The organism is Bartonella sp. AP9QHHD, from assembly GCF_042195625.1.
In the GTDB taxonomy this organism is placed as follows: domain Bacteria; phylum Pseudomonadota; class Alphaproteobacteria; order Rhizobiales; family Rhizobiaceae; genus Bartonella.
In genome coordinates, this window is sequence record NZ_JBHIOP010000025.1 from 57672 (window position 1) to 99844 (window position 42173).

Here is a 42173-nt window from a genome sequence, read left to right on the forward strand (position 1 = left end):
ATTCACTGCTTTTTAGAAGTTTTTTATCCATGCTCCTCCTCAACTTGTATCATAAGTAAGCGGATGGTTTTGATTGATTCAACATCAAAAAAATTCGAATAAATTATATTTGAACTTTCATTAAAATTATAAACAATCATTATAAATCAATATATTATAAGAAAGCGCCCCGCATAAAAAATCAGCTAAATATTAGGGATACTCTAATTGTTTTATTCACTTTTGATGGTGGTGGTGGTGGAAAAGAACCAACGCGTCGAAGGGCTGCCATCGCTAATCGATCAAGTTCCGGGTCACCAGCAGAGACTACTACACGACTAGAAAAAATACTCCCCTGCTCATGCACCATAAATTCTAACTTCACCGTTCCTTTTGTACGATTGGTGCGCTGTCCCACAATATAATTTTTTTGCCTTTCTAATTGTGACTGTACCTTTGCTAACCACTCCATTAACAACATATCTTCAAGCCCTGCTGTACCGCCGCCCTTGTTGATGGAAGAAGAACGTACCGCCTTTGCATTGGAGCGCTTTACTACAGCCTTTGGCATCGGTATTGTTTTTTTGATAAACGCTTTATGCTCCACTTTTTGAGGTAGGGGTTCTTCCAAAGGCTTTAAGTCATCTTGTTCTACTATATGCTGAGGTTCTTCCGATTGAACTTCATCCACGGATTCCAATCCTTCTGACTCCTGCTCTAGGAGATCAGACTGTAATACTTCTTGCTCTGTATTAATATCCAACTCTCTATGAATATCTGGCAAGTCTGTATCAACATCCGGATATACAGTTTCTTGCATAAAAGTCAGCATAATCTCCGACGAGAGCAAACCATTACTTATACCAGTACTTTGAAAATAAAACTGTGCTGCCAATAATACATGCAAAAAGAAAGCCCCAATAAATGCACCAATCCAAAGAGTTAATAATTGTTTCGTATTTGCAAAAATCATCGTTTCTTCTGCCACTATTTTAAGCTTAATATTGGTGTTCAATCTCATTAAAACAGGCTATTTTGAAATTGCAACTTTTTTCTTGACTGATTTTGTCATGTTTAATATGGTCTTCTAATGATTTTGTGACGTTGTCAAAATCATTCCTACTTGGCTGGCAAGTTTTAATCAGTGAGTCCAGCCTTTTTGTATTAAAAAATTTCAAAACAGAGAGGGGATGTTTAAAAGGGTTATGATGTGTTATGCAAATAAGACGAAAAAATATCTATAAAAGCTGTGTAATTTTAAGTGCATTATCGGTCTGTATACCTTCATTTGTTTTTGCACAAAATAAAGATGGAAGTGCTGTCACTGAACTCAAACCAATCCTTATTAAAGGAAAAAAAATAGAAGATGCTTCAAATTCAATAACCATTCTGACTGATCGTAAGACCAACAAGAATATTGATGAAAGACAAATAACTGATGTTTATGATGTGAGTCGTCTTAATCCTTCCGTATCCTATAACTCAGAAAATAACAGTTTCGTTATTCGGGGTTTAGATGCAAACCGTGTTCTTATGACAATGGATGGTATTTCTCTTCCATGGTTTAATGATATATTCCGTGGTGGAGGTGGAAACACAACTTTTGATTTCAATGCTCTTTCTACGTTTGATACTATTCAAGGATCAGATTCTAGTCTTTATGGTTCTGGCGCCTTAGGGGGAATCATTGCGTTGCGTACCCTTGATCCTGAAGACCTGATCGTGGAAGAAAAGAATTGGGGAAGCCTTATAAAAGGTGGTTATAATTCTGTTGATAACAGCTGGCGCATCGATCAAGCTTTTGCTGTGCGTAATTACCAGACATTTTTACTTTTTCAAGGATCTTATGTAGAAGGTCATGAGCGCAAAAATATGGGAACAGTAGAAGGGTATGAGGAACGCACGCGCAAAAACCCTTCTCACTTTGATAAAAATAACTTGCTTTTTAAAATTCATCAATATTTGAGTGATAATCACCGCCTTGGTTTTACCGCAGAGCGTTTTGGTCATAATAGTAACACACATGAATTAAATTCGTCTAAAAGATACGCTCCAGGTTCCGTTTATGAGCAGGATAATAAACTTCGTGAGCGCTTTTCTCTTTCTTATAATTATAATGGTAATGGTGATGCAGTTCTTGATGCGTTTAATGGGCAGCTTTATTGGCAAAGGCAATCAAGTCGTTACGTTATGACAGGCGTTCGTGTTTCAGCTCCCAAAGGGGATTATTTGAGAGATAATTTCTTGCGTAATATCAATTATGGTTTCAATGCTGATGCCCTTAAAAAAGTGGATTTTGGCACTATAAACCATACGTTAAAGTTTGTAATGAATGTTTCGTCATCTAAATTTCATCACTATTTGTTAGGTAAAGACAATTGTCATATAAAAGAATACGCTCGGGGATGTCTTTTTGTTCCTGCTAATCGATCAGATTCACCAGACACAAATGGTTACAATTTAGGTTTTGTTTTTGAAGATGAAATTGGGTTGGTTGATGATCGTTTTCGTATAACACCGGGAATCCGGTATGATTGGTACAAATATGTTCCTCAGAAAACACCTTCTTATGAGAAAGCACTGATTTCTGATAAATTCCCTCCAGAAAGAAATGGTTCACGCTTTTCTCCTAAATTACGCGTGGAGTGGGATGTTCGTAATCAAGTAACGCTCTATGCTCAGTGGGCACAGGCTTTTCGTGCACCACGTATTTCAGAACTTTACGTCTCTTATATCAAACCTTCTGCTTATTACGTGAAAGGGAATCCTGATCTTCAACCAGAAACAAGCAATGGGTATGATGTTGGTCTACGGTATGGAAATGTAAATTTCGGTGGTTCCTTCAATGCCTTTTTCAATAAATATAAGAATTTCATAGATACTGAGGATAGAGGGCCATCAGAGGAATTTAGATTTGCGCGTCGGCATTACATGAATCGTTTTCACGTGCAAATTTTTGGTGTTGAGACAAAAGCCCATTTAGTTCTTAAAAATGGTTTTCATAGCAATGTTGCTCTTGCTTATTCACAAGGAAAAGATCTTGATAAAAAGGAGTATCTTAACTCAATTCCTCCTTTGAAAGCAGTTATCGGATTAGGATATGCAAAAGAGGTTTGGGGAAGCGATATTATCCTTACTTTGGCAGCTAAACGTGACAAAGTAGCCGGAGAATCTGATTACCAAAAAATTCCAGGATATCATGTCGTTGATATGACAGGGTGGTGGAAACCATTCGGTGAAACGGGACCTATTCTAAGAGCCGGTGTTTATAATCTTTTCAATACAAAATATTGGAATGTATCTGAACTTCCTTCAGGTAAAAGTTCAACACCAAAAGATTATTATAGCCAGCCTGGTCGTAACTTTAAGGTGTCGTTTGTACAAAAGTTTTAGTCACTTCTGTTAATTATTCGGTCAATAAAATCGTATTGATAAAAGGATTAATTATTGTGTTTCTATTTTCAACATCTTTAAAATTACAAAGATTTGGTAGAAAAGTTTTAATTCTTTCTGTTTTATCGTTTTTTGATTGCTCAGCTGTTGGCGATAGAGTGTTATTTTGTGATAGATTGAACTCTTAAAAGAATTTAATTTATTGCCTTGGAATTGTAAAATTTGAAAGTTAGTTTTTGAGTTAAGTAACATAAGGTAAATTCATGGCACATACAGCTGAAATGATTCTTCGTTTGCGTGAAGAAAAAAAAGAAATGCGAAACCGCGATTTTGCGGTTTCGATTGGTATATCTGAAGCGGAGCTTATTGCGGCTTATTGTACCATTGGAAAAGCAAAAAGGCTACAAACTGATGTTGCTACTCTCTTGGAAAATGCACCTCGACTTGGAACCGTCATGGTCTTAACTCGCAATGAATATGCTGTTCACGAAATAACGGGACGCTTTGAAAAAATTGTTCAAAACGAACATATTCCTATCACACTTGGTGAAATTGATTTGCGTATTTTTACAAAACAATGGAAGTTCGGTTTTGAATATGATGTCGTTATTCTTGGAAAACCTACAAAAAGTCTGCAATTCTTTGATCAACATGGCGTTGCTATTTTAAAGGTCTATTCTAAAGATATGACAAATATGGAAGAGTGGAATGAACTTGTTGAAAAGCTCCTTCTTGAAGATCAGTCTCCTGTTCTTAACATTCTTCCCGTTTCTCTCCCAGCCCAATGTGACATAACAGAATTGGATATTGAGAGTTTTCGGGATCGTTGGCGGAAAATGACAGATGTACACCAACTTCACAAAATTATTTCCGAATTTAAAATTAATCGACATCATGCTGTAAAATATGTTGGTAATGAATTTGCCGATGAATTACAGGTAAATGCTGTTGAAATAATGCTTAACCAAGTCGCACAACAAGAACTGCCAATCATGTGTTTTGTTGGGAATAAAGGGTGTATTCAAATTTTTAGTGGGACTGTAAAAAATATTAAGCAAATGGGACCTTGGCTTAATGTTCTTGATCCAAGATTTGACCTTCATTTACTCACGTCTGGGATTGCTAGAGTATGGCATGTTCGCAAACCTACCCGTGATGGTTATGTCAGTTCACTTGAAGTTTTCGATAAAGATGATGAGATGGTTATTCAATTTTTTGGCGTACGCAAGGAGGGTCAAAAAGAACGTGAAGATTGGCGTTCTTTATTGAATAGTTTGCCATCATGCCAAGAAAACAGCAGTAACTAAGATAAGATAAGGTTAGACATGTTCATATCTCTTTTACATAGGTTATCAAACCTTTTTCTTACGTGTTTACTGCTCTCTCTTACTTGTTTTTCTAAACAAGTAATTGCTGAACCTGCAACGCGTTTTCCTGAAAATGCTCGAATTGTTTCTATCGGCGGAGCACTTACAGAAATTGTCTATGCATTGGGAGCCCAAGATCAACTTGTCGCCCGTGATAGTACAAGCGTCTACCCACAAGAAGCGCTCAAGCTTCCTGTGCTTGGATATATGCGTGCTCTTTCACCTGAGGGGGTTTTATCACTTGCTCCAGAGGGTATATTGCTTGTTGAAGGAAGTGGTCCCGCTTCAACAATTGATATTCTCAAAAAAACATCAATACCTCTGGTGATCATACCAGAAGACTACTCCCGTGAAAATGTGATAGAAAAGATTCGCCTCGTTGGTCAAGCCATTCATCGGGAAGTGCAAGCCGCGGCGTTAATTGAGAAATTGAAGCGTAATTTTTTAGACAACGATGCGCGTTTGGCGAAAGTAACAACACCAAAGCGTGTTCTTTTTGTTTTCTCTGTGCAAAATGGACGCGTCATGGCATCTGGAACAGGTACTGCAGCTGATAGTATGATCAAACTTTCAGGCGCTATCAATGCTATCACCGATTATAAAGGATATAAACTTCTCAACGGCGAAGCATTATTGAAATCAGATCCTGATGTTATTTTGCTTGTAAAACATGGTGCAAGATCAACCAGCATTGATAAGATTTTAGCCATACCGGCAGTTCAAGCAACAACTGCAGCGAAAAATCATGCCATAAAACAGATGGATGCTATGTATTTTTTGGGATTTGGTCCACGTACTGCAGACGCATCAAGAGAGCTTATTGAGATACTTTATGGTGCACATCAAAACGGTAAGAGCTGATAAAAATGGTAGACGGTACATCCAAGATGCATTTACCTAAAGAAAAAGAAGGTAAAAAAATAAACCGTTCAAAGCAGGGAAAAATTTTATTATTAAGCTTAATAATATTCCTTATTTTCAGTATTTTTGGTGGGCTCTTGAATGGTGCAGCAAAGGTTTCTTTCGTTGATCTCCTCCATGTGATACTTACACAAGATTTTTCGCTAAGTAGTAAAACGCGTGATTACCTCGTGCTCATCGACATAAGGCTTCCCCGTGTTATCTTGGGATTATTAATTGGAGCAGCCTTAGCTGTCTCCGGTGTTCTTATGCAAGGGCTTTTTCGTAATCCTCTTGCAGATCCCGGAATTGTAGGTGTATCAGCAGGTGCTGGACTTGGAGCAGTCTTAGCAATTGTTGTCGGCATTGCTTTTCCTGTTTCTTTTGCACCTTTTCTAGAGCCTTATAAAGTTATCATAGGTGCTTTTTTTGGTGGACTTTTATCAACGATTATTCTCTACATAATAGCAACGCATAACAGCTTTACCTCTATTGCAACCATGCTGCTTGCTGGTATTGCTCTTGGTGCATTAAGCAGTGCAGTTGTCGGAACATTGATTTTTGTCGCAAATGACCAACAACTGCGTGATATCACTTTTTGGAGTCTGGGCTCTCTTGCGGGCGCTACGTGGTTGAAAGTATGGCTCGTTCTCCCTTTTATCGTTATTGGTCTTCTTTTCTCTCCCTTTTTATCACGAGCACTTAATGCCCTTGCTCTTGGAGAAGCTGTTGCTGGCCATATTGGTTTCCATATTCAACGCGTCAAAAATATTGCTATTCCCCTTGTTGCTCTTATGTGCGGTAGTGCTGTTGCTGTCAGTGGTGGTATTGGTTTTATTGGTATTATTGTTCCTCATATTTTACGTCAACTCATAGGTCCTGATCATCGCTATCTCATTCCTTGCTCTGCTCTCTTGGGAGCAGCATTACTTATTTTTGCTGATATGTTTGCACGCTTAATTGTTGCCCCCGCAGAATTGCCGATTGGGATTGTAACAGCACTTTTTGGTGCACCTTTCTTTCTATGGATCCTTATATGCAAACGAGGAACAGACTTTTCATGATTGAAGCGACAAATATTTGTGTTCAGCGCGGAAAGAAGCAGATTCTTAAACACATTAATCTTCAAGCTAAAAGTGGTGCTTTTACCATTATTATTGGTCCTAATGGATCAGGAAAAAGTACTTTTATCAAAGCTCTGAGTGGTGAAATTCCTTACAGTGGAAAAATAACCTTAAATGGTTATAATGTATGCCAAACAAAAACTCATGTAATGGCAAAAATGCGCGCTGTACTACCACAATCAACAACGCTCGTATTTCCATTCTTAGTCCATGAAGTTGTAGGGCTTGGCCTTTCTGTAAACCAATTTAGCATTGCCAAAGCCGAATTGCAAAATCTTATCCAGAAAGCTTTAGAGTGCGTTGACCTTTCTGATTATGGCAACCTGTATTATCACCAATTATCAGGTGGAGAACAAGCTAGAGTACAACTTGCCCGTGTACTTTGCCAAGTCTGGAAACCTGTTCATAATGGGATTCCTCGCTGGATGATATTAGATGAACCTATTGCTAGCCTCGATATTCAACATCAAATCATCGTTATGGATATTGCTAAACAATTTGCTCATTCTGGTGGCGGCGTTCTTGCTGTTCTTCATGACCTCAATCTCGCGGCACATTATGCAGATAACATGATCTTGCTCAAGGAAGGTGAGATTTATTGCGAAGGAAATGCAACTAATGTGTTGACAACACAAAATCTCCGCAATGTTTATCATTGTTCTTTAAACGTTTCTGAATTACCTAAAGAAGATATCCCTTTTATACTCCCTCAAACGACATCCTCCTATGAAATTAGATCTCTAGGCTATCGGCTTCAATCTAAAAACTAAAGTCCATAGCAAAATAAAACACGCAAATATTCAAGAATCTTTTTTATTTTCATATGAACTCCTTTTTGTCATCTGTCATTAAAAAAGAAGACCAATTACCCTAAAGATATTTTTGGAAAAAAATACCAGTTTAAAATCTTTTAAGATTTTACGTAACTAAAAACATGTGAAATTTTATTTGCTATCAAACTGTTATATCATACAAATTTATACAACATAAACATGCGTTTTCCCACTCTTTCTATCACTTTTATCTTTATAAAAATGATTCAAGAAATGCGTATAAATGCCTTTGTTATAATAACGGGTGTATTATTATATCTTCTAAGGACCATATAGAAATCAAGTACCTTTCTCCCCTGCATAAAAGATTTATTTGTAACTTTAATGGTAATGTTTTCTTTATAATACATATATTTTAGCTTTTTGTATAAATAAATATTGATTTACAATGATATTTTTACTTTTCTCTCTCTATTAAAAAATTGTTTATTGGCATATCATAAAGAATTAACCTATTGAATAAAAACTTTAAAATAAACTCAATAACGCTTCTTGTAAGCCCCCTAATGCAAAAACAATGCGGAATATAGGGATGAGGAGAGAGTATAGAAATAGCGTTTGTCTTCTGCTTCATAAGCATAATGATGATTCCACTCAAAGGGGAACTATCATTTACAGATAAAGCCTCCTACCATGGCAATGCAAAGAAATGAAATCGACAACAAGGTGAGAAATCTCTTTATAAGATGAATTAACTCATACAGGGATATGCTATTTTTGTACAAAAAAACGCTAAAAATATTGTACTTTTTTATGCCTCAGGTTGAATAATTTTATTACCTTCCCCTATCAAAACACCTTGTGAAAAAATATATCTCCAGATCTCTTCACGGCACAGTTTAAATGATTTTTACACATTTTCCCTATGTTATCATATAATTATAAAAAAGTTATGATTTTCTTTTTTTATAATAAATTATATCCTTAACTCTTTCTTTCAATCATTTTAAAATTGTTTTTTGACGCTCTCAAGTATTCTATTAACAATATAGATTTCCTTTTCATATGCATAGAAAATAACGCGGAATTGCTCCGCGTTAACAAAATTATCAAGGTGTATAGATTATTATTACTTAAACATACTCATGATTTTATAGCATAGACAACGGTTGTATTAACAGGGCGCGTTTCTGCCTCACCCGTATGGGAAAGAGTTACCTTGTGTGTATGTGCACCAGCAGAAGCTGTTCTCCCTTTCAGGGTTGCATTATAAGTATAATGATTCGGGAGTCTCCCAATATCACCAACGGGCCATCCTACCCCTTGATACTCAAAATTATGCGCATGCTCGCCTGCGTTTTCAATACTCCCAATATGCGTATGTGATTTTATGCTATCTTGTTGTTCATCTGCAAACTTTCTACCACCATCTAAACCCCGACCATTATCAAAGCCGCGTAAAAACATGCCTCTAAAATCGGGAACTTTAAAAGTTTTATTGCTGTCTTTTCCCCATTTATCACCTATTGCCTCGAATAACTGCGGATAATCTTCACGCTTATAGGCCTTACCATCACATAAAAGCCAACCATTTGGCACATTTTGCATAGCAAATGTTGCAATGAATCCAGAGGGGAAACTTTCTATCTTTGGTGGTGTAGGGTTTAATAAATACCAACCCTCATGCTCTTTTATTAAAACACCATTATTGTATACCATTTCATAAATGCCATCTGTTTGAAATTCTCCACCTTCTAATGGTATAACCCCCGTATCAGTGGCTTTATAGATAAGCTTTTCTCCTATATTATTAACAGTTATTGTTGTCACGCCAATATTTACACCACAAGCTTTAAAACGTATGACGATATCATTGTTGTATTTCTTTATAGGCGAAACTGTCTTTAAGGTAATTAATGTTGTTTTATCTTCCAAATTTACTATAAAGCTTGAATTAATAGATCCACCATTATCTGCAAGATATTCGCGCACGCGCTGCATCATCGCCCTTGCACTATCATTAACAGAACTAGGCGGCTGTCCTTCTGCCCAATTAATGATACTATCTGAATAAGCATTTTCATCAGCCTTTAGAGACCAATCATAGATATTAGACATTTTAAATCCCCCATTATTTTCATAGTTTTTCTAACAACTTCTCGTTCTGTGCACTAAAATGTGCTGCCGTTGTTTATTGGTACATCATAACCACTGCACCATCCTTATTTACGCATTTTATCTCTCTTCACTCCTTCCAATTTTATAACCTAAATTCACCAGACGCTTTTCATAACATTAGTATTAATGCTTTCTCTTCTAATGTATAATGTAACCACCTCATCTGATGTTACTTAATATCTTGTTTTGTTGCTTTGCTGTTGTTATATAATTATTTTTTCAATCTTGCATCTTGTTGCAAAATTTATAAATACTTCCAAAATTTTTCTTATTATGGATTTCATATAACCATTACTGAATGTAATAACTTATCATCCACATAGAAAGTTTCTGACTTAAACATTATCTTTTTTTATTTTTTTCAATAGTTTAAATCTATCTCTTCGATATTTTATACCATATATTTTAAACAAAGAAATTCTATCTTTTGGCTATCATTTGTATTAAAACTTTAAAAATTAGCTTCAAATTTTTTGCATGCTTCATTATGTTTTTATTCACATGCAAATACTTTGTTCTATTTTATTCAATTGATTTCTGAAATTGTGTCACAAGATTAGCACCAATGTTTTTTTGAATAAGCTTTTGTTCAATCTAAATGTATCACAGAGAATATATTCAATATGGACATTTGCTCCACACTTTCATTAAACTGGAAATAAAATACTTTGAAATATTAAATATCACACACCTTCACAAAATTTGAAGGTTGTATTCGATCCGGAAAAAACTAAAAAGCATAACCCAGCCCCTCCCCCAATTTTTATGAACAATATCCTTGTTTATTAAACGCCCCATAACCAACTTTTCCCCTCCCACACTTAGCACATCCTCCTCTATATATTATTATATGTATATTTTTTTTGCAAGAACAATAAATCATTCTAAACAACATCTTGCAATTATTGGTGTTCTTCTTAATTCAAGGCAATATTATTTTTATAATAAAGATTAGGTATTGTTTCTCGCTTTTATTTATCGCATTCTTAATGGGAACATCCCCCTCATGAAGAATAGAATGCCCCAAACAAAATATAATGATATTGCATATTACGCACTTTTTAAGAAATATTGTTCAAAATATACTCCTTTCATTTTACGACAGCGCACGTCAATGATACAATAGCAAGCCATTATAGATCATCAGCTTTAAGCTTTTGAAGATACAAGTGGAATCCATCATACATTTTGTTGGCTCCCACGTTTTGACAGCCTCACTCTTAGAATGTTCATTAAATGACATTTGGCTTCCTTTCTTCAAGTGCTTTGCCCCATACGCTCCCACTTATGACGTGCAAGGAAGTGTTTTTATACGAAAAGATATATGATGAGAGGATCTTATGGTATTCTGAGTTATTATTTTAATATGAAAAAAATCTCAATCAAAGCCATAAACTATCTACTTTTCCCTGATAATCCGTTTTTAACTTTATTCTGGTTTATAAAAGCTTCAATATCATAGTTTATCACTTCATAATATCTATTTTCACTCTTAAAAACACACCAAAATCGTTTAAAATATATTTTTATGATTGACAATATAGATATTTAAGCCAACCATATTCGTATTAACAAAAATACTTCAAGTGGGAGGAGGCATGCAAATATTAGAATAGATATTGTATCAGTTTTTCAAAATAACTTTTCTTGAGCTGTATTGGGTTTTCTTTGCTACAAAGCAATACTATCCCTATTCATCTGAATGCTCGTGATTGATAATTTGAATACATCTCCATTAACATCGTAACTCCATTAACATCGCAACCTATTTTTGAACTCCGTGTCTATAAGGAAAAAGTTTGTGCAGAAAAATACTCCATCAATCAGTTGTAGCCCCTTTCCCGCTTCACGCAAAATTTATCAACAGAGCCTTCTCTTTTCTGATGTGCGCGTACCATTGCGTGAAATTTCACTGGCTGATGGCAGTGGTGAAAAACCTTTAAACGTCTACGATACTTCTGGCCCCTACACAGATAAAGATATGATCATTGATATTACAAAAGGCCTGCCAGCAATTAGCTTGCCTTGGCTCTCTAAGCGGGATGATACTGAAACTTATCCTGCACGATTAGTTAAACCTGAAGATAATGGATTGACTTCTGATAAAAACCTTACACCAGCCTTTAAGCAAAAACGTTCTATTTTACGAGCAAAAAATGGCAAAGCAATTACACAAATGGCTTACGCACGCGCAGGTATTATTACCGCCGAAATGGAATATGTGGCTATACGAGAAAATGAAGGATTAGCAGTAGAAGAACGGCAGAATGTACCATCAAATGAAACATTTGCTGGATCAATACCAGAAATTTATACTGCGGAATTTGTGCGCAATGAAATTGCTTGTGGACGCGCCATTATTCCACAAAACATTAATCATCCAGAGTGCGAACCCATGATTATTGGGCGTAATTTTCGTGTTAAAATTAATGCTAATATTGGCAATTCAGCAGTAACTTCATCTATGGAAGAAGAAGTTGATAAAATGGTTTGGGCCATTCGCTGGGGAGCAGATACAGTTATGGATCTCTCAACAGGTCGAAATATTCATAATATTCGTGAGTGGATTATTCGAAATTCTCCTGTGCCCATCGGGACTGTTCCTCTGTATCAAGCACTCGAAAAAGTACAGGGTATTGCCGAAAACTTAACATGGGATATTTTCCGTGATACCCTTATTGAGCAAGCAGAGCAAGGTGTTGATTATTTTACCATTCACGCAGGATTAAGATTACCATTTATTCCTATGACCATTGATCGTGTAACAGGTATTGTTTCACGAGGCGGTTCTATTATGGCAAAATGGTGTCTCCATCATCACAAAGAAAGCTTTCTCTATGAACATTTTGATGAAATTTGTGATATTGCACGCACGTATGACATCTCTCTTTCATTGGGGGATGGATTACGCCCTGGCTCTATTGCCGATGCCAATGATGAGGCCCAATTTGCAGAGCTTAAAACTTTGGGAGAATTGACAAAAATTGCTTGGAAAAAAGATGTACAGGTTATGATTGAAGGTCCTGGGCATGTCCCAATGCACAAAATTAAAGAAAATATGGAGCAACAATTAGATCTTTGTCATGAGGCGCCTTTTTATACTTTGGGACCTCTTACAACGGACATTGCTCCTGGTTATGACCATATTACATCAGCAATTGGTGCCGCTATGATTGGATGGTTTGGAACTGCTATGTTGTGTTATGTAACACCTAAAGAACATCTAGGACTGCCCGATAGGAATGACGTAAAAACTGGTGTGATCACTTATAAAATTGCTGCTCATGCCGCTGACCTTGCTAAAGGTTTACCTAGAGCACAATTGCGCGATAATGCTCTTTCGCGTGCACGATTTGATTTTAGATGGCACGATCAATTTAACCTTTCTCTTGATCCAGAAACAGCCTGTGCCTTTCATGATGAGACAATGCCTAAAGAAGCCCATAAATTAGTGCATTTTTGTTCCATGTGTGGACCAAAATTCTGTTCTATGCGTATTTCCCATGATATTCGTGAGGCAGCTGCAATAAGAAAAACAAAAGGGGAAGGTATGATCGCCATGGCCGAAAAATATCAGAAAAATGGTGACCTTTATATGGAAATTGTTCCTCCTCAAAAAAAGAAAGTAAATAGTTGAAGAACATTCTTATCAAAGGTGCAGGTGTAGGCGGCTTAACAGCTGCCTTTATGTTACAGCAAAAAGGTGCTTCTGTTACTGTATCAGCCCCCCCTCATTCACCTATAGGAAGTGCTAGTTGGTATGCAGGAGGAATGCTCGCACCTTACTGTGAAAGGGAAAGTGCAGAACAAATTGTTGAAGATCTTGGTGTACAAGCTATACAATGGTGGCGTAAAACGCTCCCCAACCTTGTCATACAAAAAGGCACTTTAGTGGTTGCACCTACACGAGATAGAGGAGAGCTCGAACGATTTTCTGTACGTACGCATAATCACAAAACCGTAGATAATACAGAAATAGCTCATCTTGAACCAGATCTTGCTGAACGTTTTAACTGTGCACTCTTTTATGAAAATGAAGCCCATATTGATCCTCGCAAAGCACTTATGGCTTTAAAAGAAAAGCTGCTCAACAATGGAGCCTGTTTTGTTGATGTAGAGAAGGCTGAAAAAAAATTTGATATTGTTATTGATGCGACAGGAATAGCACGTTTAGGAAAAGATAAAAATATACGGGGCGTACGCGGTGAAATGCTTCTCGTGCGCTGCACCGATATTAAAATTTCGCGTCCAATTCGTCTTCTTCATCCACGGTTTCCTCTCTACATTGTACCTCGACAAGATAATATTTTTATGATTGGTGCAACGATGATTGAAAGTGACTTTGATGGTGCAATCTCTGTAAGATCAATGATGGAACTGCTCAACGCGGCTTATACTTTACATCCTGCTTTTGCTGAAGCAGAAATTATTGAATCTGGCGTTGGTGTTCGTCCATGTTATCCTAATAACTTCCCTTCTGTGCATAAAGATGGTAACTTTATTTCTATTAATGGATTTTATAGACATGGTTTTCTGTTGTCTCCAGAAATGGCAAAACGAGCAATGGAATTGGCATTGGAATAAAACATGCAAATATTTGTTAATGGTGAAACAGTCCAAACAGAAGTTATGACTCTCGGTCTCTTGCTTGAAGAATTGGGGTATGAAGGAAATTGGCTTGCAACTGCTGTTAACGCTGAAGTTGTTCCCATAGATGCACGAAGCCAATTTGTCTTGCATGAAGGAGATAAAATTGAAATTTTAAGCCCAATGCAAGGAGGCTAAAATTATGCTGAATCTTTATGGACGACAATTCTCTTCCCGTCTTCTATTAGGTACAGCGCAATATCCTTCACCAGCAATCCTTCGTGATGCTATTCATAAATCGAATACGGAAATTGTAACTGTTTCCTTGCGCCGTGAAACTGCAGGTGGAAAACAAGGTGGACAATTTTGGAAATTTCTTCAAGAACTTGGGGTAACAGTGCTTCCTAATACTGCTGGTTGTTATACTGTTAAAGAGGCCGTAACCACAGCGCAATTAGCAAGAGATCTTTTTAAAACAGCTTGGATTAAACTCGAAATTATCGGTAATTCAGACACCTTACAGCCAAATATTTTTTCCTTAATCGAAGCTGCTCAAATTTTAAACAATGAAGGTTTCAAAATTTTTGCCTATACAACGGATGATCTCATTGTTGCTGAAAAACTTTTCGACATTGGTTGCCGTGTTATTATGCCTTGGTGTGCTCCTATTGGTTCTGCCAAAGGACCTCATAATACTGATGGATTGCGTTCTATCCGTGCTTACCTTCCTGATGCTACTCTTGTTATTGATGCCGGCATTGGACGCCCATCACATGCCGCCATTGCGATGGAACTGGGTTATGATGCGGTCCTTCTTAATACCGCAGTTGCTAAAGCAGCTGATCCTGTTTTGATGGCTGAAGCATTTTCTAAAGCTGTTCAAGCAGGACGTATGGGATATAAAGCTGGCATGATCGAAGCACGCAATGTAGCAGTCCCTTCAACACCAATCATTGGAAAAGCGGTATTTTCATGAAACTGGATCCATTTTACCTCATCGTTGATAACGCTGATTGGATTGAACGTTTGCTTCCTCTTGGTATCAAGCTCGTACAATTGCGTATGAAACATGAAAATCAACAACTAATCCGTCAACATATCAAGCGTGCAAAAAACATATGCAATAAATTGGGAGCACAATTAATTATTAATGATCATTGGGAAATAGCAATTGATGAAAAGTGTAATTTTATTCATCTGGGACAAGAAGACCTAAGCAATGCTGATCTTCATGCAATTCGTAAAAGTGGTATAAAAGTTGGTCTTAGTACACATGATGAACATGAATTGGATATCGCACTCTCTGCTAATCCTGAGTATATTGCACTTGGTCCTATTTATCCGACAATCTTAAAAAAAATGAAATGGATGCCGCAAGGACTAGAAAAAATCAAACAATGGAGAAAGCGGATTGGTGCTTTACCTTTGGTGGGTATTGGTGGTTTAACACCAGAACGCGCAGTGGGTGTTTTAAAAGCAGGAGCAAATAGTGCTGCTGTTGTGACTGATATTATCCTCCATAAAAAACCAGAAGAGCGTGTACAGCAGTGGATAAAAGTGACACAAACATGGCGTTGATACCTTCTATTCTTATTGTTGCGGGCACTGATCCAACAGGAGGTGCTGGTATTGTTCGTGATATAGAAACCTCTGCACATTTTCAAATAAAAGCAAATTTAGCAATTACTTGTGTTAACGTACAAGATGATAATCGCGTTGTCGAAATCATTGCAATGCGTGGAGACCTCGTCGCTGCGCAAATGCGTGCTGCCCTAGAAGCAAATCCAATAAGCGCAATAAAAATCGGTATGACGGGGACAAAAGCAATTATAGCAGCAATCTGTAACGTACTCAAAGACTATCCCCATGTTCCAGTTATTTGGGACCCTGTACTTGTCGCTTCATCAGGAGGAAAACTAATAACGGAAACAATCATCGACACGATGATCAATAAACTGCTTCCTCATGTTGATCTTTTAACACCGAATAGAGAAGAACTCGCTCTTCTTAGCCAAAGTCCATTGGCATCTCATGATAAGCAAGCAATACAACAAGCAAAAAAACTTTTGTCATTGGGAGCTCGCTCTATTTTAGTAAAAGGGGGACATGCGGAGGGTCCTCTTGCAATTGATAGCTTCATTGACAAAACTGAAGTCATAAATATCTCTACTCCACGTTTAAAAGGAACAATGCGAGGAACAGGTTGCATTCTCTCAAGCGCTATTGCAGCGCATTTAGCATTAAATGAACCTCTCATTTCAGCTGTAAAAAAAGCAAAAGAATATATCCACACATTGCTTTTAACCCATTGTAAAAATAGTTTATAATGTCTTAGTATTTTTCTCATATAAAAGTAATATTTATATATTCATTAATATATTTATTTTTTAATAAAAATTATTTAAAAAATATAATAATAAAAATTTATACTTTATTTTATAAATAAAATACTACAAAATTCACTTTCATTAAGTATTAAATATAGAATATAATGATAAAAAATATTATCACACCACTTGCATTCAGTAAAAAATTCTTTTAGTATGAGTGAGTTTAGTCTGTTTAAAAAGTTGAAATAACGCAATTTAAACAAATTATACATTTAAAGATGCATATAATCGCGAACATTCGCATTTTACGATTTGCCTTTTTTGTGAAAAGAGAGAATCCTATCAGCGTTCTTATACATTAATGGCTAGCGAATACATTTAATAAAACTTGAAGGATAATTTTGTTTGATCTATAATCGCTAGATCATTAGAAAAAATAAAATGTTAAATCAAACACCATGCTCAATTTCCTATGAAGAACTCTTAAACTTTTATAAAGAAAGTGGTGCGGATGCCGTTCTGACAGATTTTCCTATTGATCGTTTTAAGCAGTCTGCTTGTTCAGAGAGAAAATTAATATCTGTCGTGAACATTTCTCATAATCAACAAGCATCTCCCAAAACATCTCCAACCGTAAAATTAGATCATCATCAGCTGCATAACTCTAGGACTATACAAAATGAATCCACAGCTATAGAGAGTGCAAAAAATGCAAAGACACTTGATGAATTAAAATCTGCTCTCCTTGCATTTAATGGCTGTTCATTAAAATTGACAGCAAAAAATACCTGTTTTTCAGATGGAACAGCAGGAAGCCCCCTGATGCTTATAGGCGAAGCACCAGGACGAGACGAGGATATACAAGGAATTCCTTTTGTGGGAAAAGCCGGGATGTTGCTTAATAAAATCCTCGCATCAATTGGCTTAACAAGAAATAATGTTTACATTGCCAACACTATTCCTTGGCGTCCGCCAGGAAATCGTACACCAACACCAAGAGAAGTTGCCTTGTGCCGCCCTTTTATTGAACGGCACATTTATTTAGCGCGTCCTCGTGTTCTTATAGCACTAGGAGGCGTTGCTGCACAGTTTCTTACTGGATCTCAAAATGGGATTATCCGAACAAGAGGGAAATGGCATATCTATGAAAGCGAGGATAATATAAAAATACCTGTTATGCCAACTTTCCACCCAGCTTACCTTCTTAGAACCCCTAGTCAAAAGAAGCTTACATGGATAGACTTCTTAGAAGTAAAAAATCGCCTCGACAGCCTTTTGTAATTCTTTAATCCTATATTGCTTCTAAAATTAACACACCCTTCTTTAACTCTTAAAATACAAATGGGAAAAAACTATGAAACAGCCAATAACATCTATTTATCGTTTGGAAGACTACCAACCAACCCCTTACGTTATCCCTAAAACACAACTTTCTTTCCAATTAGCACCGACAAAAACCTATGTTACAGCCATATTGTCTATTGAATCCCGTCACGATACAAAAGAATTAACACCTCTTGTTCTTTCTGGTGATGATCTTACTTTAATTTCCGTTTCTATTAATGATGAGATATTAGCCCCAAACACTTATAAAGTGACGGCTTCACGTTTAGAAATTACAACGCCACCAACGGTTCCTTTTACATTGAAATTGGTTACGGAACTGAATCCTGAAAGCAACCGCCAACTTATGGGGCTTTATCTTTCAAATGGTGTTTATTGCTCACAATGCGAATCGGAAGGTTTTCGTCGTATTACTTATTTTTACGACCGCCCAGATGTTCTTTCTACCTATAGAGTGAAAATTGAAGCAGATACCCAAACAATCCCAATCTTGCTTTCAAATGGTAATCTGGTGGAAACAGGAACTTTAGAAAATAATCGCCATTTTGCCATTTGGGAAGATCCTTATCCCAAACCATCTTATCTCTTTGCTTTAGTAGGTGGAGATCTTGATAAGTTAGAAGACCATTTTACAACTGTATCTGGACGACGTATCGAGCTTGGTATCTATGTAGAAAAAGGAAAAACCGAACGCGCAACCTATGCAATGGATGCTCTTAAACGTTCCATGCGTTGGGATGAACAATGTTTTGGGCGCGAATATGATCTTGATGTTTTCAATATTGTTGCTGTTTCCGACTTTAATATGGGAGCAATGGAAAACAAAGGCCTTAACGTTTTTAATGATAAATATGTTCTTGTCGATCCTGAAACAGCAACCGATCAGGATTATAGAAATGTTGAACGTGTCATTGCACATGAATATTTTCATAATTGGAGCGGTAATCGTGTTACCTGTCGCGATTGGTTTCAACTCTGTTTAAAAGAAGGATTCACTGTTTATCGTGATCAGGAATTTTCATCAGATCAAAATGTACGCAGCCTACAGCGAATTGAAAATGTAAAAGCATTAAAAGCGACGCAATTTGCAGAAGATGCAGGACCTCTTGCGCATCCTGTGCGTCCTCGTCAATATAGCCAAATTAATAATTTTTACACAACAACTGTTTATGAAAAAGGTGCTGAAGTTGTTCGCATGATACGGACTATTTTAGGTCCTACTCTTTTTCGTAAAGGCACTGATCTTTATTTTCAACGTCATGATGGACAAGCTTGTACAATTGAAGATTTTATTACCTGTTTTGCTGAAGTGTCTGGTCAAGACTTCTCCCAATTCATGCTATGGTATGAACAGGCAGGAACACCCAATGTAGAAATCGATAGTCATTATAGCGATGGTGTTTTAACAATTCATGCAAAGCAACATATTCCCGCAACCCCACAACAAAATACAAAAAAGCCTATGCTTATCCCTATCGTATTTGGCTTGTTAGGACCTAACGGAGAAAACCTCACCTATGAAGCAGATACAAATATTCAATCAGATGTTATGCTTTTATCCAAGGAAAGCCAAACCTTTACATTAAAGGGACTGCGTGAAAAACCCGTTTTATCACTGCTGCGAGACTTTTCAGCACCAATCATTCTACACACTCCATTCAATGAAAGAGAACTTATTTTTCTTGCACAACATGATGACAATCACATCAATCGCTGGCAATCTCTTAATCATTTAATGACGCAAGCTTTGATTCAAAGCATTCAAGATAAAACACAAGAAAAAGCAACACTCCCTTCTGCTTTGCTAAAGCTGATTGAAACGATCATAACAGATGAAACCTTAGAGCCTGAATTTCGTGCCTTCTGTTTAAATTTACCTAGTGAAGTTGAGCTTGCTCATACAATCGGTAAAAATATTGACCCAGATCGTATTCATTATGTCCGCAATCAGTTTTTAGTTTCACTTGCACAAACTCACCAAGAGCTCTTAACAAAACTCTATGGACAAATGCAAACCCAAGAGCCCTATTCACCAAACACTGCACAAGCTGGAAAGCGAGCATTAAAGAATATCATACTGGATTACCTTTCCATTGCTGAAGCCAATCCAAATCGAGCTGCTATACAGTATGCAACAGCTGATAATATGACTGACCGTATGGCGAGTATCGCTGTTCTCGTGAAGCGTTTTAATGAAAATGAGCAGGCACAAAATGCCTTAAATGATTTTGAAAACCGCTATCGGCATGACCCTTTGGTCATGGATAAATGGTTTTCTATTCAAGCAATGGTTGCTGGCACATCAACACTCGAGAATGTTCAAAAGCTCATGCAACATCCGCTTTTTTCACAAGATAATCCTAATCGTGTACGTTCCCTAATCGGTGTTTTTGCCTCTAACAATCTCACGGGCTTTAATAGGATGGATGGAGCGTCTTATCATTTTCTTTGCCAAGTCATTTTGGAAATTGACAAAAAAAATCCACAGCTTGCTTCACGATTATTAACAATGATGCGCTCTTGGCGACAATTAGAACCTATTCGACAACAAAAACTTGAAACTGAATTAAAAATGATTGCTGTTGCGCCAAAATTATCAAGCGATGTTGCTGATATCATTAATCGGCTGCTCACTTAAAACAAAAAAATATTTTTAAATCAATATGCTATAATATTTTTTAAAATAAATTCTATAAACTATTCGATCATCATTAAACCTATAAACAGGCAATCTAAGCCTGTTTATAGGTCACGTTTAAAGTGCTTTTTCCTTTTCATATTCCAAAATCATAAAAGTAAAATTATTTTTTTAAAAAAAAGACTGGACAGAAGACTCCTGTTTTGATTCATTGCACTCGATGGGGTTACTATGAATATCGAAGCAGTTTTTAAATCACATTATTCCAGAATTAAAGGAACGCGAGATGGCTAAATTGGACGCATATAATGCGCCAAGGGAGGTGTATGCTGATTCAAAATCAAGCGCTCAAAGTCGCAAGGAGCGGACAGAGCGTACCAATCTGTTTTTTGGTCTTGCCTATCAAAAACTTCTTTTTATTGAACCTTGGCTGCGACGTTCACTCCCATTTGTAATTCTTGCATTTCTTGTTATGCTAGCAGCAATCCGTTTCCTATCAATCTATGATTGGCGCAACACAATTGATAAAAACACGCGTTCTACCATCACTCTCTTAGCTTCTCATATTACCAATACAATTAATCATGACTTACTGGCTGTTTCTCAGAAAGGAAAAGTCTCTGCCTTGTCTCATAGTCATTTGCAAAATATCCTCACTACTTTTCGTAACAAAGGTTTTATAAAAACCAGCGCTGTTATTGCTATTGTCGATCAAAAAGGCAATGTCCTAGCTTCATCAAGTTCCGAGATTGTCTTAGGAAAACCCTTACAGAATTTTACCTCTGAAAGCATTACTTTACAAGCTCTAGGAAAACATGCTGGAATCATGAAAATTACAATAGGAAAAGATATTCCTGCTCTCGCTTCCTTTCAGCAAACAGAAAATGGACAATATGGGGTATTCACCAGTGAAAAAATGCAACATATTTACATGGAATGGCGGAAAGCTCTCTCGTTAAATATAACCATGTTCATTGGAACTAGTGGCGTTATCCTTGCTCTTCTTTATGCTTATTACAACCAAATTGTACGAGCACGCAAAACAGATCTTGTTTCAGAAAAAATTCAAAACCGTATTGATATGGCAATGATGCGTGGACGCTGTGGACTATGGGATTGGAATATGGCAAGTGGACGCGTCTACTGGTCACGAGCAATGTACGAAATGCTCGGCTATGTCCCTCAAGATGCATTGCTCTCAATTTCCCAAATTAGCGCCATTATCAATCCAAATGATGCGAATTTTTTTGACCTTGCTCAGGAATTAATGAGCGGTAAAAAAAAGCATATCGATATTAACGTTCCTATGCGTCATGCTGATGGTCATTATGTATGGATGCGCATTCGTGCCGAAGTGACTGAAGAAGAAGAACCCCATTTGGTTGGTATTTCCTTCGATATTAGTGAACAGCAACAATTGGCTGAACAAACGGCGCAAGCCGACCTTCGTATCCGTGATGCGATTGAAAACATTTCAGAATCTTTCGTCTTGTGGGATGCTGAAGGACGTTTAGTCATGTCCAACAGCAAATTTTGCGAATATGCCGCTATTCCTAAACAAATTCTCCAATCAGGTATCCAACGTGCAACAGTCGAAGCCATGGCACGCCCTGCACTCAGTGAATATCCCCTTAAAGATGATGGTACTGGTAACTTAACCAGTATTCGCCAAACGGCAGATGGTTGTTGGCTCAAAATTAACGAACGACGAACCCAAGATGGAGGATTGGTTTGTATTGGTACTGACATTTCTGAGCTTAAACAACAACAGGAAAAATTTGAAGACAGTGAAAGGCGTCTTTTTTCTTTCATTCAAGAACTCAAGCGCGCACGAGGGAGTGCTCAACAACGCGCAACAGAAGTTGAAAAACTTAATAAAAGTTTGAAAGCAGAAAAAGAACGCGCCGAAAGTGCTAATAAGGCTAAATCAGAATTTTTAGCCAATATGTCTCATGAATTGCGCACGCCTCTGAATGCTATTCTTGGTTTTTCAGACATCATGTTGCAATCAACTTTTGGCCCTCTTGGCTCACAACGCTATAAGGAATATATGCATGATATTTACAATTCAGGAACCCATCTTCTAACCCTTATCAATGACATTCTTGATATGTCAAAAATCGAAGCAGGAAGATTTACGCTTGATTGTAAAAATACCGATCTTGAGCCCATCATTAGTGAAGCAGTACGAACACTAACGCCCCAAGCTCAAGAAAAAAATATTGTTGTTACAACAAACATTACCCCAGAACTTCATGCTGAAGTTGATGGTCGTGCAATGAAACAGATTTTCCTTAATCTCATCTCTAATGCCGTTAAATTTACGCCTTCTGGCGGAAATATTGATGTCTGCGCTTTCAAGAAAAAAAATAACCTTATTTTTAAAATTACAGATACAGGCGTTGGTATTCCCCAATCAGCAATTAAAAAACTTGGGCAACCTTTTGAACAAGTCGAAAATCAGCTCACTAAATCTCATACGGGCTCAGGTCTTGGATTAGCCATTTCACGCTCCTTGCTAGAACTCCACAAAGGAAAACTTGAAATTACTTCAAAAGAAATGAAAGGAACAACTGTAACGATTATAATGCCCATCACACAAAGTTAAATTTTTCCATTTTGTTCCCGTTGTAGTAAAATCTGTTTCCGTTTTTCCCCCCAACGATACCCTGAAATAAAACCATTTTTACGCACAACACGATGACACGGAATGATAATAGCCAATTCGTTACGTGCACAGGCATGAGCAACGGCACGAAAAGCTTTCGGCATACCAATACGGCATGCTAAGATCTCATATGAAATTGTTTCACCACATGGTATATCACATAATACTGCCCATACTTGTCGTTGAAAAACTGTACCATTTATATCTAAGGGAAAATTATATTTTTTTACCAGCTTAGGTGTTTCTATCATGGCTATAATATGGGCAACTTCTCTCTTAAATGTATTGTCACCTACAACTTGTTGTACATCACCAAAGCGTATCGTAAACTCCTGTAATAATTGCTCTATAGTGTCTCCTAACGCTATATGACAAATCCCTTTTTGAGACCTAGCCACCAAAAGCTTTCCTATTGATACATCTTTCAGACAGAATACTCTCGTTTGGGAAATATTCAGCATTTTAGCCTTCTTTATATTTTAAAAAGTTTTGAACATCATCCATAAAGTAAAGGGAGAGTATTCACTATCTTTTAAAAACAAACAAAATCATTCTGAAATTATCTCCTTAGCCATTGTATTAAATACACTCTCACCTTTTTATGAAATGGAAAGATACATAGATTGACTTTCTTCCTACCCTAAGACGGAAACTTCGACCAGAGCTGATCTATCAACAATCTTGCTTTTTATATAACAGATTCCAACTGAACCCATTTGATATGGTTTATTTCATAAGCTCTCTACAGACAAATCCTGCTCTGAATTCTATCATACACTCTAACAAAAACACCTTAATGTGGTAAATTTTCATACCTTATATCACAACTCTAAACGGCAGTATTTTACGGAACAACACGATAAGCTTCCCATTTTATTTTACGAAATCCCATCGAACCATAAATAATAGCTTATGTTTTACAAGCAACAGAAAAAGCGCGTGCTCTCTTAAGCAAAAAACGTCATAAAACACAAAGAAAGTATGCCGGCAATGGATTGGAAAGATGTTCCGGCTTTTTATGCTCCACAGTATGCTTGAATATTCTAATTTGTTGGAGCACTGTTATTATTTTTTATCAAAGGTCATACTTTTGATAAACTGACGAGATGACTCAACTCAAAAAAGAAATTTATCTTCAATTTTATGAAAAAAAGCATGGAAAAGGTATTTTAATGCTTACTTTCTTTTTCACTTAACTTATAAAATGACGGTAGCCTCAGAACTAAAATATTTTGCCCGCAACAATCACACACAGATATTTGTCATAGGAAAAAGTCATGCCCAAACGCACAGATATAAAATCTATTCTTATCATCGGAGCAGGACCTATTATCATTGGTCAGGCATGTGAATTTGATTATTCAGGCACTCAAGCCTGTAAAGCATTAAAAGAAGAAGGTTACCGAATTATTTTGGTAAATTCTAATCCTGCCACGATTATGACAGATCCAGATCTAGCTGATGCAACTTATATAGAGCCCATTACTCCTGAAATAGTTGCCAAAATTATTGCTCACGAGCGTCCCGATGCCCTTTTGCCCACTATGGGAGGACAAACAGCCCTCAATACTGCTTTATCATTAAAGCGTATGGGTATTCTAGACCGCTATCATGTTGAAATGATAGGAGCCAATGCTGATGCTATTGATAAAGCTGAAGATCGTGCTTTATTCCGCCAAGCGATGGCAAAAATCGGTTTGGAAACGCCACGCTCTATGTTAGCCAATGCAACAGAACTGAAAGAAGAAAATCGCCAACAACACGCAAAAACGTGTGCTGAACTTAAAGCAAAACTTTCTGGTGCTGCGCTTGACAAAGCACTCGAAGAACTTGAGCGCAACTGGCGACATACCGAAGCTGATCGCAAACAACATTATATCGCTCATGCAACAGCAAAAGCAGTTCAAGCTCTTGATGTTGTTGGGCTTCCAGCTATTATTCGTCCTTCATTCACCCTTGGTGGAACTGGTGGTGGAATCGCTTATAACCGCTCTGAATTCTATGAAATTATTGAACGTGGGCTTGAAGCTTCACCAACAACAGAAGTATTAATTGAAGAAAGTGTTTTAGGGTGGAAAGAATATGAGATGGAAGTTGTTCGTGATAAGAACGACAACTGTATCATCGTTTGTTCTATTGAAAACATTGATCCAATGGGGATTCATACCGGTGATTCGATCACTGTAGCACCTGCTCTCACCTTAACCGATAAAGAATATCAATGTATGCGTAATGCTTCGATTGCTGTTTTGCGAGAAATTGGTGTTGAAACGGGGGGATCCAATGTACAGTTTGCTGTCAATCCTGAAAATGGGCGCCTCATTGTTATTGAAATGAATCCGCGTGTTTCTCGCTCTTCAGCGCTTGCCTCAAAAGCAACGGGGTTTCCCATTGCCAAAGTAGCGGCTAAACTGGCTGTTGGTTATACACTTGATGAATTAAAAAATGATATCACGGGTGGTGCAACACCAGCATCATTTGAACCTTCTATTGACTATATTGTGACAAAAATTCCTCGTTTTGCGTTCGAAAAATTTCCCGGTTCATCACCTGTCCTCACAACTGCGATGAAATCTGTAGGAGAAGTCATGGCAATTGGACGCACTTTTCAAGAATCGTTACAAAAAGCACTCCGTGGACTTGAAACAGGGCTTACGGGTCTTGATGAAATTGTGATTCCAGAGCATGCTGAAGGTGATGAAAAAAGTTCTATACGCTCAGCCATTGCCATACCAAGCCCTGATCGTCTACGCTATATTGCTCAAGCCATGCGCACAGGCTTACCCTTAAATGAGATTCACCAAATTAGCAAAATTGATCCGTGGTTTTTAGAACAAATAGCCTCCATCATTGAAATGGAGCAGCGTATCCGCATTCATGGATTACCCCAAGACGCAGATAATTTACGTATGTTAAAAGCTATGGGCTTTTCAGATGCGCGATTAGCCTCCCTTACAGGGAAAGAACCCGATTATATCGCAGCTTTACGTAAATCACTGAATGTTAAACACGTCTTCAAACGGATTGATACTTGTGCCGCTGAATTTTCTTCTCCTACAGCCTATATGTATTCAACATATGAAGTTCCCTTTGCAGGTGTAGAGCACTCGGAAGCACACGTTTCTGAACGCAAAAAAATTGCTATTTTAGGCGGTGGACCAAACCGCATTGGGCAAGGTATTGAATTTGATTACTGTTGCTGCCACGCTGCTTTTGCACTGCGTGATGCAGGATTTGAAGCGATTATGATTAACTGTAATCCTGAAACAGTTTCAACCGACTATGATACCTCTGATCGCCTTTACTTTGAATCTTTAACAACAGAAGACGTTATCGCTATTTTAGAAGCAGAACAGGAAAAAGGAGATTTGGTTGGAGTCATCGTCCAATTTGGCGGACAAACACCCTTGAAATTGGCAAGCGCTCTAGAAAAACACAATATCCCCATCCTAGGTACTTCACCTGACGCTATCGACTTAGCAGAAGATAGAGACCGCTTTCAAAAACTGTTATTTAAACTTAATTTAACACAACCTCAAAATGGTATTGCCCACTCCATTGAACAAGCACGCCTCATTGCCCACGAACTAGGCTTCCCTTTGGTTGTACGTCCCTCTTATGTTTTAGGAGGACGTGCTATGCAAATTATTCGTGATGAACGTAGCTTACAAAATTATTTACTTGAGAGTGTCCCTGAATTAATTTCAGAAGATATCAAAGTCCGTTATCCTAACGACACAACAGGACAAATCAATATATTGCTTGGTAAAAATCCGCTTCTCTTTGATACCTATTTAACAGAAGCAATTGAAGTAGATGTTGATTGTCTATGTGATGGTAACGAAACACTAATCGTTGGTATTATGGAACATATTGAAGAAGCTGGTATCCACTCTGGTGATTCAGCATGTTCTCTACCAGTCCATACGCTCTCAAATAAAATAGTTACTGAATTAGAGCGCCAAACCAAAGCATTAGCACAAGCACTTCATGTTCGCGGCTTAATGAATGTACAATATGCTATAAAAGATGACACCATTTATGTCTTAGAAGTCAATCCCCGTGCTTCACGTACTGTCCCATTTGTTGCAAAAACGATTGGTCGCCCTATTGCTAAAATGGCTGCACGTATTATGGCAGGAGAAACGCTTCATGATGCTCTTGAAGCTTATGGTGGATTACCTTCTTTGCAAAAAAAACAACATATTGCCGTCAAGGAAGCAGTATTTCCTTTTGCTCGTTTTTCAGGTGTTGATACACTTCTTGGTCCAGAAATGCGCTCAACCGGTGAAGTTATGGGACTTGACTATGAATTTTCGCTTGCTTTTGCTAAAGCCCAACTTGGAGCTGGTGTAAAACTCCCTAAAAAGGGAACTTTGTTCGTTTCTGTAAGGGATGAAGATAAAAAACGCATCTTAAATCCTGTAAAACGTTTAACTGAGCTTGGCTTTTCTGTTGTCGCCACAAGTGGAACACAAAAATTTCTCACCGAACACCACGTTGAAGCAAAAAAAATTAACAAAGTTCTAGAGGGACACCCCCATATTGAAGACGCTATTCGTAATCGCCAAATTCAATTGATTTTTAATACAACTAGCACTGCCAGTGCCATCTCAGACTCAAAATCATTACGTTATGCAGCACTCATGCAAAATGTTCCCTATTATACAACAATAGCTGGAGCCGAAGCCGTCGTAGAAGCGATCAAAGCACTCAAAAAAAGGCACCTTGAGGTACGTTCACTACAAAGTTATTTTAGTTGAATTTTTTTCTACTTAGCAAAATATACACTGTTTTCTTATTTTTTCTTTATATAAAAATTGATTAAGACTTGCTTTTTGTTCTAAAAACTTTTATAGAGGTTTCATCGAATTTTCGGTTACGTGACTTTCTTTCCTGTGCAATCTGCACTTTCGACGAAACTTCTCCCACCTAATTTCGATCTACAACCGTATTGAAGAAATGAAAGCTTCAATGCTCAATATAATTATATATTCTAAGGAGTTTCCTATGTCTACAGGAACAGTTAAGTGGTTTAATACAACAAAAGGTTTCGGATTCATTCAGCCTAGCGATGGTAGTGCAGATGTATTTGTACACATTTCTGCCGTCGAGCGTTCAGGTCTAAACAGTCTTAATGAAGGGCAAAAAATCTCTTATGATGTTCTTCAAGATCGTCGTTCAGGAAAATTTGCCGCTGGTAACCTTGCAGCACTTTAAAGTTTAAATTCTGCAATATTTTATTTAGAAATCTTCGTCTGTAAAGACGAAGATTTTTTTATTTTGTATAAAGCATTATTTTACCTTGTTAAAATAAAAGACTGCTTATCTCCTTTGCACAATTTATCAAACCTCTCTTATACTTCCTCAAAAACTTTCATAAAATCTACGAAGAGATTATCTTGTAAAATATCTCAAAAAAGAAGAATATAAAGCCCGTGTAAGAGTATTTTGGAAGTTTTTTATTGCATACAATATAATCTCTTATAGAATATCCTTAAAGCAATAACCATTTGTTGATATAATATAAGGATTTAAAATTATGGCTTTTATTGCCGACAAACTGTCTCGTATCAAACCTTCTGCAACAATTGCTGCTTCTCAAAAGGCCCGCCATTTAAAAGCATTAGGGCGCAATGTTATTGCTTTAAGTGCTGGAGAGCCAGACTTTGATACCCCAGACAACATCAAAAACGCGGCTATTGAAGCTATTCGAAGGGGAGAAACAAAATACCCTCCCATATCAGGAATTCCAGAATTGCGCCAAGCAATTTCTGCAAAGTTTAAAAGAGAAAATAATCTTCTTTACCAACCAGAACAAATTATTGTTGGTACCGGTGGAAAACAAATTCTCTTTAATGCATTCATGGCAACTTTGAATAAAGGAGATGAGGTCATCATTCCATCCCCTTATTGGGTTAGTTATCCAGAAATGGTCGCACTCAACGATGGTACGCCTGTCTTTTTAGAAACAAAAGCCGAATTTTCTTATAAACTCCAACCACAAGAGCTAGAAGCTGCCATTACCCCCAAAACCAAATGGTTCATCTTTAACTCTCCTTCAAATCCATCAGGTGCCGCTTATACACATAATGAATTGAAAAAACTTACAGATGTTTTAGTAAAATATCCTCATGTTTATATCCTTTCCGATGATATATATGAACATCTCACATATGAGGGTTTTACCTTTGTGACTCCAGCTCAAGTAGAACCAGCGCTTTATGAGCGTACACTCACAATGAATGGTGTTTCTAAAGCCTATGCGATGACGGGATGGAGAATCGGTTATGCAGGCGGACCACAAGAACTCATTAAAGCCATGGATACCATTCAAGGACAGCAAACATCTGGAACAAGTGTCATTTCACAATGGGCTGCGGTTGAAGCACTCAACGGGCCACAAGACTTTATTGCTAAAAATAAAAGTATTTTTCAAGCACGCCGTGATCTCGTTGTCTCCATGCTAAATCAAGCTCCTGGCATTCACTGTCCAACGCCTGAGGGTGCTTTTTATGTTTATCCTTCTTGCACCGGACTTATTGGAAAGAAAACACCCAATGGTCAACGTATTACGAATGATGAAGACTTTGCCATAGCGCTTCTAGAAACAGAAGCTGTTGCTGTCGTCCAAGGATCTGCTTTTGGACTTGGATCAACTTTTCGTATTTCTTATGCAACATCAGAAGAATTACTTGAAAAAGCTTGTATACGTATACAGCGTTTTTGCAACAGTTTAATTTAAAATTTTTAATATCATCTCTTGTGATTGTTTTTTGCCGAATGTTAGTATATCCGAGAAAATATCTGAAACTGTGTCATGGTCTAAATCTATCGATTCAGCAAAAATATCTATGAATAAACACAAAAATAGATGCTGTAGATAAAGATCAAAAAAATTTAGCTATCAAATAAATGAATCGGTCTATTATCATAAGAGATGACAAGCCTATTCTACTTTCTCCATTCAATTTATAACTCTAAAAAAGACCGAGCACTTTTAAACACAATTGCCCTTATAATCAAAGGCCCTTACAATAAAATCTCTTCTATTTCTCAGCTTCTTCTTCGTCCTAAAACGAAGAAGAAGCCACCTCCCATCGTTGTGTAAGCAATCCAGTTTCCTTTAAGTTCTATTTAATAACTACTTGATTTACTTCATAGGCTTTATGAACAAGACCTGCCTTAAATATTCACCTCACATTCTAATAAAAAGCACTTCATGTATAAGGTTTTAAATATTTTATATCACACCCCTAAAAGACAGACTTTTACAGTACAATAGAATATCCCCTCTCAAACTCCTCATTGAATTTTAGTATTCTTAAAAAAATTGTTGGATATCCACCAGTTTCGAAATTTTTTCTTTATCATCTTCCCATATATTGCAATTTCTAGGGACTCTTTCAAAAATTAAAAAAAAAGCCGGACATATGTCCGGCAAATTTGGAAAATCCTCAGAGATAAAATCAATCTGATAGATCTTCGTAAGGGAACACTCAAGAAAACGAAACTGGGAGGCAACATAATCAAGAGATAGTATTCTATGTCATTTTATAAGGAAAAGCACAATAAAGACTTAAGCGTATCTGCTATGCAATAAACACATAGCTTTAAATTTGTCTCCATCATGTACCACTCTCTTTAATTAAATAGTAAAAATGTTAACTACACCATCACACGATTGTCCATTTTTCAATATATAATAACCCTCACGGTTGCTAGTATTCATAAAAAACATTTATCCCTCTTTTCAAAAATATTTACCCGTACGGACTCCCTCCACTTTTAATGTGCAACAAATAATTTTAATTGATTCAATATAGGCAAATTTGAAACGAAAGAATATTACGGGAGTCTCAAGTTGCAAAACAGCTAATTATTCCTTATAAATTAAGATATTAATATTAAAAAGACCACTGGCGAGCTTTTAAAAAAATATAATCTCGAAAAGCATTTAACCTTGCCAAATTCTTTAAATTATAAGGATAACAAAAAAAAGTATCAAAAGAAGGAATATCAACCATATCAGGAAAAAGACGCACTAAATGCTCATCATTATTGACGATATAATCAGGAAGCACAGCAATCCCAAGATCACGCATAAGCGCATTCTTTATTGAGATGATATTGTTGATTTGTAAAACTGAAACGCGCAATGATCCATCACTTCTACCAGCCTTTTCCAACCAATTTAAACCAGACAAATAAGGTGGAACAGGTTCACCGAACGAAATAATACGATGCTCATCGAGATCAGACAATTTTTCCGGCTTTCCATAATTTGCAATATACTTTTCCGAAGCATAGACATGCATATGAATTGTAAAGAGTTTTCTTTGTATAAGATCAGGTTGTTTGGGTTGATGTAAGCGAACAGCACAATCCGCATGACACATTGTCAAATCAAGCTCTTCATCGGAAAGCAAAAGCTGAACCTGCATATCAGGATAAAGACTAAGAAATTCTGGCATACGCTCTGCAATCCACCCTGCCCCCATTCCAAAGGTCGAGGTCACACGCAAGTGCCCCGTTGGTTTTGCATAGCTTTCACTTAATTGCAAACGCACACTTTCAAGCTTCATCAAAACATCATGAGCTGTACGATAAAGAGTTTCTCCCTGTTCTGTAAGAATCAAACCACGCGCATGACGTTGAAATAAGGATACCCCAACCTCTTGTTCTAAAGCCGAAACCTGTCGTGAAACGGCTGATTGAGATAAATGAAGTTTTTGAGCAGCATGCGTAAAAGATCCCGCTTCTGCTGCAGCGTGAAAAACCCTTAACTTATCCCAATCCAACGGTGGCGCCACAATTAATTCTACCTCTATATTCTCTATGTTCTCAATGAATGACTAACGCCTGGGTATATCCAAAAACCGTTCTGCTTCCAACGCTGCCATACATCCTCTTCCCGCAGCTGTTACAGCTTGGCGGAATGTTTCATCTGTCACATCCCCAGCAGCAAAAACACCAGCAATGCTTGTTGCTGTTGAGTCGGGTGCTGTCCATAAATAGCCGCCTCGTTTTTGTTTCAGCTGTCCTTCAAACAGAGAAACAGCAGGATCATGCCCAATGGCAATAAATATGCCCTCTGCATTCACTTTCATCTCGTGACCTGTCTTAACATGTTTCAGACGTGCCCCTGTTACAACAGCGCCCATTGAATCTTGAGCTGGCAGCCCCACAATTTCTTCAACCACATGATCCCAAAGAACACGCACATTATTACAAGCCAGCAACCTATCTTGTAAAATTTTTTCTGCCCGAAACTGCCCCCGCCTGTGAACCACGCTTACACTTTTAGCCAAATGCGATAAATAAAGTGCTTCTTCAACAGCCGTATTTCCTCCTCCCACGACAATAACGTCCTTATCACGATAAAAAAAGCCATCACATGTAGCACAAGCGGAAACACCTCCGCCCATAAAGGTCTGTTCACTTTCTAAACCAAGCCAGCGCGCTTGAGCTCCTGTTGCAATAATCAGTGCATCACAAGAATATTGTGTTCCTGAATCCCCATATAAGACAAAAGGATACTTCAACAAATCAGCCTTTATAATTGTATCATAAACAATTTTTGTCCCCATATTCTCAGCTTGTTTTGCCATTTGTTCCATCAACCATGGTCCTTGAATGGGATCTGCAAAACCTGGATAATTCTCAACATCAGTTGTAATTGTCAATTGTCCCCCCTGCTGCAAGCCCGTCACCAAAACAGGCTTAAGCATTGCTCTTGCTGCATAGACCGCCGCTGTATAACCAGCCGGACCTGAGCCAATAATCAGCAGACGAATATGCGATTGTACCATTAAATCCCCTTCACTTTATTATAAATTAATTATTCTATAAATGATAACGGAATGCAGCCTTTTAAAAAAATATTTTTCAAGAGCCCTAATTATGTTATGTATACTTCTTTTCAAGTTTTATGAAAAGGTCTGATTACTAATTCATCAAGGCACGCTAATGTTAAGAATTAATCCTTATCCTATAAAGAGAAAAATGTAACTTCTTATGAGCACAAAACCATAATAAAAAGAGATACAAAGATAGGGAACGATCATTTTTCAATTTATTATCAATGTCTGTGCACGTTTTGCCTTAATCATGGGAGGAGCAATGCTTTTGCCAATTTTTGTGGATTTGCACGACAACAATCGTAATTGGATAAGCTTTCTCTATTCTTGTGCCATAACCACCATGTTAGCAACGCTGATTCTTTTAGCAACTAAGGGAGCTACTTGTCGCTTTTCAGCACGGCTTGGCTTTATGCTCACTGTTTGTCTTTGGCTTACAGGAAGCATCGTAGGTGCCTTACCTCTTTATCTTTCTCCTCTTCCCATTTCTCTAGCAGGAGCCATTTTTGAATCTGTTTCTGGAATTACAACAACAGGCTCCACAGTCCTTTCTGATCTTGATAATTTATCGCGAAGTATTTTATTATGGCGTTCTCTTATATGCTGGATTGGGGGCATTGGTTTTATCGGTTTAGCCCTCTTAATTTTGCCTTCACTGCGTGTGGGTGGCGTGCGACTTTTTCATATGGAATCATCTGATAAATCTGAAAAAATATTGCCTCGCATCAACCAAATTGCTAACGGAATTATCATCGCTTATGTTGGGTTAACATTGGCTTGTATGCTTTCTTATTTTGCTGCAGGCATGAATTTATTTGATGCCATTAACCATGCAATGAGTACAGTAGCAACAGCTGGTTTTTCAACGCATGATGCTTCTTTTGGCTATTTTTCTGATACACCAGCCATCTTAATTATTTCAACAATCTTCATGTTGCTTTCTGCTTTACCTTTCGTACTTTATGTTAAATTAGTCCTTCCTGGACACTCTAAACGCTTCCTTGACCCACAAGTGATTGTTTTTCTCCATATCGTTCTCCTTTTCAGCTTTGCTTTAGCGGCATGGCTACGGTTTTATGATCATCGCGCGTTCCACTTGATTTTTCTTGATGTCATTTTTCACCTTTCATCCATTATTAGCACCACCGGTTACAGCGCTGAAGATTATCAACTTTGGGGACCGTTTGCGCTTGGAGTTTTCTTTATTGTTTCTTTTACAGGCGGATGTGCTGGTTCTACTTCTGGTGGCATGAAAATCAATCGCCTCATTATTCTTTGGCGTATTACACAAACAAATATAGAAAAACTTCTTTCTCCTAATGTCGTTGTAAAAGCGCGCTACGATCACTCAAATATATCAAATGATGTTGCTCAAGCCGTTTTGTTTTTTGTCTGTCTTTATATGTTTTGCCTTGTTATCGGCACTGCACTTTTGCTTACAACCGGTCTTGACTTTACCTCTGCCTTTACGGGGGTCTTAACCGCACTTTCAAATGTTGGTCCAGGCTTTGGAGATATTATTGGCCCCACTGGTAATTTCTCTACAATCAACGATCATGCTTTATGGATTTTAAGTTTTCTAATGTTAGCTGGACGCCTTGAAATCATAACAATATTCGTCCTTTTTATTCCCGCTTTCTGGCGTGAACAATTTTAATGCATAACACTTTATTTTACCAAAATAAAAGGTATGAACAATATGCGTAATAATATTCAACCTTCACTCAATCGACCGAAAATTTTCTGAAATTTCAATCAAATTATCATATAGATGATTATACAAGTTAACATAAAAATAATTCGGCAAGAACAATCAAGTACCAAGAGCTTTCACATTCATAACATATAACTCTTTACTCTATTAAGCCCTTTTATCGTTAAAAGTGGACGCATAGAACATTCTTTTTTAGGAATAATCTCTCATGCAAAAAATATGAATATTTGCTGATAAAAGTGTTTTTTCTCTTTAATAGAGTTACACCCTTATAGAAAAAAATGCTATTATATTACGAACTCACAAGCTTGTAAAAAACATCTCACAATACTCATCACCCCCATTTCACGACAGCCCTCATGAAAGATATAAAATGGGCACCATCATTTTTACTTAAATAACAATAAGGTGCAAGTCGGTACCAAAAAATAAGATATAAATTAGTACCACCATATTATTTTCTTTCTATTAATGTCGTAACAGCCTGCATTTCAGACAATTTATAAGAAATCTCTTTACACCCTGTCTTCAATAGTTTTTATCCACCACATGCCTTCTTCCAATTGTGATGTGCAAGAAGATAGCTCTCATTGTTAATATCAACAGATTTGACATAAGAAAATCTTACGCTACTCAAAGCTCTTATTCAAATTGAAAAGGTAAATTATCTATAAAAATCATATATATATATATTGATCTTAAATCCATCTTATCATGAATTTATTGAAAATATGTACGACTATTTTATCCATGGAGATACCATCATTATCTTTTTAAGACAAGAAAACGTTTTTTTTGCTATCTATTTAAGTCTTACAAAACCAACAATATCAGCACGACACCGTATAAGATAGTGCATAAATCCCCAGACTTGAGTTAAAGCATTATTTTCTTATTCTAAAATATCAATGAATAAAAGTAGCTTTCTTCTCTCCTAGTATGCTTTATCATAAACTACATATCGCTCTCAAGCGTATACATTTTTAATATTTTATCCAAAATTTTGAGAACTTTTTATAGCGTGCTACTAAAGACAATATAAATTTTGTAAAATAACATTTATATCATTGAGCTGTTTTCTTGATAACTATGAAAAACCTTTAAGGAAAATACTTTTATCATTCCTCAAGAAGATTTTTGATATAATAATCAAAGTCTTTTTTCTGCAAACAGTTCTTTGTAAACACTTTCAATCTTGCTTGCCTCTTTTTCCAAAGGAAAGTGCGTACGAACATGGGTTAAAGCTTTCTTTCCGGATGCCAATGTTTTTTCTACATCAGCAAAATAAGGTTCAATTGCTGCTGTTAAAGCCGCTCCATCTCCTGCTTGAACAACCGTTCCTGTTCCCTCGACCACCAATTCTTTAAAAATTCCTACATCACTCGCCACTACAGCCGTCTGTGATGCCATTGCCTCCAATGGTGTCAGACCAAAACCTTCCAAACGAGACGGAGTTACATAAAGTGATAAACGGCGATACCACACAGGTATATCAAGCCTTTCACCAAGAAAAATAATGCGGTCGTTTAAACCAGCTTCAGCAATCTTCTGTCGTAATTTCTTTTCAAAACCATAATGCTGTTCTGTAGTCCGACCAGCGATAAGTGCTGTCCATTCGGGATAGTCAGGCAATAATGCCATCATCGCGTCCACAAACAAATCAGTACCCTTTAAATAGCGCACGCGCCCAAAACATCCTACCGCATATTTTCCTGGCACCCCAGTTGCTGGAAAGTAATCATCAGGAATTTTGGGGGGTGAAAAACGCCTAATATCCACTCCATGCATAATAACCTTATGAGGCACTTCTAGATAGGTTCCCGTACATACACTAGTAGCGATAACTTTATCCATACGACGAAGCAACCATTTGGTAAAAGGCTTGTGTTCGCGTCGAGATGCCGAAGTAAAGATGAGTTTAAGCTTCATTCGCAAAACATCGCGTAAAAACACCCCGCAAAGCATCTCAATATTGCGTCGTGCATGCCAAATACGAAATGGCTTCCCTTTCGGACTTTTCCAAAGTCCGAAAAGGTCCTTAAAGGCAAGTGTCGGTAAAGTTCGTGGTAAACCAAACCCCAAAGTGGATATACGCACACCCTGTTCGCGTTGCAGTGGAATAAGCTGAATAATCGTAGATGTTACTCCCGACAAACGCCTTTTAAAGTGAGGCGCAATAATTTCAGTTTCGTCCAAAGATACACGCATAATAATCCATATGTTATTTAGATGTACTGAACCTTAATGATCTCGTAATTATGCGCACCACCTGGTGCATTCACCTCAATCACATCACCTTCTTGCTTGCCAATAAGTGCACGTGCGATAGGCGAAGAAATAGAGATTTTACCAACCTTTACATCAGCTTCTTGATCTCCTACGATCTGATACACTTTTTTTTCTTCAGTATCCTCATCCAAGAGTTTAATGGTTGCGCCAAATTTTATTTTATCACCTGAAAGACGCGAGACATCTATCACTTCTGCTCGTGCGATATAATCTTCAAGCTCATTTATACGCCCCTCATTAAGACTTTGCGCTTCTTTAGCTGCATGATACTCAGCATTTTCAGATAAATCACCATGCGCACGCGCCTCAGAAATTGCTTCAATAATTCGCGGACGCTCCTGTTGTTGACGCCAACGCAACTCTTCTTTAAGACTCTCAAAACCAGCTGTAGTCATCGGAACTTTTTCCATAATCCGTCCCTTTCTATTACACGGAAGGTTTAATAAAAATACAAAAAACGGCTTCCAAAATTACTTTTGGAATCCGAAAACTACGATCTTTTTTATTATATAGTACAGTATCGCTGTTTTCCATATAAAAATAAATAAAGGAAACAAAACATGCACAAATAGTGATTAAAACATCTCATTTTGGTGTTTAAAATATTAAAATTCACTCTACTGCTGAGTCTCCTAAAGAAGAAAGAATTGTATTTTTTTCTGTTTTATCATAGTCTGGCAAAAGAAATCATATGTGATACGAAGAGAGAAGGATAGAAAATCACTAAAGAAGTTCTTTACAGAAAAATGAAAAAAATCGTCATTTTTTTTATGTTTGGCTCTTTCTTTTTAGCCACAACAATATCAGAGGCAGCAGATGCTTTTGTTACGAGAAATCTTAATTTTAGAACAGGTCCCAGCACTCAATATGCACTTTGCGGCTTAATCTCTGCTGGAGAATTAGTTTTTGTTAAAAACTGTGAAGGAAATTGGTGCCATATCCGATATAACACTCAAATAGGTTGGGTGTCATCTCGTTATCTTTCATTTAAAGATGGAAATGATCTTTATCACACATATACAATGTCTTTAATGCCCAAACGTACCGATTATTCTCCATAACAGCTATAATAACTTATGCCCTCTTGAATATCATCATGGCAAAAATGCAATAGTGTTCACGAACAACCACAAATATGCTCCTTCCAAAGAAATACTTCGAAGAATTTGTCTCATAAAAAACTTGATCAATATCCTAATGAAAGCTCTAATAAACCAAAATAAATCTGTTCAATAACGTTTTGCTGTTGTCGTAATAAATTTGTAAAAATTAGTATTTTCTTTAAAATCACCAGCACTTTTCTATCAAAGGATACAACAATGAAAAATGGTGTTACTGCAACAGTAGAAGCTCTTTCTGCTCTTATTGCTTCAGGTAATCCTCTTTTTAAGAATGGTGCATTATGGACACCTCACCGCCCCATTCGTCCTGAAAAATCTGAAGGTGGTATTCCATTTCAACTCGAAACATCTTTTAAACCAGCGGGAGATCAACCTCAAGCCATTAAAACTCTGGTTGAGGGAATTCAAAAAAATGAACGTACACAAGTGCTTTTAGGTGTTACCGGCTCAGGGAAAACCTATACAATGGCCAATATCATTGAAAAAACACAGCGTCCAGCTTTAATATTAGCTCCCAATAAAACTCTAGCAGCGCAGCTTTATGGGGAATTTAAAAGTTTTTTTCCCCATAATGCCGTCGAATATTTTGTTTCCTATTATGACTATTATCAACCAGAAGCCTATGTTGCACGCTCAGACACTTATATTGAAAAGGAATCCTCAATTAATGAACAAATCGACCGTATGCGCCATGCTGCAACACGCGCTGTCTTAGAGCGTGATGATGTTATTATCGTCGCATCTGTCTCCTGCATCTACGGAATTGGTTCCGTAGAAACCTATACGGCCATGACCTTCGAAATAGAAAAAGGGGACAAACTCAATCAACGAAAACTCTTGGCTGATTTAGTCTCTCAACAGTATTATCGACAAGATATCAACTTCGTTCGTGGTTCCTTTCGTGTACGAGGGGATACAATCGAAATTTTCCCTGCCCACCTCGAAGATCGTGCTTGGCGTATTTCGCTCTTTGGCGATGAAGTGGAAACAATTACGGAATTTGATCCTCTCACCGGACAAAAAACAGGCGATCTTCAATCAATTAAAATTTATGCCAACTCACACTACGTAATACCACGCCCAACACTTAACCAAGCGATGAAATCTATCAAAATGGAACTCGTTCAACGCCTCGATGAGTTGAACGAAGCTGGACGTCTTTTAGAAGCACAACGTTTAGAACAACGTACAGTTTTTGATTTGGAAATGTTGGAAACCACCGGTTCATGTCCGGGAATTGAAAATTATTCACGTTATTTAACAGGACGAAATCCCGGTGAACCACCCCCAACTTTATTCGAATATATTCCACTCAATTCTCTTGTTTTTATCGATGAAAGCCATGTAACCATTCCCCAAATTGGTGGTATGTACCGAGGTGATTTTCGCAGAAAAGCAACCTTAGCAGAATATGGTTTTCGCCTCCCTTCTTGTATGGATAACCGTCCTTTGCGCTTTGAAGAATGGGATGCTATGCGCCCACAAACGATTGCTGTCTCCGCAACACCTGGACGGTGGGAAATAGAACAATCCCATGGTATTTTTGCAGAACAAGTTATTCGCCCCACAGGGCTTGTTGACCCACCAACAGAGGTTCGTCCAGCCAAAAATCAAGTCGATGATGTTGTGAATGAAATTCGTAAAACAATTCAAAAAGGCTACCGCACACTAGTGACCGTCCTAACCAAGCGTATGGCCGAAGATTTAACGGAATATCTCCACGAACAAGGTATTCGTGTACGCTATATGCATTCCGACATTGATACATTAGAACGCATTGAAATTCTACGCGATCTTCGGCTTGGCACCTTTGATGTCCTCATCGGTATCAACTTGCTCCGAGAAGGCTTAGATATTCCAGAATGTGGTTTTGTTGCCATTCTAGATGCCGATAAAGAGGGCTTTTTGCGCTCTGAAACTTCCCTCATACAAACAATCGGACGTGCTGCACGTAACGTAGATGGCCGTGTTATCCTCTATGCAGATACGATCACTGGTTCCATAAAACGAGCCTTACAGGAGACACAAAGACGTCGACAAAAACAAATAGCCTATAATGAAGAACACCATATCACACCGAAAAGTATCAAAAAAAATATCGGAGATATTCTCAATTCAGGCTATGAAAACAACCATATTCGTACAAATATCCCTGATGTCATCGAGAAAAAAAATATGGTTGGCAACAATTTAGCATCTCATATTAAACACCTCGAAAAATTAATGCATGAAGCAGCTGCTGATCTTAATTTTGAAGAAGCAGCACACCTTCGCGATGAAATCAAACAATTACAAAAGATAGAACTAGAACTCGCGGAAAATCCCTTAACACATCATAGCGAACAATCCACCCATGAGCGCGTATTACAACCAAGTCTTTTCTCCAAACCAAACCTTGCACACATGGGACCAACCATGGACACTGGTATTTTGGAAAATCAAAAAGGAAAATCTCGTAAAAACACCCCTAATCAAGCAACAATAAAACGAAAAAAACGCAATCAATGAAGGAGCAAAAAATTTCAAACCGCATAAAATAATCTTCAGCTCTTCTAAAAAAAGACGAAAGCTCAAAAGTAAACAGCGTTATCCGAAAAATAGACAACCTCCAACATCAAGGGTGCTTCAATTTGTCTAAAACAACATGAGAGAGAACATTTTATAAAAAATTTCTAAAATATATTATCTTTATACAGTTATACTCTGATATCTAACTCAATATTATTTATCCTTACAAGAAAATATTCAAATAGGACACTGTCCTATAATACAAATAAAGTAAAATAAGACTTTATCATAGCACCATAAGCCTATGATAAAAAATGATAACTTTTATTCATATCCCTATTGTTCAATTCATATTGTACCAAACAATAAAAAATTATCCCTAAATAAAGAGTTTATATTCCATAGTAAAAAATCGTGGACTCTCAATACAAACTTATTAATTAACCTCAAGCAGAGTACATTAATTGAAATCAAAATTCTGTTATGATTTCATTTTACTGTCTCCGCGATAGATTTAACTAAATAAATTTTTATTTTTTTGTCACAATAAAGTCCAAAATTGTTCAGGCTCTATTCAGTTTGAAACGTGTAGGATGTGAAAAATACGAATTTACACAAGGAGCATCATTATGAAAAAAGTGATCAGGTTAGCGGTATTATCAGCAATGTCAACTGTGACCGTTTTGATGCCGCTAAATGCAACGCTTGCGGATATGGCATGGAATCGTAGTGACTCTATCTCGAGAGAAATAGATGATATGATGAGGAAGATGCGTAAAGAAACAGATGATGCGATAAGGGAAATGAGGAAGAAAGCTGATATTCTGCCTTGCGGTTTTTCTCGCTCCCATTGTTCTGATAAAAAACGTAGCTTTTTATCTGATGATTTCCAAAAGTTTGTTGATGATTTCCACAAGAGTTCTGATGACGACAAGAGAAGATTTAAAGCCAAACATGAAAGGTCTGTAGCCAAACATAGTAAGACGGAACAACAACAACACCATCATCACCACCACCACCATTATCATCATGTTGAAAACAAAACATATCATTACGTCGAGCGCAAAAAGACAAAACACAGTAATATTCATATAGATAACTCAGGAGATGCTTTAGCGGTGGGTATTCTTGGTCTTGCAACAGGTACGATTCTTGGTACAATTTTAAAAAAACCAGAACAGCCACAAGTGGTTTATCAAATAGTACCACAAAATCAGGTAATTTATCAAAAAGTTCCGCAAAATCAAAGAGTTTATCAAGTGCAGCAAACGGTGGCATATGAGCCACTCCAGCAATCATTAGAATCTGATTGGCTTAACTATTGCAAGAAAAAATACCGTTCTTTCAACCCTAAAACAGGAACTTTCCGAGACCGTAATGGTTTGGAACACGTTTGTTAT

The 42173-nt window shown here is 37.3% G+C and carries 28 protein-coding genes; 21 read left to right on the forward strand and 7 right to left on the reverse strand.

Annotated elements, in window-relative coordinates; all coding sequences use genetic code 11:
- Nucleotides 1-181 precede the first annotated feature (181 nt).
- On the reverse strand, nucleotides 182-952 hold the full coding sequence (locus ACFIK4_RS01595; protein ID WP_375668234.1) for an energy transducer TonB: 771 nt from the start codon (nucleotides 950-952) through the stop codon (nucleotides 182-184).
- Between the two features lie 242 nt (nucleotides 953-1194).
- Here ACFIK4_RS01595 and ACFIK4_RS01600 point away from each other — a divergent pair, with 242 nt between their 5' ends.
- The 5 genes from ACFIK4_RS01600 (at nucleotide 1195) to ACFIK4_RS01620 (ending at nucleotide 7533) form a co-directional block, all read left to right on the forward strand.
- Complete coding sequence (locus ACFIK4_RS01600) at nucleotides 1195-3372, forward strand: TonB-dependent hemoglobin/transferrin/lactoferrin family receptor (RefSeq protein WP_375671827.1); 2178 nt, start codon at nucleotides 1195-1197, stop codon at nucleotides 3370-3372.
- A gap of 263 nt (nucleotides 3373-3635) precedes the next feature.
- Nucleotides 3636-4679 carry a hemin-degrading factor gene (locus ACFIK4_RS01605; protein ID WP_375638087.1) on the forward strand — a complete coding sequence of 348 codons (1044 nt, stop codon included), beginning with the start codon at nucleotides 3636-3638 and terminating at the stop codon, nucleotides 4677-4679.
- Between the two features lie 18 nt (nucleotides 4680-4697).
- Nucleotides 4698-5600 (forward strand): hemin ABC transporter substrate-binding protein, encoded by a 903-nt coding sequence (locus tag ACFIK4_RS01610; RefSeq protein ID WP_375649502.1) that lies wholly within the window; start codon nucleotides 4698-4700, stop codon nucleotides 5598-5600.
- 5 nt (nucleotides 5601-5605) lie between these two features.
- Nucleotides 5606-6703 (forward strand): FecCD family ABC transporter permease, encoded by a 1098-nt coding sequence (locus tag ACFIK4_RS01615; protein WP_375668209.1) that lies wholly within the window; start codon nucleotides 5606-5608, stop codon nucleotides 6701-6703.
- Nucleotides 6700-7533, forward strand: a complete 834-nt coding sequence (locus tag ACFIK4_RS01620; RefSeq protein ID WP_375629313.1) for a heme ABC transporter ATP-binding protein — start codon at nucleotides 6700-6702, stop codon at nucleotides 7531-7533. Before ACFIK4_RS01615 ends, ACFIK4_RS01620 begins: the two co-directional genes overlap by 4 nt.
- A 1146-nt stretch (nucleotides 7534-8679) precedes the next feature.
- On the opposite strand, the gene ACFIK4_RS01625 is transcribed toward ACFIK4_RS01620, so the two are convergent.
- Nucleotides 8680-9654, reverse strand: coding sequence for a tail fiber protein (locus ACFIK4_RS01625; RefSeq protein ID WP_375611203.1), 975 nt, complete (start codon nucleotides 9652-9654; stop codon nucleotides 8680-8682).
- A 1861-nt stretch (nucleotides 9655-11515) separates the two neighbouring features.
- Between ACFIK4_RS01625 and thiC the strand changes: the two genes are divergently transcribed.
- From thiC to ACFIK4_RS01670, 9 genes are all read left to right on the forward strand, one after another.
- Nucleotides 11516-13351, forward strand: a complete 1836-nt coding sequence (gene thiC / locus ACFIK4_RS01630) for a phosphomethylpyrimidine synthase ThiC (RefSeq protein WP_375674703.1) — start codon at nucleotides 11516-11518, stop codon at nucleotides 13349-13351.
- A complete protein-coding gene (locus ACFIK4_RS01635) occupies nucleotides 13348-14298 on the forward strand; it encodes an FAD-dependent oxidoreductase (protein WP_375611201.1) in 951 nt (316 codons plus the stop codon). Before thiC ends, ACFIK4_RS01635 begins: the two co-directional genes overlap by 4 nt.
- A 3-nt stretch (nucleotides 14299-14301) precedes the next feature.
- Entirely contained in the window at nucleotides 14302-14499 is a 198-nt protein-coding gene (gene thiS, locus ACFIK4_RS01640) for a sulfur carrier protein ThiS (protein WP_273791115.1), read from the forward strand.
- Between the two features lie 4 nt (nucleotides 14500-14503).
- Complete coding sequence (locus ACFIK4_RS01645) at nucleotides 14504-15277, forward strand: thiazole synthase (protein WP_375611200.1); 774 nt, start codon at nucleotides 14504-14506, stop codon at nucleotides 15275-15277.
- A complete protein-coding gene (locus ACFIK4_RS01650; RefSeq protein ID WP_375674706.1) occupies nucleotides 15274-15879 on the forward strand; it encodes a thiamine phosphate synthase in 606 nt (201 codons plus the stop codon). The genes ACFIK4_RS01645 and ACFIK4_RS01650 overlap by 4 nt, the downstream gene beginning before the upstream one ends.
- Nucleotides 15870-16628, forward strand: coding sequence for a hydroxymethylpyrimidine/phosphomethylpyrimidine kinase (locus tag ACFIK4_RS01655; protein ID WP_375674727.1), 759 nt, complete (start codon nucleotides 15870-15872; stop codon nucleotides 16626-16628). Before ACFIK4_RS01650 ends, ACFIK4_RS01655 begins: the two co-directional genes overlap by 10 nt.
- Before the next feature lie 444 nt (nucleotides 16629-17072).
- Nucleotides 17073-17912 carry a uracil-DNA glycosylase family protein gene (locus ACFIK4_RS01660; protein WP_375674708.1) on the forward strand — a complete coding sequence of 280 codons (840 nt, stop codon included), beginning with the start codon at nucleotides 17073-17075 and terminating at the stop codon, nucleotides 17910-17912.
- A 73-nt stretch (nucleotides 17913-17985) separates the two neighbouring features.
- Nucleotides 17986-20613: an aminopeptidase N gene (gene pepN / locus ACFIK4_RS01665; RefSeq protein ID WP_375674710.1), complete on the forward strand. Its 2628-nt coding sequence runs from the start codon at nucleotides 17986-17988 to the stop codon at nucleotides 20611-20613.
- A 286-nt stretch (nucleotides 20614-20899) separates the two neighbouring features.
- Nucleotides 20900-23221: an ATP-binding protein gene (locus ACFIK4_RS01670; RefSeq protein ID WP_375674712.1), complete on the forward strand. Its 2322-nt coding sequence runs from the start codon at nucleotides 20900-20902 to the stop codon at nucleotides 23219-23221.
- Here the strand turns inward: ACFIK4_RS01670 and ACFIK4_RS01675 are convergent.
- Nucleotides 23218-23742 (reverse strand): methylated-DNA--[protein]-cysteine S-methyltransferase, encoded by a 525-nt coding sequence (locus ACFIK4_RS01675; RefSeq protein WP_375611196.1) that lies wholly within the window; start codon nucleotides 23740-23742, stop codon nucleotides 23218-23220. The genes ACFIK4_RS01670 and ACFIK4_RS01675 overlap by 4 nt on opposite strands.
- Before the next feature lie 816 nt (nucleotides 23743-24558).
- On the opposite strand from ACFIK4_RS01675, the gene carB reads away from it, so the two are divergent.
- The 3 genes from carB to ACFIK4_RS01690 all read left to right on the forward strand — a co-directional run bounded on the left by carB (nucleotide 24559) and on the right by ACFIK4_RS01690 (nucleotide 30026).
- Nucleotides 24559-28044 carry a carbamoyl-phosphate synthase large subunit gene (gene carB, locus ACFIK4_RS01680; RefSeq protein WP_375628664.1) on the forward strand — a complete coding sequence of 1162 codons (3486 nt, stop codon included), beginning with the start codon at nucleotides 24559-24561 and terminating at the stop codon, nucleotides 28042-28044.
- Between the two features lie 247 nt (nucleotides 28045-28291).
- Nucleotides 28292-28501, forward strand: a complete 210-nt coding sequence (locus tag ACFIK4_RS01685; RefSeq protein WP_012754908.1) for a cold-shock protein — start codon at nucleotides 28292-28294, stop codon at nucleotides 28499-28501.
- A gap of 322 nt (nucleotides 28502-28823) precedes the next feature.
- Nucleotides 28824-30026, forward strand: coding sequence for a pyridoxal phosphate-dependent aminotransferase (locus ACFIK4_RS01690; RefSeq protein ID WP_375612967.1), 1203 nt, complete (start codon nucleotides 28824-28826; stop codon nucleotides 30024-30026).
- 1162 nt (nucleotides 30027-31188) lie between these two features.
- Here the strand turns inward: ACFIK4_RS01690 and ACFIK4_RS01695 are convergent.
- Nucleotides 31189-32094, reverse strand: a complete 906-nt coding sequence (locus ACFIK4_RS01695; RefSeq protein WP_273791217.1) for a LysR family transcriptional regulator — start codon at nucleotides 32092-32094, stop codon at nucleotides 31189-31191.
- A 42-nt stretch (nucleotides 32095-32136) separates the two neighbouring features.
- Nucleotides 32137-33093: a thioredoxin-disulfide reductase gene (gene trxB / locus ACFIK4_RS01700; protein WP_375674715.1), complete on the reverse strand. Its 957-nt coding sequence runs from the start codon at nucleotides 33091-33093 to the stop codon at nucleotides 32137-32139.
- A gap of 310 nt (nucleotides 33094-33403) precedes the next feature.
- Here trxB and ACFIK4_RS01705 point away from each other — a divergent pair, with 310 nt between their 5' ends.
- Nucleotides 33404-34798 carry a TrkH family potassium uptake protein gene (locus ACFIK4_RS01705; RefSeq protein WP_375620704.1) on the forward strand — a complete coding sequence of 465 codons (1395 nt, stop codon included), beginning with the start codon at nucleotides 33404-33406 and terminating at the stop codon, nucleotides 34796-34798.
- 1206 nt (nucleotides 34799-36004) lie between these two features.
- On the opposite strand, the gene ACFIK4_RS01710 is transcribed toward ACFIK4_RS01705, so the two are convergent.
- Together ACFIK4_RS01710 and greA are read right to left on the reverse strand one after the other, a co-directional pair.
- The gene (locus tag ACFIK4_RS01710; RefSeq protein WP_375674718.1) at nucleotides 36005-37063 is read right to left on the reverse strand and encodes a glycosyltransferase family 4 protein; all 1059 of its coding nucleotides are present in this window, start codon (nucleotides 37061-37063) and stop codon (nucleotides 36005-36007) included.
- A 17-nt stretch (nucleotides 37064-37080) separates the two neighbouring features.
- Nucleotides 37081-37554 (reverse strand): transcription elongation factor GreA, encoded by a 474-nt coding sequence (gene greA, locus ACFIK4_RS01715; RefSeq protein ID WP_375628657.1) that lies wholly within the window; start codon nucleotides 37552-37554, stop codon nucleotides 37081-37083.
- 336 nt (nucleotides 37555-37890) lie between these two features.
- Here greA and ACFIK4_RS01720 point away from each other — a divergent pair, with 336 nt between their 5' ends.
- The 3 genes from ACFIK4_RS01720 to ACFIK4_RS01730 all read left to right on the forward strand — a co-directional run.
- Nucleotides 37891-38205 carry an SH3 domain-containing protein gene (locus tag ACFIK4_RS01720; RefSeq protein ID WP_375612971.1) on the forward strand — a complete coding sequence of 105 codons (315 nt, stop codon included), beginning with the start codon at nucleotides 37891-37893 and terminating at the stop codon, nucleotides 38203-38205.
- 258 nt (nucleotides 38206-38463) lie between these two features.
- Nucleotides 38464-40773, forward strand: coding sequence for an excinuclease ABC subunit UvrB (gene uvrB, locus ACFIK4_RS01725; protein WP_375674720.1), 2310 nt, complete (start codon nucleotides 38464-38466; stop codon nucleotides 40771-40773).
- Nucleotides 40774-41402: 629 nt separating this feature from the next.
- A partial coding sequence (locus ACFIK4_RS01730; RefSeq protein ID WP_375674722.1) for a BA14K family protein occupies nucleotides 41403-42173 on the forward strand: 771 nt, incomplete at its 3' end.

Coding starts and splice junctions, on each gene's coding strand:
- ACFIK4_RS01595 (WP_375668234.1), bottom strand. CDS start 952: ATGATTTTTGCAAATACGAAACAATTATTAACTCTTTGGATTGGTGCA.
- ACFIK4_RS01600 (WP_375671827.1), top strand. CDS start 1,195: ATGCAAATAAGACGAAAAAATATCTATAAAAGCTGTGTAATTTTAAGT.
- ACFIK4_RS01605 (WP_375638087.1), top strand. CDS start 3,636: ATGGCACATACAGCTGAAATGATTCTTCGTTTGCGTGAAGAAAAAAAA.
- ACFIK4_RS01610 (WP_375649502.1), top strand. CDS start 4,698: ATGTTCATATCTCTTTTACATAGGTTATCAAACCTTTTTCTTACGTGT.
- ACFIK4_RS01615 (WP_375668209.1), top strand. CDS start 5,606: ATGGTAGACGGTACATCCAAGATGCATTTACCTAAAGAAAAAGAAGGT.
- ACFIK4_RS01620 (WP_375629313.1), top strand. CDS start 6,700: ATGATTGAAGCGACAAATATTTGTGTTCAGCGCGGAAAGAAGCAGATT.
- ACFIK4_RS01625 (WP_375611203.1), bottom strand. CDS start 9,654: ATGTCTAATATCTATGATTGGTCTCTAAAGGCTGATGAAAATGCTTAT.
- thiS (WP_273791115.1), top strand. CDS start 14,302: ATGCAAATATTTGTTAATGGTGAAACAGTCCAAACAGAAGTTATGACT.
- ACFIK4_RS01645 (WP_375611200.1), top strand. CDS start 14,504: ATGCTGAATCTTTATGGACGACAATTCTCTTCCCGTCTTCTATTAGGT.
- ACFIK4_RS01650 (WP_375674706.1), top strand. CDS start 15,274: ATGAAACTGGATCCATTTTACCTCATCGTTGATAACGCTGATTGGATT.
- ACFIK4_RS01655 (WP_375674727.1), top strand. CDS start 15,870: ATGGCGTTGATACCTTCTATTCTTATTGTTGCGGGCACTGATCCAACA.
- ACFIK4_RS01660 (WP_375674708.1), top strand. CDS start 17,073: ATGTTAAATCAAACACCATGCTCAATTTCCTATGAAGAACTCTTAAAC.
- pepN (WP_375674710.1), top strand. CDS start 17,986: ATGAAACAGCCAATAACATCTATTTATCGTTTGGAAGACTACCAACCA.
- ACFIK4_RS01670 (WP_375674712.1), top strand. CDS start 20,900: ATGGCTAAATTGGACGCATATAATGCGCCAAGGGAGGTGTATGCTGAT.
- ACFIK4_RS01675 (WP_375611196.1), bottom strand. CDS start 23,742: ATGCTGAATATTTCCCAAACGAGAGTATTCTGTCTGAAAGATGTATCA.
- carB (WP_375628664.1), top strand. CDS start 24,559: ATGCCCAAACGCACAGATATAAAATCTATTCTTATCATCGGAGCAGGA.
- ACFIK4_RS01685 (WP_012754908.1), top strand. CDS start 28,292: ATGTCTACAGGAACAGTTAAGTGGTTTAATACAACAAAAGGTTTCGGA.
- ACFIK4_RS01690 (WP_375612967.1), top strand. CDS start 28,824: ATGGCTTTTATTGCCGACAAACTGTCTCGTATCAAACCTTCTGCAACA.
- trxB (WP_375674715.1), bottom strand. CDS start 33,093: ATGGTACAATCGCATATTCGTCTGCTGATTATTGGCTCAGGTCCGGCT.
- ACFIK4_RS01705 (WP_375620704.1), top strand. CDS start 33,404: ATGCTTTTGCCAATTTTTGTGGATTTGCACGACAACAATCGTAATTGG.
- ACFIK4_RS01710 (WP_375674718.1), bottom strand. CDS start 37,063: ATGCGTGTATCTTTGGACGAAACTGAAATTATTGCGCCTCACTTTAAA.
- greA (WP_375628657.1), bottom strand. CDS start 37,554: ATGGAAAAAGTTCCGATGACTACAGCTGGTTTTGAGAGTCTTAAAGAA.
- ACFIK4_RS01720 (WP_375612971.1), top strand. CDS start 37,891: ATGAAAAAAATCGTCATTTTTTTTATGTTTGGCTCTTTCTTTTTAGCC.
- uvrB (WP_375674720.1), top strand. CDS start 38,464: ATGAAAAATGGTGTTACTGCAACAGTAGAAGCTCTTTCTGCTCTTATT.